The organism is Haloarcula sp. MBLA0138, from assembly GCF_055632455.1.
Window position 1 is genome coordinate 2733072 of sequence record NZ_CM145746.1, and the last position, 53574, is coordinate 2786645.

Consider the following 53574-nt stretch of genomic DNA (forward strand, 5'->3'; position numbering starts at 1 on the left):
TCAGCGTGTCCCGGACGACGGCGGCGGTGGGCTTCTCGTTGCTCCGGACCGCCAGCCGCTGTTGGCTCCCGTCTTCGAGGTGGAGCGCCTGCCCGTAGTGGACCCCCTTCTGGAGGTCGATGGGCCGCCAGTCCGAGTCGACGAGTTCGGCGTCGAGCCACTCCGCGAGCGCGCCGGCGTTGCCGATGGTCGCCGACAGCGCGACCGTCTGGAGGTCGGGGTTCAGCCGCCGGAGCTTCGCCAGCGTCACTTCGAGCGTCGGCCCGCGCTCGCCGTCGTTGACGAGGTGGACCTCGTCGGTGACGACGCAGGTCAGGTCTTCGAGCCACGGGGCGTCGTTTCGCACGAGGGAATCGACCTTCTCGCTGGTGGCGACGACGACGTCCTTGTCGGCGAGCCAGCCGCCGTCGGACTCGTAGTTGCCCGTCGAGACGCCCACGTCCAGTCCGTACTGCTCGAACTGCTCGAACTCCGCTTGCTTCTCGCTCGCCAGCGCCCGCAGCGGGACGATGTACAGCGCCGTGCCGCCGCGGGCGACGGCCGACAGCATCGCCAGTTCCGCAACGAGGGTCTTGCCGCTGGCCGTCGGGATGGCGGCCACGAGGTTCCGGCCGTCGGTGACGCCCGCCTCGACCGCCTCGGCCTGTGGCGGGTACAGCTGTTCGATGCCGTCGGCGCGGAGGTGCTCCGGAAGCCAGTCGGGCACGTCCGGCAGGTCCGCAACGTCCATTACGCCCCCGTTGGCGCGTCTCCGGGTTTAAGTTGTCGTCCCGGCCCCGGAGCGCCGCCCGCGCCCGGAGGGGAACCGTTTTGCCCGCCACACCGCAACGGCCCGTATGGAGGTCGTGTACGACTACGACACCTGTATCGGGATGTTCCAGTGTGTCGCCGAGTGGGACGCCTTCGAGCGCGACGAGGACGCCGGCAAGGCCGACCTGCGCGACAGCGAGGAGCGCGAGGACGGCGTCTTCGTCCGCGAGGTGCCCGCCGACGCCGAACTCGACGCGAAGTTCGCGGCGCGGGCCTGCCCGGTCGACGCCATCGAGGTCTACGACGACGACGGCGAGCGCCTGATTCCCTGACCCGTCCCGAAAGCTACGTGCGTCTGCCGGCCAAGCGAACACCGTGGTCAAACGCCTCGCCCGCCGCCTGATACGGGCCGTCCCCGCGTTGCTGGCTCGCTTCGGGCTCGTCGACCGCCAGAAGGCCACCGAGGCGACGGACCTCGCCGCGCCGGTGATGGTCACCGGTGGCCTCCGCATCCTCCTTCGCATCGCGGACTTCCTGATGGTCGGCCTCGCCCTCGGCGACGCCGCCATCGCGGGGCTCGAACTGGGCTTTCAGTACTACTTCGTGGGCTTCGGCCTCTCCTTGGCCGTCTCCTCGGGGACGATAAGCGTCGTCTCCCGGCTTCAGGGAAGCGACCGGCCCGCCCGGGCGGACCTCGCGGTCAAGCAGTCGCTGTGGCTGGCGTTGCTCGTCTCGCTGCCCCTGACGGCCGTCTCGTGGCTGTACCCCGAGGCGCTGCTCCGGGTACTCTCGAACGACCCCGAGACGGTCCGCTACGGCGCGACGTATCTGGCCATCGTGATGCTGTCGATGGCCCCGCGGTTTTTCAGCATGGTCGCCGCGCGGGCGCTGGCCGGCAGCGCCGACACGCGGACGCCGATGTACGTCCGCCTGCTGTCGCTGCCGACGAACATCGCCCTCAACGCCGTCCTCGTCTTCGGGCTGGGCCCGGTCGAGCCGATGGGCATCGCCGGGGCGGCGTGGGGGACCGCGGCGGCGAACACGCTCGCGGCGGCCATCTTCCTCGGCCTGCTGGTCTCGGGGCGCTACGCCGTCCGCCTGCGGCCGGGCGGCCGGCAGGTCGACCTCGCACTACTCGCGGAAATAGTCCGCGTCGCGGCCCCGCTGTCGGGGATGCGCCTGCTCCAGACGTTCGGCCGGTTCCCGTTCCTGTTCGTGCTGGGCGTCATCGGCACGCCGACGCTCGCGGCCTACGCCATCGGCCGGCGCGTGATGTTGCTCGCGCTGATGCCGGCGTGGGGGTACGCGACGGCGGCCTCGACGCTGGTCGGCCAGCGCCTCGGTGCCGGCGACGAGGCGGCCGCGACCGACTACGGCTGGCAGACGGTCCGCGTGGCGCTCGCGGTCCAGTTGGCGCTGGCCGCGGCGCTGGTCGTCTTCGCCCGTCCCGTCGTCTCGCTGTTCGGGACCGCCTACCCCGGGCTGGCCGCCCAGTTCGTCCGCGTCTTCGGCCTCGCGGTCGCCGGCTTCTCGGTCTCCCGGACGATGCGGGGCAGTCTCCGGGGTGCCGGGGACACTCGTTGGCCGCTGTACGGCACCTTCCTCGGGAGCTACTGCGTTCGCCTCCCGGTCGCCGCGCTGGCGCTTCCCGTCGGCTTCGCCGTCACGGTCCCGGTGTTCGGTCTCTCGTTCGCGCCGGGGCTCGGACTGGGCAACGCTGCCGTCTTCGCGGCCATCGTCGGCGACTTCTACGTCAAGGCCGCGGTCAACACCGGCCGCTTCCGGAGCGGGAAGTGGCGCGACGTGGCCCGCGGGGCTGGCGTCGGTACCGCGGACGACTGAGCGGGCCGCGGCTGGGGGCCGCTTCCGGGCCCGGCAAGCGCGTCGCCGTTTCTCAAGGTTTAATGTCCGGCCCGCGGAACCGGTTCCCATGAGCAAGGCAACCAAGATAGTGCTGGGTACCATCGCCGTGTCGGGGCTGCTCTCGCTGGGCATCGTCGTGAACCTCATCCTGTTCTCCGCGTAGATGTTCGCCGAGCGGACGCTGGACGACGACCTCGCGACCGTCCGGGACGAGTACGCACCAGACGCGCTCGTCCTGAACTGCGAGCGGGATTTCGAGACGCTCGACCCGGCGGTCGCGGAGGAACTGCTCGTGGTGACCGACTCGGTCGACCCGCTCTCCTACGCGGCGGCGTGGGTGCCCGACGGGGCCCCCAAGGCGCTCCGTCGCTTCGCCGGCGGCGACCTGACCATCGGGATGCCCGGCGACGGCGGCGTCGCGTGGACCCACCAGACCGACCCGCCCTGCCTGTTCGTCAAGCCGCGACTGGAGACCTCGCCGGACGATTTCGTCGACTTCCTCGTCGCCGAGGCGCTGGTACAGGTCGGACTGGACGAGCCCGAACACTTCCTCGGCTTCTTCGGGGACGCCTACCCGGCCCTCGCCGACGCGACCGACGACCGGCTGGCCCCCGCCGGGACCTACCAACTGGCCGCGGCGCTGTACGACGCCTATCTGGGACTGCACACCCGCGAGACGTTCGCCGGGTGGGCCGACGACCACCCGGCGCTCTTCGCCACGTGGCAGGACGCCGGCGAGCGCCTCGAACCGCGCTTGGGCGACCTCCACGCCGAAATCGCTAGCGGGGCGACCACCTTCGCCGCGGCCGCGGAACTGGCCTGTAGCGCGGTCAAACACGGCGTCGAGGTGCCCGCGCCCTTCGCCGCGCTCGACACCGACGCCTACCGGGAACACGGTGCCGCGTACGCCCTCCGGTGGGTCGAGAAGACCGCCGCGACGCTCGACTAGCCGTATGCGAACGAGTACAGCGTTTACAGACGGTCGAGAACCGCGTCAGCGTCGTAGTTGAGCGTCAGTTCCCGCGAGCGGCCCCGTCCCTCGACGTTCGTGTAGTCGGCCTCGATGATGCCGAGCTGGTCGAGCTTGTTGATTATCTCCGAGTAGCGGGTGTACCCCAGTTCCGTCGCGTCGTTGAACGCATCGTAGATGTCGCCCGCGCGCTTGCCGTCGTGTTCGGCGATGACCTCCACCAGCGCGGCCTCGGACTCGGAGAGTTCCTGTAGCCGCCGGGAGAGGTGGACGTACTTCGACTTGTCGTAGGCCGCCTCCACGTCCTCCAGTTCGACGCTGCGGGAGGCGCGCATCTCGGCGTTCATCCCGGCCCGCCGCAGGAGGTCGATGCCGACCCGGAGGTCGCCCGTCTGTCGCTCGGTGAGTTCGGCGACGCGGTCCAACACGTCCGGGCCGACGACGCCCTCGTTGAACCCTCGCTCGACCCGCTCGTCGAGGATGTCGACGATGGCCGGCTGGTCGTACTTGTTGAAGTACACTTCCTCGGGGCGAAACACCGACTGGACCCGCGTGTCCAGTTCCTCGATGACGTCCAAATCGAGGTCCGAGGAGACGCAGATGACGCCGATTTTCGCGCCCGAGTGGGCTTCGTGGGCGCGCAACAGCGAGTACAGCGTGTCCGAGGCCTCCGACTCGTAGAAGAGGTAGTTCACGTCGTCCAGCGCCACGACCAGCACCTCGTCTTGCTCGACGAGTTCGTCCGTTATCTGGGAGAACAGCTTCTTGAACGAGATGCCCGAGGAGGGGGGTTCGTACTCGAATATCTCGGCGAACAGCCGGGAGAAGACGGCGTAGCGCGTCGAGTCGACCTGACAGTTGACCCGCACCGCCTGTACGTCCGTCTGGGCGGTCAGTTCGTCGAACAGTATCTGCGTCGCGGTCGTCTTTCCGGTCCCGGGCGGCCCGCGCGCGATGACGTTCAGCGGGCGCGACCCCCGCACGGCCGGCCTGAGCGCGTACTTCAGACTCTCCATCTGGCTCTCGCGGTGTTTGAACGTCTCCGGGAGCCAGTCGATTTCGAAGACGTGCTCGTCCCGGAACACCGACTCGTCCCAGCCGAGCATCCCCTCCTCGGGGTCGTCGCTCATCACTTTCACCGAGCTTCGCGGTCCACTTAACCGTTCCCCCGACGGCGGCGACGGCGGCGTTTTCGGCCGCGTCACCCGGACACGCGCACCGGTTCGCCGAGCCGGCTCAGTCGAACTTCTCCAGTAAGTCAGCGTAGAAGTCCCCGTCGTCGTCGGCGAGCTTCTCGACGATGAGTTCCGGCGTCGAGCGGGCGAGTTGGCCTTTCACCGGCGAGCGGTTCACGCGCAGTTCGCCGTCGACCAGCCCCTCGGCCTCGATGCCGTCGACGGCGAGGTCCGCCGCGGCGGCGTCGCGGATGTCCTCGGCCAGATGCGAGACGAACACGCCCGTCGCCTCCCGGTCGGCCAGCGACTCGACGATGCCGGCGACGATGGTCGCCGCCGCGCCCGGTTCCGTGATGGACTCCAGTTCGTCGACCAACACCAGCACGGGCCGGTCGTCGCTCACGTCGGTCACCAACTCGCCGAACTCCCGGAGCGTGGCCTCGAAGGCTCCGGCGTCGAGTGTCCCCTGCGTCTTGGCGTGGTAGTGGAGTTCCGTCACCCGGCCGACGCGGGCGGACTCGGCGGGGACGGGCAGGCCCATGTGCGCGAGCGTCGTCACGAGCGCGACTAGGTCCAGCGTCGAGGTCTTCCCGCCGCTGTTGACCCCCGAGAGCAGCGTCACGCCGTCGACGGCGTAGTCGACCGGCTCCACGTCCTCGAAGGGCACGTCCAGCAGCGGCGAGCGCCCGCCCTCGATGTCGAAGCCACCCTCCTCGGTCACCGTCGGCATCGTACAGTCGAAGTCGTCGGCGAACCGCGCGACCGCGCGCTCGACGTCCAGTTCCAAGGCGGCGTCGACCAGCGCCTCGGCGTCGGCCCGCAGGTCCGCGAGGTCGTCGGCCAGTTCGCGCTTGCGCCGGGTCGCCCGCCGGTCCCGGGCCGCCGTCAGCTCCTCGCGCAGGCGGCTCACGGCGTCCTCCTTGTGTTCGACGGGGTAGGCCGGCTCGTCGGCGAACGCCCGGCGGGCCATCGCCTCCGTGTCGCGCAGTTCGAGTGCGTCGACGAGGCGGTCGCGGGCCTTCTCGACGGCCGCGGCGTACTCGTCGGCCAGTTCCCGCTGGAGCAGCGAGTCGACGCCCGCGCCACGCTCGACCAGCGACAGCAGGTCGGTCCCCTCGATGGTCACGTCTCGCTCCTCGATGGCCTCCCGGAGGTGGTCGTTGGCGGCGCTCTCGGCGGCCGAGACGGCGGCGTCGAGATCGTCGACCGCCGTCGACAGCCGGTCGAGTTCGTCGTCGCCCCGGACCCCGCCGTCGTCGTCGAGCGCGTCGAGCGCGGCTGCCAGCGCGTCGAGGTCACACGGCGGGTCGAGGTCGGCCGCGCGGTGGACGGCGACGGCGGCCCGGAGCCGGTCGCGGTTCCGGGCGAAGAAAGTCAGCACCCGCTCGGGGACGACCGACGTGGGGTTCTCCAGCGCCTCGGGCTCGACCCGCACGTCGCCGTCAACGTCGACGCCGGCGAAGGCCTCGTCCAGCGCGACCACCGTCGAGTACGACCGGGCGAGTTCGGCCAACTGCCGCGTGTCGTCGACCACCTCGACGCTGACCTCCGGCACCGCCTCCTGTGCCGCCGCGTAGCGCTCGGCGTCGCTGGTCGCCAGACAGCGGTCCCGGACCCGCACGCGCCGGGGCTCCGAGAGCGGCGCGACGCCGGCCAGTGCCTCGGCGACCGCGGGGTCCGGCTCGCGGGCCAACGCCTCCCGGGCGAACTCGCGGACCTCCTCGATGCGGCTCCGGGCCCCGCTGGGGTACAGCGTCTCCAATCGCTTCTCGGCGTAGTCGGTGACGGTGCGCTCGGCCAGCAGCGACAGCGCCTCGCGGTGCAGTTCCCGCGCCCGCTCTGTCGCCGCGAAGCCGCCGTCGTCGTCGTGTTCCGCCCGAATCGCGCCGCGGGCGATGCGGGCCGCCCGCCCCTCGCTGACCCCCGACGCCCGGGCCAGCGTCGCCACGTCGCCCTCGCGCAGCGCTCGCTCGGGGTCGTCCAGTTCCCGTAGCGCGTCGGCCGTCTTCGCACCGACGCCCGGCACCGATTCGAGTTCCATCTGCCCGCCCGTTCGCGGCCGGGGAGAAAAAACCCCGCGCCGCTCTCGACCGCTCGTCGGCGTGGGCACGGCCGAACGGGGAACGCGAAGGCGTTTTGGGCGTCCGCCGAGAAGGAGGTGTCATGTCCACTGTCGCGGAGAAGCTCGACGCCGTTCGCGCGGACCTCGCGTCCCGCGAGGGCGTGGTCGTCGCCTTCTCGGGCGGCGTCGACTCCAGCGTCGTCGCGGCGCTCGCTCACGACGCCCTCGGCGACGACGCCGTCGCCTGCACCGCGAAGTCGGAGACGCTGCCGGAGGCGGAACTGACCGACGCCAACCGCGTCGCCGAGGAGATCGGCGTCCGCCACGAGACCGTCGAGTTCTCGGAGCTCGACAGCGAGCAGTTCGTCCAGAACGACGAGATGCGCTGTTACCACTGCCGCTCGATGCGACTGGGCGCGATGTACGACCGCGCCCGGGAACTGGGCATCGACGTGGTCTGTGACGGCACCAACGCCTCGGACGTGGGCGAGGGCCACCGCCCCGGCCTGCGCGCCGTCGAGGAACTCGACGCTTACTCGCCGCTGCTGGAACACGACATCGACAAGGAAGAGGTCCGGGAAATCGCCCGCGAGTACGACCTCTCGGTCGCGGACAAGCCCTCGATGGCCTGCCTCTCCTCGCGCATCCCGACCGGTCTCGAAGTCACCGAGGACCGCCTCTCCCGCGTCGAGAAGGCCGAGCGCCTGCTCCGGACGTGGGGCTTCGAGCAGTTCCGCGTCCGCGACCACGACGGGCTGGCCCGCATCGAGGTCGGCGAGGCCGAACTGGAGACGGCACTGGACCCGGACTTCGTGCGGGCCGCGCGGGACCACATCGAGGACTGTGGTTTCGACCACGTGACGCTGGACCTCCACGGCTACCGGACCGGCAGCGTCAGTCCCGAGGACGAGGAGGAGGACGCCGACGACGCCGTCGCCGACGTGTTCGACGCCGACTACCCGACGGCGGAGTAGCTCACGCCCGCCACGGCCGGGCCCCCTCCCGAAGCAGTTCCGGCCCCGACTCGTCGACGCCGACGACCGTCACCGAGCAGTTGGGCGGCGAACTCGCCGCCAGCGCCGCGTCGCGGTCCCGGTCGGTCACCCGTCCGAGGACGCTCTTGACGACGCCGCCGTGGGTCACGGCCAGCACCGTCTCCCCGCCGGCGTCACACAGCCCGCTCCACGCTCGTGCGACGCGCTCGCGGAACGCCGCCACCGACTCCCCGCCCTCCGGGTCGGCGTCGAGCGCGGAGACGCTGGCCGCCGGGTCGTGGTCGGAGTGACGGGCGAACAGTTCCTCGGCGAGAAAGCCCTGATAGACGCCGAACCCCCGCTCGCGGAACGCCCGGTCGGGGGTCGGCTCGGGCAGGTCGCCGGCCTCGCGGGCCAGCCGGGCCGTCTCGCGGGTGCGCCGCAGGTCGGAGACGACCACGCGGTCGACGCCCTCGCCGGCCAGCCACTCGCCCAGCGCCGCCGCCTGCTCGCGGCCCCGCTCGGTCAGCCCCGTCGGTGCCCACCCCTGTACCCGGCCCTCGCGGTTCCAGCGCGTCTCGCCGTGGCGCGCGAGCAGGACCCTCATTCGCTGCGGTACCGCGCAACCAGCAGGCTTCCCTCGAACAGTACCACCAGCCCGGCGGCGACGCCGGCGGCGGCGGTCGGCGTCAGCCCGAACTGGTCGACCAGCCGGAACAGCGTCGGGTCGGGGCTCCCGAGGTACCCGACGACGATGGCGACGGCCCACACCGGCAGGCGCGCCCGCCGCAGCGCCTTCCAGACGGTGACGTTCCCGAGCCGGTTCTTGTTCAGGTACGCCACCGCCTCGAAGGCGACGATGATGCCGCCCCCGACCAGCATCGGCGTCGCCGACCCCAGCCCGACGGCCGCGAGCGCGTCGGTCACGACCGCCGGGAACTGCTCGTAGTAGCCCGTCGGCACCGGTGCGGGGCTGAGCACGTAGCCGACCAGCCCGGCGGTCAGCCACGCGACGGGCCGCCGGGCGGCGAGTTCGTCGGCCGTCGGCACCGGGGAGCTCTCCTGCGTCCAGCGAAGCAACAGCAGCGTCCCCTCGAACAGCCCGATCATCGTCACGGCGACCAGCAGCGGGGCCATCCCGGTGGGGTCGGGGCTGAAGACGAAGGCGATGGCGGAGAACCCGCCCCAGAAGTACAGCCGCCGGTCTTCGAGCCACTGGCGGGTCGTCACGCCCATCATGATGGCGAGCATCACGAACAGCGGAATCTGGAAGATGAGCGCGAACAGCCCGAGCATCAGGATGATGAGGTCGAACGTCTGGCTGAGGCCGAACGCGAGGTCCGCCGCCCGGTCGGAGTAGGTGATGAAGTAGTCGAACATCGCCCGGAGGACGGCGAAGTACGCGAAGGCGACGCCCAGTGCCGCGAGCACCAGACTCGTCGGCACGGCCGCGAGGTAGTAGCGCCGCTCGCGGGGGTACAGCCCCGGCCGCATGAACAGGTACGTCTCGTAGACGAACACCGGCAAGGCGACGATGAAGCCCACCAGCGACGCGACTTTCAGCCGCGCCAACAGGAGCGCCAGCGGGCTGTAGACGTGCGGGCAGTCCGCGCCGGCCGGCCCCGTCGCGGCCCCGCCGGGCTGTGCGCCCGTCGCGAACCCGCCACAGGCCGTGGCTGGCCCGTCGAGGAAGGAGTACCACAGGAAGTTGATGAGTTCGTCGGCGTAGGGCAACGCGAGCGTCCCGACGACGGCCAGCACGCCGATGACGACGAACAGCCGCATCGCCATCTCCTCGACGTGGTCGGCCAGCGGCATCTCCTCGTCGTCCGGCGCGCCCTCGTGGCCGCCGTAGCCGTCGTCGACGGGCGCGGCCGGCTCGCCCGGCGGGTCCCCGATGTCCGGGCCGCCGTGTGCCGGCTGGTCCCACGTCTCGGGCACGTCGGCGGGCACGACCGCCCCGACCGCGTCGGTCTCGCGTTCGAAGAGCCCGGGCGGCGTCTCGGACGGCCGGGCGTGTGACCCGCCGGTGGCCTCGTGGCCGCCCGCCGGCGCTCCCGCGGGACTCGCCACCGCGTCGCCAGCGGCCGGGGACTCGGTATCGTCCGGCACTCCGTCGTCCGCGCCGGCGTCGTCCGGCCCGTCGCCGTCTGTATCGGCGACATTCGACTCGTCGGCGTCGGCCGGTTCGTCCCCGCCGTCCCGCTCGGGGCCGTCGTCCGGCGCTCGGTCCACGTCGTCGTCGACCGCGTCCGACGGCGACTCGTCGTCCGACGATAGCACGGGCTGTTCCGGCCCGCGGCGCTCGTCGTCGGGGTCGCCGTCCGGCATCTGCACGCGCCTTGGCAGTTGGTGGTTGTAAACTTTCTTTTCGAGACCCCAGCGCGGGTGCGGTCGATGAATAAATTGATAACGCCCAGTTGGCTAGGCCCACGAGAGATGGCGAGTTCGTTCGACGAGGACACCGTCCGGACGGTCCAGAGCGGCCGCGAGACAGCGGGGGCGATGCTCGGGGCCGCCCAGAAACACCTCCAGAAGGTGTTCATCGTCTTCGTCGTCGGGATGATTGGGACCATCATGGCCCTGCAGTACGGGGTCTGGGACATGCTCCGGCGGGACCTGCTGTACTCGCAGATGAACCTCGAACTGCGGGAGGCGACCAGCGTCGTCGCCGTCACGCCGTTCGACGTCATCCTGCTGCAGGTGAAAATCGGGCTCGTCGTGGGCGTCCTGCTCGCGGTGCCGGTCCTGCTATTCTACAGCCGGGACGCCCTGCGCCGGCGGGGCTGGTGGCCGACCGAACACGTCCCCGTCTGGAAGGGCGTCCTGTTCGTCCTCGTCAGCCTCGGGCTGTTCGCCGCCGGCGTCGCCTACGCCTACGAACTGTTCTTCCCCCTGATGTTCAACTTCCTCGCCGGCAACGCCGACGCCGCCGGCTTCCTCCCGCAGTACTCCATCGTCAAGTGGTTCCAGTTCGTCTTCCTGCTGGCCGTGTCGTTCGGACTGGCCGCCCAACTGCCGCTGCTGATGACGGTGCTCGCCTACACCGAAATCGTCCCCTACGAGACGTTCCGCGACAAGTGGCGCTACGCCGTCCTCGCTATCTTCGCGTTCGGCGCGCTGTTCTCGCCGCCGGACCCGTTCACCCAGATTCTCTGGGCCGCGCCGCTGTGTGGCCTCTACGGCCTGAGCCTCGCGCTGGCTCGGCTGGCCGTGCTGGTGCGCCGGTCCAGCGACCTCGTCTCGACCCGGCGGGTCGCGCTGGACAACTGGAACACCGTCCTCGGCGCGTTCGTCGTCGCCGGCGGCGCGGTCTACTACGTCCTGACGACCAGCGCCTTCGCGTACGTGCAGGCCGTCGAGGCCGCCGCGGCGCAGTACTCGGGCCGGCTCACCGGCGACCTCGCGCGCCCGGCGCTGTTCGGCCTCACCATGGAGACCACGGCGGTCGCGCTCGCGGCCGCCCTCGGCGCGCTGGCCGCCACGGCCGTCCTCTACTACCACGTCCTCGGCGCGCTCGCCGAACGGGTCGACCCCGCTCAGTACGGCGACCCGACGGCGCTGGACCTCGACGAACTCAACGCCGCCGCCGTCGAGGTCGCCCCGCCCGAACTCTTCGAGGAGATGACCGAACAGGAGGCGCTCGCCCACGCCGACCGGGCGATGAGCGAGGACGACGACGCCAAGGCCGGGATGATTCTCGAACGGTGGGACATGGCCCACGAGGACGGCGCGGCCGACGAGGGGGCCGACGACGCCGACGCGGAAGCCGAGGCCGACGACGGCGACGTGGTCACGTCGACGACCGCCGGGGTGGTCGACGCCTTCACCGACGACGAGACCACCGAGGACGACATCGGCGGCTACTACTACGACATCCAGTTCATCCTGAGCGCCGTCCTCTCGAAGGCGTTCTGGATACTCGGCGTCTTCGGGGCCGTGCTGGCCGCGACGTTCCTCTTCCTCTACCAAGGCGGCATCGGCCGGATTCAGCGGACGTTCGTCAGCCGCCTCCCGCCGGAGATGGCCGCCGACGTGAACATCGTCACGCTGCACCCGGTCGAGCACCTCGTGTTCATCGTCAAGTTCTCGACCATCCTCGGCGCGGTCGCGGTGCTACCGCTCGTGCTGTACTTCGCGTGGCCGGCGCTGCGCGACCGGGACCTCGCAACCGGGAACCGGAACGTCCTGCTGGTGTGGGGCGGGACCCTCGTCGCCGCGCTGGTCGCCGGCAGTCTGGTCGGCTTCCTCTACGTCGCCCCGACGACCATCTCGTGGATCGTCTACGACCAGCTACAGGCCAACATGATAGTCGCCTACCGCATCAGCAACTTCGGGTGGCTCGTGTTCTTCCTCACCGTCGGCATCGGGCTGCTCGCCGAGATTCCGGTGACGATGTTCCTGTTCCACCGGGCCGGCATCGTCCCCTTCGAGGCCATGTACGAGCGCTGGCGCGTCGTCGTCCTCGCCATCTTCGCGCTCGCGGCGGTGCTGTCGCCCAGCGGCATCTTCTCGATGTTCATCGTCGGCGTTCCCACCGCCGGGGCGTACCTGCTGGGGCTTGGCGTCCTCTGGGTGTACACGCTCGGCGGTCGGCGGACGCCGAAAGGCCGGGGCGACCCGGCGGACTGACCCGGGGTCGCCGACCGGGGCGACGCGACGGCTCCCTGTCGACCCACTTATATTCTCTCGGGAGCACCCGAGGAATATGCCCAAGATAAGCGTCGAAGTCCCGGCCGAACTGCTGGCCGATCTGGACGACCACGTCGGCGAGGACGGGAAGTTCGTCAACCGCAGCGAGGCCATCCGCGCCTCCGTCAGGAAGACGCTGGATCTGCTCGACGACATCGACCAGCGACAGGGGCGACTCGATGACGAGCAGTGAGCGCTCCGAGGCCGTCCGAGTCGGCCTCGTCGGCCTGTTCGTCACGGCCCTCGTGACCGCGCAAGTCACCGCCTCGAAACTGCTCGCGTTCTCGCTACCCGTCTCTCTCCCGGTCGCCGGCGATACGCTCGTCCTGCCGGGGGCGGCGCTGGCGTACGCCCTGACCTTCTTCGCCTCCGACTGCTACGCCGAACTGTTCGGCCGCCGGGCGGCGACCGTGGTCGTCAACGTCGGCTTCCTGCTCAACTTCGTCCTGCTGGCGCTGATATGGAGCACCATCCTCGCGCCGGGCCTGCCGGCCGCGGCCCAACCGGTCGACCCGGCGGCGTTCCGGTCGGTACTGGCCGCCAGTACCGGCATCGTCGTCGCCAGCCTCGCGGCCTACCTCGTGAGCCAGAACCTCGACGTCGTCGTCTTCCACGCGCTGCGGGACCGGACCGACGGCGACCACCTCTGGCTCCGGAACGTCGGGTCGACGGCGACCAGCCAGCTCGTCGACACGGTCATCTTCGTCGGCGTCGGCTTCGTCCTGTTTCAGGGTGCCTCGCTGGCGACGGCGCTGTCGCTCGTCGTCGGCCAGTACATCCTGAAGCTCCTCATCGCGCTGGTGGACACCCCGTTCGTCTACCTCGTCGTCTCGCTGGCTACCGGCGGCGACGACGAGCCCGCACCGGCCGTCCAGTAGCTCACTCCGCCGGCTGTGCGAAGGCGTAGCGCTGCTTCACGTCGTCGACGCGAACCGCAAGCGTCTCGCCCTCCTCGACGCCGCCGACGAAGACGGTGAACCCTTCGACCGTGGCGACGCCGTCACCCTCCTCGCCGATGTCCTCGATTGTCACCTCGACCACGTCGCCCTCGCGGACCGGTGCCGTCAGGCGGTGTTTGGCGACCAGATACAGCTCCGAGGAGGAGTCCCGCGAGGCGTCGGGGCGGACCTCGCGGACGTACTCGAACTCCGGTTCGATGTCGGCCTTCAGGGCGGCGAGGTCCTGCCCGTCGAACACTTTCGCGGCGAAGTCCCCACCGGTATCGAGCAGGTCCATCGCCACCTCGAAGGCCTGCCGGACGAGGTGGACCGAGCGGGCGTGGTCGAGGTCGTAGTCGCCGGTCATGTTCGGTGCCATGTCGGAGATGACCACGTCGACTGGGCCGCCCCGCCGGTCGCCGTCGCCACCGACGACCTCGCGGATGTCGGCTTTCGTCCCCTCGTCGGTCATATCGCCGCGGACGTAGCGGACCGCCGGCTCGGGGTTGTCGAGTTCGTCGATGCGCTGACGGTCGACGCCGACGACGGTGCCCCGTTCGCCGACCCGCTCGGCGGCGACCTGCAGCCATCCGCCCGGTGCGGCCCCGAGGTCGACGACGGTTCGTCCCTCGCCCAACAGGCCGGCGGCCTCGTCCAGTTGCTGGAGCTTGTAGGCCGAGCGGGCGCGGTACCCCTCCTGTTTGGCCCGGTTGTAGTACTCGTCTTTCCGGCTCATTTGCCACGGATAGCCCGCCGAGTCGGTTATGGGTGTCGCCTCGCCGGCGCGGACCCCGATTACCCCGGCTTTTTCGACCGCCGACGCGGCCGCGACCACCCGCGCGCACGCGGATTCAATGAGGGACTTTTTAATGTATGGGGGCGTAGCCCGGTCCAAGATGTTCAACGCCATCGTGAGCGCGGACACGCTCCAGGCGGCTCTCGACTCAGTGAGCGTGCTGGTGGACGAGTGTAAGATCCACCTCGAAGACGACGGGCTGGAGATTCGGGCGGTCGACCCCGCCAACGTGGGCATGGTCGACCTCCGGCTCGACGCGGCGGCCTTCGAGTCCTACGAGACGGACGGCGGCCTCATCGGTGTGAACCTCTCCCGGCTGGAGGACATCGCCGGGATGGCCGACTCCGGCCAGTTGGTCCACCTCGATCTGGACGAGGAGACGCGTAAGCTCCACATCGCCATCGATGGACTGGAGTACACGCTGGCGCTTATCGACCCCGACTCCATCCGGCAGGAGCCGGACCTGCCGGACCTCGACCTGCCGGCCAACATCGTCATCGAGGGTCGGGACATCGACCGCGCCGTCACGGCCGCGGACATGGTCTCGGACCACATCGCGCTGGGCGTCGACGCGGCCGACGAACTGTTCTACGTCGACGCGGAGGGCGACACCGACGACGTCCACCTCGAACTCACCCGCGACGACCTCATCGACCTCACGGCCGGCGACGCCCGCTCGCTGTTCTCGCTCGACTACCTCAAGAACATGAACAAGGCCATCCCGAAAGACGCCGAGGTCGAGATGGAACTGGGCGAGGAGTTCCCCGTCAAGATGCACTTCAACTTCGCCGAGGGCAACGGCCGGGTCACCTACATGCTCGCGCCGCGCATCCAGAGCGAGTAACGCCCGATGCCGTCGGCTGACGATGTCCCCGGGCCCGACTGGACGCCCGCCGACGCCGACCCGCGGACCTGTCCGCTGCCCGACGACCGCCGGCTCTCGTATGCGACCTACGGCGACCCCGACGGCGACCCCGTGCTTTTCTGTCACGGGACCCCCGGCTCGCGCCTGTTGGGTCGCCTGCTCGACGCACCGGCCGCGACGGCCGGCGTCCGACTGGTCGCGCCCGACCGTCCGGGGATAGGCCAGTCGACGGACGACTCGGTGACCATCGCCGACTGGCCCGACGACGTGGCGACGCTGCTGGACCACCTCGACATCGGGGCGGTCGGCGTCGTCGGCTTCTCCGGCGGGGGACCGTACGCGATGGCGTGTCACCGCCTCGACCGAGTGGTCCAGCTGGCGCTGGTCGGCAGCACCGGCCCCCCGGCGGTCGCACGGACCGGGACTACCCAGCGGCTCCTCGCCGTCGTGGCCCGGCAGGCCCCGTGGGTGCTGGGGCGACTGGTCCGCCTCCAGCGGTGGGTCGTCGAGCGCCGCGACCCCGCGGCCGCCGTCTCGTTCGTCGCCGACAGCGTCCCCTCGACCTCGACGCTGTCGGCCGACGAGGTGGCCGCGCTCGTCCGTGCGGATGTCCTCGCGGCGACGGCACGCGGCCCCAGCGGGTTCGTCCGGGAGTCGCGCCTGCTGGCGCGCCCGTTCCCCTTCGCCCTCGGTGACGTCGCCGCCCCGACGACCGTGTTTCAGGGGACCCGCGACGACAACGTCGCGCCGGCGACCGGCCGCGAACTGGCGGCCCGCCTGCCCGACGCGTCGCTGCGGACCGTCGACGCCGACCACCTCGGTACGCTGGTGACGGCCGCTGACGACGCCCTGCGGGCCGCGAGCCGTCGTGCGCACGTCTGACGTACCGTTTTGTGGGGTGGGACCGAAGGCCCGCCCATGGAGAGTCTCGGGGACGCCTACGCCGGCAGCCGATGGGAACACCGCGACCCGCGGCGGGTCTGTGCCGGCGCGGCGCTGGCCGGCGTCGGCGCGCTCGCCGTCGTCGCCGCCATCCTCCTCGTGACGACGCCGCTGTCGGCGGCCCTCGGGGCGACGGCCCCCTACGCCGCCGAGAAACTCGCCGGGACGCTGGGCGGGCTCGGGGTCCCGGCGATGTTCCTCGGCGTCGTCGCCGTCCTGCCCTCCGACCGCCGCGAGCAGGTCGGCGTCGTCGCCGGGACGCTCGCCTGTCTCGCCGGCGTGTGGCTGTTCCGGCTGGCCTACCCCTACGACTGGACCAGCGGCGCGCGGACGCTGGCCTTCGAGACGACGATGGCGTACTTCGTCGGGGGCTGTGTGGCGCTGTGGTTCGTCTTCACCGCGCTGGCGGGCTTCCGGCTGCGCAACAACCCACAGGGCACTGTCCGGCTCGAACTGACCCACGAGGGCGGCACCGAGACGGTACAGGTCACGCCCGAGGAGTACGAGCGCTACGCCCGCGCGGTGCGGAGCGACGGCGGCGAGACCGAACAGATAATTCAGGAACTGGAGTCGAAGCTGGACGACTGAGTCGGCCGGTCGGTCACTCGGCCGCCCCGTCTGCGGTCCGGTTCGCCGTGTCCGCCGGCCGGTCGCTGACCCGCAACCGGAAGGTCCCGGCGTCGCTCTCGCTCGCCGTGCCCGCGTCGGTCGCGTCGGCGGCAGTACCGTCGCCGTTCTCGTTTGTCGCGCTGTCCCCGCTGCACCCGGCCGACCGTCTACGTCTCCGCATCGGCGTAAACGAAATGAGCGCGGACCTGAAACGGTTTTACCCGCGAGGCCCGACCCCCAGCCAATGGCAGACTCGAACGCGAAGGGGGACCGCCGCGAGCGGGAACTCGTCAACGCCTTGGACGAGTCGGGCTTCGCGGTGATGCGCGCCCCCGCCAGCGGGAGCGCGACCGAGCGGGAACTCCCGGACGTGCTGACCGGCGACGGCGAGACGTTCTACGCCATCGAGGCCAAATCGAGCGCGGGCGACCCGATCTATCTGGACGGCGAGGAGATAGAGGCGCTGCTCTTTTTCGCGCGGAACTTCGGCGCGAAACCCCGCGTCGGCGTCCGCTTCGACCGCGAGGACTGGTACTTCTTCCACCCCGGCGACCTCTACACGACCGACGGCGGCAACTACCGCGTCAAGAAGGAGACGGCCGTCGGCGAGGGGACCGACTTCGAGGAGTTCGTCGGCCACTCCGAGAAGGTGCGACTGGACGAGGTGGGCGACGACGGCCCGGACCAGTCGGTGTTGGACGTGCTTTCGGCGTTCGAGCGCGGCGACCTCTCGAAGGAGGAGGCCGCGGCGATGCTCGGCTAGTCGAGCAGTTCCGCGTCGGTCCGCGCGAGTCTGGACCGCGGGAACGCGTACCGCTTGGGGTTCGCTCGGCCCGCGGCGGCGAGGTACGTCGCCTCGACGACGAGGTCGTCGCGCGGGTAGCCGTCGTTGGTGTCGTAGTCGGCCACGGACTCGCCGGTCGCCGCGACGACGTACTCGTCGGCCCGCTCGGCGGTGACGCGGGCGACGACGAGGCGCGTGCCGGTCTCGCGGTCCAGCACCACGTCGCCGGGACCGACCCGGCAGGCCTCACAGAGATGCGGCGCGGGCGCGCCCGCCGGGACGAACGTGACGGTCCCGCAGGCGTCGCAACTGGCCCGGTCGAAGCCCGGCGGGGCGACGTTGCGGGCGGTGATCTCGATGGCGACCCGGCGCAGGTGTTTGCAGCGCTCGCCGCGGATTTGGTGGTCGGGACACGAGCAGGTCCCCGCACGGAGGTCGACGACGTACTCGTGGCCGCTCCCGGTCGTGACGCGGTAGGTGCCGTCGCCGCGCTCGCGGACGGCCATCCGCTCGGTCCACGCGCGAGCGGCCCGGTCGTCGAGGGCGCGGAGGTCCGGTGCGAGTGCAGTGCGGTCCGGGTCGGCTGGTCGGTCGATGAGGGTCATAGACGGGCGGACGCGGCTGTGTGTCTCGGTGCGTCCACACGAAACGTAGGTGCCCGACGGCCCTAAGCCTCTCGGCCGTCCGGGCGCTTCGACACGCTTTTGCGTGGGCCGGCGAAACCGCGCTACATGGCTATCGAGCGCGAGACCGTCGTACAAATCGCCATCTCCGCGGTCGGGATGGTCGTCTTCGTCGCCGGAGCGGTGTTCGTGGCCTCGTCGTACTCGACGAACGGACACCTCACCGCACAGGGCGGCGTCGGGGTCGTCGCCGTCATCGGCCTCTTCGTCGCCGTGATGACCGGAGCCGGGGTCTGGCTCGAACGACAGCAGTTCTAGTCGGCCTCTTCGCCGGCGTCGTCGCTCTCGCCCTGTTCGCGCCAGTCGACCAGTTCCTCCTCGTCCTCGTCGTCTAGCTTCTGCTCGTAGTAGGCCATCGGATGCGAGATGCGCTCACAGAGGTCGTCCTTGTTGACGCAGTCGCCGTAGGACTGCATCGTCGAACACGCCGGCGTCGAGTACTCCGTCGGACTGGTGTCCCCGCGGATATGGTCGACCTGATAGCGGGTGGCCTCCTCGCCGAACCCGGGGTTGACTTGAAAGAGGTCGACGATCTCGTCGGTGGTCATCCCGATGCCGGTCAGGAATGCGGCGATGGCGAAGCGGGAGTGGTGTTCGAGGTGGTCGCCCTTCTGGACCGCGTCGAGCAGGGCCTTCATGCAGGGCGGGAACAGGTCCGGGACGACGGTGTCTATCTCGCGGGTCAGGTCTAGTTCCGACAGCACCTCCCGGAGCCGCTCGACCTCCGCGTCGAGTTCGTCCGCGATGGCGTCGGGCACGTCGAACGGGAGGCCCTCGGCAACGCGGTGGCGGACGGCCTGTTTCAACAGCACGTGGAGTTCGGCGGGGGCGACCCGGACCTCGCCGTCGGCGAGGACGCGGTTGACCAGCCGCCACTCGTCGCCCCGCTGGTCGGCGGCCAGATCGAGGTACGTCCCCACCTCGACCGCGTACCCCTCGCTCGTCTCCCGGACCGCGCCGGCGAGGTCGAACTCGGCGAGGAACGTCCGGAGGTCGACGGTCTCGGTCGCCGTCGCCTTGAACTCCGTCGTCGTCTCGAACGCCTCGGTGAACCGCTCGCGGGCCGTCTCGGCCTCCGCGCGAGCGTACTTCCGGGTACAGACGTGTTCGTCCACCAGCGAGACCAGCACCCGCGCGACGGGGTAGGAGAGCAACTCGACGCGGGTCCGACGCGGCTCGCCGACGCTCCCGTCGGTGATGGCGGACTCCACCCGCTCCAGCGCGCGGGCGGTGACCGCCTCGTCCGTGGCGACCACCTCCCCGAGGTCGACCGCGGCGGCCTCGACGGCCTCGCGGGCCCCTTCGAGGAACGGGTACCGGGCGTGGTGGGGCTGCATCGCCTCCTCCTTCCTCGCGGGGCCGAATAAAATCACCGTCCCGGAACGGGCACCGCTGCGCTCTCGGTGCGGCCTCGCCGACCGCCCCGCTCACGGTTCACTCCGCCTCCGGGCCGCCAACGGCAGTCTCAGCGGCGCGCGCCCGCCGCCTCGCGGGTCACTTCGTTCCCCGCTCGGGTATCCGAGGCCTCCCTTCGGTCGGCCTCGCTATGTCCCGTGCTGCCACGAATCCATGTACTCGGCCTGCGTGTCCGTCAGCGAGTCGAAGGCGACGCCCTCGGCGTCGAGTTTTATCTCGGCGACCTCCTCGTCCAGCCGGTCGGGCACGTCGTGGACGCCCGCGTCGTAGTCCGCGCCGTTCTCGACGAGTTCGCGCACACAGACCGCCTGAATCCCGAAGCTCTGGTCCATCACCTCGACGGGGTGTCCCAGCGCGACGGGCGTGGCGAGGTTGACCAGCCGACCCTCCGCGAGCACGTTCAGCCGGCGGCCGTCGGGCATCTCGTAGGCCCGCACGCCGTCTCGGGCCTCGTAGGTGTCGGCGGCCATCTCGGAGAGGGCGTCGAGGTCTATCTCCACGTCGAAGTGGCCGGCGTTGGCGAGCAGGACGCCGTCCTGCATCTTCTCGAAGTGCTCCGCGACGACGACGTCGCGGTTGCCCGTCGTCGTGATGAACACGTCCCCCTCGGCGGCGGCCTCGGCCATCGGCTTCACGTCGTACCCCTCCATGTGGGCCTCCAGCGCGCGGCGGGGCTCGACCTCCGTGACGACCACGTCGGCGTTCTGGCCGCTGGCCTTCTTGGCGACGCCCTTCCCGCAGTGGCCGTAGCCGGCGACGACGACGGTCTTGCCGGCCCACGAGAGGTTCGTCGTCATGGCGATGGAGGCCAGCGCGGACTCGCCGGTGCCGTGGACGTTGTCGAACAGGCGCTTCATCGGCGTGTCGTTGACCGCGAAGACGGGGTAGTCGAGTTCGCCGTCCGCGTCCATCGCCCGCAGGCGGTGGACGCCGGTCGTGGTCTCCTCGGCCCCGCCGACGATGGTGTCGATGAGTTCGGGGTAGTCCTCGTGGACGGCCGCGACGAGGTCCATCCCGTCGTCGACCGTAATCGTGGGCTCGTGGTCGATGACCGCCTCGATGGCGGCGTAGTAGGCGTCGTCGTCGACGCCGCGTTCGGCGTAGGAGATGACCCTCTCGACGGCGTCGAGCGCGGCGCTCACGTCGTCGTGGGTCGAGAGCGGGTTACAGCCGGTGATGGCGACCTCCGCGCCGCCAGCGGCCAGAATCTCAGCCAGCACGGCCGTCTTGGCCTCGACGTGCATCGCCATGCCGATGCGCTCGCCGGCGAAGGGCTCGTCGGCCTCGAACCGCTCCCGGAGCGCGGTGCAGATGGGCATGTGCTGGGCTGCCCAGTCCATCTTCCGCCGGCCCGACTCGCGGGCCGCAGCGGGGTCGTCGAGTCGCTCAGAGATGGGCGCTGTCATGCCCGAGGAAACGGGGAGGCCGCCTAAAACGCTACCGAAGCGGCGTCTCCCGGTCGCTGTCGTCTATCGGTCCGCGGGCGGCCCGGCGTCTTCGGGCGGGCCGCGCTCGTTATCGTCTCCGTCCTCTTCGTTCTCGTCGCTGTCGTCTTCCTCGTCTTCGTCGTCCGCTTCTTCACCCTCGCTTTCGTCCGTCTCCTCGTCGGTGTCGTCGTCTCGTTCCTCGCTTTCATCCTCGTCGTCGCCATCGTCGTCGTCGCTGTCCACCCCGTCGTCGGGACCGGCATGGGCGGGCGGCCCGCGTTCGCCGTCGGGGCCGCGGTCTTCGGGCGGTCCGCGCTCCGTCTCGTTGTCGTCGCTCTCGTTGGCGTCGTCGCTGGCGTGGGCCGGCGGACCGGCGTGGTCCGGCGCGTTCCCGGGGTTGTTCTCCGTCACGAAGTCGGCCACCTGCGGGCCGATGCCGGTCTCGTTCTGTTCGAGCAGGTACTGCACGAAGCCGGCGACCCGCTGACCGAACGTGGCGTTCTCGTCGGCGTCGAGTTCAGCCGTCGTCGTCGCGGTCTCGTTGCCCGTACCGGCGGTCACCTCGACGGTGACCGTCTGGGTCGGGGCGGGGAGAGCAGCCGTCCCGTTGGCCCCGGTCGTGTAGTTGCCCGCGCCGACGTACGAGCCGTTGACCGCCTCGACGCCGACCGAGGCGTTCTCGGCGGCGCTCCCGTTCTCGGTGACCGTCACCGTCGCGCCGTGGTCCGCGGCCTGACTGACCGAGACCGAGAGGTCGTCGGATGTCTGTGCGGCGACCGTCGCCGCCCCCGGGCCGACGGCGAACAGGGCCATACCGACCGCGGCGGCGAGTGCGAGTCGTTTCGAGGTCATTCCGTCCTGTCCATCCGGGAGCGTCGGATTAAACCCCGCCCGCCGTTCACCTCCGTTCACCACGGTTCGCCCGACAGAGAGAGTGGCTTAGAGTCAGTTAGAGAGTTTACTGTCGCCTCTAGACGTTTATTCTCCGCTCGCGCGCTCGACCAGCGCCGCGGCGTGTTCGCCGGCGCGTTCGCGCACCGACGGGGCGTCGAAGACGGTCACCTCGCGGTCCCGCATGAGCACCCGCCCGTCACAGACCGTGTGGCGCACGTCGCTGCCGCGGGCGGCGTAGGCCAGATGCGAGACGAGGTCGTGGGCGGGCGTGAGGTGGGCGGCGTCGAGGTCGAGCACCGCGAGGTCGGCGTTCGCGCCCGGTTCGATGCGGCCGCCGTCGAAGCCCAGCAGGGCGGCACCGTTCTCGGTCGCCATCTCGACGACCGTCGCGGCGTCGACGGCGCTGGCATCGTCGGCCGCCAGTTTCCCGAGCATGGCCGCGTCGCGCATCTCGTCGAACATGTCGAGGTCGTTGTTCGAGGCCGCGCCGTCGGTGCCCAACCCGACGGTGACGCCGGCGTCGAGCAGGTCCTGTACGGGGGCCATCCCGCTGGCGAGCTTCATGTTCGAGGCCGGGCAGTGGACGACGCCGGTCCCCGTCTCCGCGAGCAAGTCGACCTCCGACTCGTCGACGTGGACGCCGTGGGCGAGGAACGTCTCCGGGCCGAGCAGTCCCACGTCGGCGGCGTACGCCAGCGGCCGGACGCCGTGTTCGTCGACGATGGGGTCGACCTCGGCCTCGGTCTCGTTGGCGTGGAGGTGGATGGGGATGCCCGCCTCGACGGCCTCGGGGACGAACTCCCGGAGGGACTCCTCGCCGACGGTGGTCAGGCTGTGGGGCTGGAACGTCGTCCGAATCCGGCCGCCGGCCGCGCCGTCGAGTTCGCGGGCGGTCTCGATGCTCTGCCGGAGGTCCGCGCGGGCGGCCTCGTCGTCCTTGCCGACGGTGACCGCGGTGTGGCCCAGCACCGCCCGCAGGCCGGCCTGCTCCACCGCGGCGGCTATCTCGTCGACGTGGAAGTACATGTCCGACAGCGCCGTCGTTCCGGAGCGTATCATCTCGACGAGGCCGAGTTCCGCACCGACGCGCACGTCCTCGGCGGTCAGTTCGGCCTCGACGGGCCAGATGTCCTCCCGGAGCCACGCGTCCAGCGGCTTGTCGTCGGCGTACCCCCGCAGCAGCGTCATCGCCACGTGAGTGTGTGCGTTGACCAGCCCCGGGACGACGAGGCCCCCCTCGGCGTCGAGTTCGTCGTCGCCGGCGAGCTCGCCCGGTTCGTCGACGGCCGCGATGTCGCCGGCGTCGCGGTCCAGCAGTACGTCCGCCCGCTCGACCGTATCGTCCGGGCGCAGCACCCGGCCGCCGGTCACGAGGAGGTCGGTCATGCCTCGGAGTTCGCCGTCCCGGCTCTTAGTTGGGCCGGGTCCGACGTGGCTTCCGTCAGCGTCATACCCCTCGAAGTGTTCCCTCCGATAGGTTCTATGGTCCCCGTCGAGCGCGTCCGTCGGCGGGTCGGTTCGCTCAGGCGGGACAGCCCCGGTCGCCTGCTAACGACGGTCGCCGTCGGGTGGTTCCTCGTCCTCGGCATGCGCTTCGTCGTCCCGGCGGTCCTGCCGACTATCCGCGACGAGTTCGCCGTCTCGAACGCCGTGGCGGGGCTCGCGGTGACGGTCCTCTGGCTCACCTACGCGGCGATGCAGTTCCCCACGGGCCTGCTCATCGACCGCGTCGGCGAGCGCACGCTGCTCGTCGCCGCGGCGCTGCTGTCGGGGGCGGGCCTGCTCGGCTACTTCGTCTCTCCGGTATTCTCGCTGTTCCTGCTGGCTACCGCCGCCTTCGGCTTCGGGACCGGGCTCTACGGGCCGACCCGGGGGACGCTCCTCTCGCGGACCTTCGACGCCCGCGAGGGGGCTGCCTTCGGCGTCGTGCTGGCCGCCGGCTCGGTCGGTGCCGCCGCTCTGCCCGCGCTGGCGGCGCTCGTGACGGCCCGGTACGGCTGGCGGCTGGCGCTGGTCAGCGCCGCGCCGCTGTTCGGCGTGGTCGCCGTCGGCCTGTGGCTCACCGTCCCCGACCGGCCGACCGCCGACGCCGACCGGGCGCTCCGGCGCGATTTACGGGCGGTCCTCGCGGGCTTTCGCCAGCGCCGGCTCGTCCTCGCGGTCACCGGCGAGACGCTGATGCTGTTCGTCTTTCAGGCCGTCACGGCGTTCCTGACGACGTACCTCGTCACGACCCGCCCCGTCTCGCAGGGGACCGCGGGGGCCGTCCTGTCGGCGCTGTTCGTCGGCGGCGCGGTCGCACAGACCGCGACGGGGCGGCTCTCTGACCGCTACGGCACGCCCCGGGTCTTAGTCGCCGTGGCGCTGGTCAGCGCCGTCCCGCTGGTGCTGGTCCCCCGCGTCGAGGGCGTCGTCCCGCTGGCGCTCGTGGCGGCCGGCGTCGGCATCCGGATGAGCGCCGGCCCGCTCTCGAACGCCTATATCGTCGACGTACTCCCCGATGCCGCGGAGGGGACCGGATGGGGCCTGCTCCGGACGGCCTTCTTCGCGGTCGGCTCGCTGGGCTCGACGGTCGTCGGCCTGCTGGCCGACCGCGGGCTGTTCGCGGGCGCGTTCTATCTCATGGCCGCGCTCACCCTCGTCGCGGGCGGCGTCTTTCTCGCCCTGCCCAGACGGTAGGGAAAGACAGTTTGCCCGCCCCACCACAGAGTGGGTATGCGCATCGCCGTCCCCAACAAGGGCCGCTTGCACGAGCCGAGCGAGGAGCTACTGGAACGGGCGGGCCTGCATCTGGTCGACGGGGCCGACCGGCAGCTGTACGCCCAGACCGTCGACCCCGACGTGACGGTCCTCTACGCCCGCGCGGCGGACATCCCGGAGTACGTCGCCGACGGGGCCGCCGACGTGGGCATCACCGGCCTCGACCAAGTCCGCGAGGCCGCGGTCGACCTCGTCGAACTGCGCGACCTGGAGTTCGGCCGCTGTCGGCTCGTCCTCGCCGCGCCCGAGGACGACGCCGTCGAGTCGGTCGCGGCCTTCGAGGGCGGCCGCGTCGCCACGGAGTTCCCCAACGTCACCCGGCAGTACTTCGCGGACGCGGGCGTCGACGTGACCGTCACGGAGGTGTCGGGCGCGACCGAACTGACCCCCCACGTCGACATCGCCGACGGCATCGTCGACATCACCTCGACGGGGACGACCCTGCGGATGAACCGCCTCGAAGTCGTCGACGAGGTGCTGGAAAGCTCCGTCCGTCTGTTCGCCCGCGAGGACACGGCCGACGCCGAGAAGGTCCGGCAGGTCGACATGGCACTCGGCTCGGTGCTGTCGGCCGAGGACAAGCGCTACCTGATGATGAACGCCCCCGAGGACGCCCTCGACGATGTGGAGGCGGTCCTCCCGGGGATGGGCGGCCCGACGGTGATGGACATCGCCGGTACCGATTCCGTCGCCGTCCACGCCGTCGTCGAGGAACAGGCCGTCTTCGAGACCATCAACGACCTGAAGGCGGTCGGCGCGAGCGACGTGCTCGTCACCGAAATCGAGCGGCTGGTGGAGTAGTCACACGACGCCGAGGATGTTGGTCAGCGCGACGCCAAGCACTGTGGCGAACGCGAGGTGGAGGACCACGAGCGGCGCGGTCGAGCGCGTCGAGAGCCGGTAGGTGTAGCTGATGGCGATGCCGTCGGCCACGAGCGTCAATCCGAGCAGGACGGCGACGCCGAGGCTCGGCGAGACCGGGCCGACACCGGTCGTCCCCCACTGTTGGAGCAACAGCGAGACGACTGCGGGCGCGGCAGCGGCCTTCGCGGCGAGTTGACTCGGCACGTCGCCGACGAAGAAGGTCGCGGCCAGATGCAGCGTCAGCGCGTAGAACAGCCACGTGACGAGCAGCGTCGTCAGGAGCGCCAGCGGGCCGCCGCCCGTCAGACTCGGTGTCCCGGCCTGAAGCATACCCGTAGTTGTGGCCGGGCGCGTTTGTGTATTGCGTTCACGTCGCCGCCCGCCGCGGCGCACCGCTGGAGCGGGACGGCGCTACGCGGGCCGTCGTAGCGGCGAACCGCTACTATCTCAGTCCAGCAGGCCCAGCTCTTCGAGCCGGGAGACGATCTTGTCGACGGCCTCCTCGGCGTCCTCGGGCTTCTTGCCGCCGGTGATGACCAGCTTCCCGGAGCCAAACAGCAGCGCCACCACGTCGGGCTCATCGAGCCGGTAGACCAGCCCGGGGAACTGCTCGGGCTCGTACTCGATGTTCTCCAGCCCCAGCCCGATGGCGATGGCGTTGAGGTTCAGGTTCCGACCGAGGTCCGCCGACGTGACGATGTTCTGGACGACGATTTCGGGGTCGTCGTCGACCTGAATGTTGAGGTCACGCAGCTTGTCGAAGACGATGCGCAGGCTCTGGTGAACGTCGTCCGTCGACTTCGCGCCGGTACAGACTATCTTCCCCGAACGGAAGATGAGCGCCGCGGACTTGGGGTCCTGCGTGCGGTAGACGAGTCCCGGGAACTGCTCGGGGTCGTAGTCGGCACCCTCGAGGTCCATCGCCACACTCTGGAGGTCGAGTTCCTGCCCGATTCCGGTCGAGGCGACGACGTTTTCGATGTTGATGGTCTCCTTGGGGTCAACCATGTCTCGACTTAAATCACGTATTTAAGGCTTATAAAGCTTCATGGCATCTACTGACAGGTCTCGCGGGGGAGAGGTCACGCGACCGAGACGAATCCGGTAAAAAAGCCCGCTACCGGGGGCCAGACCGGCACGCTGATTGCCGGCCGGACACACCGACAGCGCGTGTACGTCCTCGAACTCGGCGGCCAGCACGACGCGTTCGCGGCCCGCGAGGCCGAGAGCGCCGCCGACGGGGTCGAACTCCTCGCGCCCGGCCTCGCCGTCGCGCGCGGGGTCACCGACCGCGTGCGGACGCTCGCGTTCACCCACCGGGCCTGCGAACTGGTCGGGACCGCCGACCCCGACGTGACGAGCGCGCGGGCGCTGCTCGAGGCCGCGAGCGTCGACCGCGAGGGGACTGTCGCGGTGCGGGCCGTCGACGTGCGGGCCTCGGCCGGCGTCGACACCCAGCGCGCCGAGCGGGAACTCGGCGGCGTCCTCACCGACCGCGGCTTCGCCGTCGACCTCGACGACCCCGACGCCGTCCTCTACGCGTATTTCGCCGACCCCGCGGGCGACGAGGAGCGCGGCGCTGGCGAGGCCTGCTGCGCGCTGGGGTGGCTGACCGTCGAGAGCCGCCGGGACTTCGGCCAGCGCCGTCCCACCGACCGGCCGTTCTTCCAGCCCGGCAGCATGGACCCGATGGAGGCCCGCGCGCTGGTCAACGTCGCCGGCGCGCGCCCCGGGCGGACGGTGCTGGACCCGATGTGTGGCACCGGCGGCCTCCTGCTGGAGGCGGGGCTGGTCGGCGCTGACGTGGTCGGCGGCGACGCACAGGAAAAGATGGTCCGCGGGACGCGCCGGAACCTCCGGAGCGTCCTCGGCGACGGCCGCGGCCCCGCGGCCGACCGGGACAGCGACGGCCACCCCGACGCCGAGGCCTACCCCGAACCCGGTCGCTGGGGCCTGTTCCGGTCGAACGCGGCGCAGTTACCGCTGGTCGACGGGGCCGTCGACGCCGTCGTCTTCGACGCGCCCTACGGCCGCCAGTCGCGGGTCGCCGGCGAACTCCGTCCCCTCGTTTCCGGTGCGCTCGCGGAGGCCCGCCGCCTCGCGCCCCGCTGTGTCCTCGTCGCCGACCGGGATTGGGCCGACGCGGCGACGGCGGCGGGATGGACCGTCACCGACCGCTTCGAGCGCCGCGTCCACCGGTCGCTCGTCCGCCACGTTCACGTCCTCGATTGACGACCGAGTTTCCGTGGACGTTCGTCCACCGTTTCGGCGACCTGCGAAACCTTGATATTGTGTACCGTTGACACACGAACAAGGATGCCACGCTGGTCAGACCCCGCCCCCTGTGACGACGACGAACAGCTCTTCGAGTGCCCGGGCTGTGGGACCCGCGTCTGTAGCGAGCGCTCGACGGTGACCTGCGAGAAGTGCGGCACGGACATGCAGAACCTCAGCGTCCCGCGCCCGGAGTAGCTACGACAGCGACCGCAGCACCGCTTCGGTCTCCCCGTCCATTCGCTCCAGCAGCGACCGCGCCCGCTCGCGGGCCGCGTCGTCGGCCACCGCCAGTACCATCCCCTCGCCGGGCTGACCGTAGACGACGCTCGCGCCCTCGGGGACCGCGAGCAGCGCCGGCAGCGCCGCGAGGTCCTCCTCGCCGTCCACGTCAAGCAGCGTCGGCCCGTCGCCCTCGACGGCCGCGACGAGCGCGTCCAGTAGCTCGTGGGTCACCGTCCCGGCCGGGTTCGTCACCGCGACGCGGCGGTCGAACTCCTCGGCCGCGATGGTGGCCGCCACGTCCGCCTCGACCGCCGAGCGCTCGGTCCGCTCGTCGACCAGCGCCACGTCGGGGACGCGGCCGGCCGACAGCAGGTGGTAGGTGACCATGTCGCCGACGGCGACCAGCGGGTCGCCGGCGTCGGCGAGCAGGGCGTCGGCGTCCGCGTAGACGGGGCCGAGCGGCTCCTTGAGCGCCGACCGGAGCGCGGCCGGGAGTTCGAGCGCGACGCGCGCCACGTCAGCGGACCTTCAGCGCGTACTGGCCCGGCTCGGTCACTTCCATCTCCTCGGCTATCTGGGACTCCTCCGGGTGGGCGATGACGACGTAGCCCGCCCAGTCCTCGGTCAGGGAAGTGCCGCCACAGGCCTCACACTGGCTCTCTATCTCGGCTGACTGGACGCGGTGACAGTCACGGCAGACGAGTCGGTCTGCCATCAGCTATCACCGGCCTCGGCCGCGCCCTCGCGCTTCTCGCGCTCCTCTTGGAGCCAGCCGTGCTTGCCCAGCCCGACCTGTTTGGCGGTCAGGCCGATCTTCGAGTCCCGGGGGTTGCGCTCGTCGATGCTCTTGGTGACGATGCGGGCCCGGACGGCGTCGCCGCGCCCGAGGATGCGGTTGGACTCCCGGGAGGCGAGTTGCTCGTTTTCCTCGTCGTAGGCCAGATACTCGTCGGATATCTGGGAGACGTGGAGCAGGCCGTCGACCGGCCCGATGCCGACGAACGCGCCGAAGTTGACGACCTCGACGATCTCGCCGTCGACGACCTCCTGCATCTGGGGGTCGAACGTGAGCGCGTCGAACTCGGCCTCGTAGTAGACGCCGGGCTCGTTCGGGAGGACGGCCCCGTCGCCGATGTCGCGGACCTCTATGACGGAGACGACGCTGCCGACGTCCTCGTCCATCCGACCTTCGAGCTTGTCCTGCAGGAGCTTCTTGACCAGCTCCGGTGTGACCTCCGCCAGATGCTCCGGCGGGACTTCGACCGTATCGCGTAGGCGTACCCGTTTGTACATGTGTTATGGTTGAGTGATTCCCAGTTTGTCGCGGCCCCTTAAACTTATTACTGGAACGCCCGCGTCGAGCAGGCGGCGTTTGAGGGGGGCGTCGTTCGTGACCGCGTAGTCGGCCTCGACGGCCAGTTCCAGCACCGCGTCGTCGGCGTAGTCGGCGTCGGTCGGGGCGACCGAACACCGGTCGAGCAGGTCCCGACCGACCGACGCCGCGGTCGCTTCCGCCCCGGCACCGTCGGCGAGCTTCGAGAGTTCGTCCCGGACCGACTCGGGGACGACGTAGTCGCCGCCGCCGACGACGCGGTCGAGTTCCTCGAACACCCGCACGTCGCATTCGACTGGCATCATCAGCGCGTTCGTGTCCAGCACTATCATTCCCGCAACGTGCCGACGCCGATGAGCCGCCACCGAGCACCGACACGGCGGTTGATGGCTATCTTCGCGCCGGCCTCGGCGCAGACGGGCCGCTTGAGCGCGACCTCGCACTCGCCGTCGCGGGCGCTCGTGACCGACCCGACGGTGGTGGCGGTGCCGATGGTGAGCATCAGCGGCTCGCCGGTCGAGATGTCCTCGACCTCGCCGCCCTCGTCGCCGACGATGCGGTCGAGCAGGTCCACGTCCATCGTGAACTGCTCGTGGGTCGGCGGGAGGCTCCCGGGCGGTCCCGCGACCTGCCCGGCCAGCGCGTCCCCTTTCGTGATGGAGGGGTCGAGTCCGGTGCCGACGCCGAGCAGGCCGCCCGGCGTCACGGTGTCGACGAACTCCCCGCCGGCCTGTAGCGACCGTATCGTCGTCGTGACGGGTCGCCACTCGGTCTGGCCGCCCTCCTCGACCTCGCGGCCGGGGCGGAGCTCTATCTCGTCGTCGGCCGCCAGTTCGCCCTGCACGAGCGAGCCGCCCAGCACGCCGCCCATCAGGTCCTCCCACGTGGTACCGGGGCGGTTGATGTCGAACGAGCGGGCGACCATCATCCGGGCGTCAGCCGCGGGGTCGCGCTCGGGGGTCGGAATCTCGCGCTCGACGGCGTCGATGAGCAGGTCGACGTTGACCTCCTGTTGGGCGCTGATGGGGACGATGGGGGCGTCCTCGGCGACGGTGCCCTCGACGAACTCCTGAATCTGCTCGTAGTTCTGTCGCGCCCGCTCCTCGTCGACGAGGTCGACCTTGTTCTGGGCGACGACGATGTTGTCGATGCCGATGATGTCGAGCGCCATCAGGTGTTCTTCGGTCTGGGCCTGCGGGACGGGCTCGGTGGCCGAGACGACCAGCACCGCGCCGTCCATGATGGCCGCGCCCGACAGCATCGTCGCCATCAGCGTCTCGTGGCCGGGCGCGTCGACGAACGACACCGTCCTGAGATGTTCGGTGTCGACGTCGTGGTCCTCGCAGTGCTCGTCGACGGTGAACGCCTCGGGCTCCTCGGCCTCGGGACAGCGGCGGAACGTGGCGTCGGCGTAGCCGAGCCGGATAGAGATGCCGCGTTTCATCTCCTCGGAGTGTTGGTCGGTCCACTCGCCGGACAGAGCCTGTACCAGCGTCGTCTTCCCGTGGTCGACGTGGCCGACGAGTCCGATGTTCACCTCCGGTTGTTTGTTCGATGTCATTTCGAGAGTAATCTTGGTGGAGATTCGCCACGTGCGACTGATAAACCTACTGTTTGCGCCCGGAACCCGACGCCCGCGGTCAGTCGTCGGCTTTCGTCCGCGTCTCGGCCTGCAGGAACGCGTCGGCGGCCGCGGCTATCGGGGCGAAGACGACCAGCGCCGACGCCGTCGGCACCGTCACCGCGATGGCGACGGCGAGGCCGATGGCACCGACGAACCAGCCGACGCCCCGGGCGATCTGCCCGAGATAGACGTGCCCCGCCCCGGTAATCAGCAGGGAGAGCAGCGCCGCGAGCCCGGCGCTCTTGTCGCTCGACCCGGCGTGGTCACACTCGATACACGGGTAGCCGGTCGGCGGCAGTTGAGCGCCGCAGGCCTCGCAGTACCGCGGTTCGGAGGGCATACGCTCCCGACCCGTCGGCTGGGTAATAGGTCTTGTCGTGGCTCACTCCCGGCCCTGCTCGCGCACGAGCGCCGCCAGTTCCTCGTACTGTTCGCCGTCGGTGCCCTTCGGCATGTACGCCGCGCCGGCCCGCTCGGCGGCCGCGGCGACCGCCGAGTCACGGACCTGCGTGAACAGGACGAACCCGGCGTCGGTGTCGGCGCGCTCGATGAGCGCCAGCCCGTCGAGGACGGGCATCTGGTAGTCGGTCACGACGCAGTCGAACGGGGTCCGTTCGATGCGTTCGAGCGCCGCCGTCGGCGTCGTCGCGTGTGTCACGTTCAGCCCGTCGTCGACGCGTTCGAGGTACTCGGCCACCAGTTCCGCCATGGCCGGCTCGTCGTCGACGACCAGCACCCGGTCCCGGTCGCACGCCGGCGTTCCGTCCCCGTCTGCAGTCACCATCCCCATGTCGACCCGGTATTCGCCACCGGGTCATAAACCGTCGCGCGCAGTTTCGCGGCGTGAAAGCGCTCCCGACGATGGGCCTATTGCTCTCGGGACCGTCCGTCCGGCCGTGCGGGAGTTCGGCTTCGAACTGGCGCTGTGTGCCCATCTCGAACGCGAGGGTCGGCTGGTCAGCCGCCAACTCGGCGGGGGCGTCCACGGGCGGCGGGTCCTCGACACGGTCGTCGTCGACACCACCGACGCCGTCGCCGAGCGGGCAGCCATCACGGCCCGGCGCATCCCGCCGGCGGCCATCGAGAGCGACGTGGGGCCGGGCCGGGCCCGGTACTGGAAAGACGCCTTCGACTGCCACCCCGACCGGGCCGAGCGCGCCGTCGAACTCGCCGTCGAGCGGGGCTTCTTCGAGCGCGAGCGCCGCGGCGGCCGGACCTACGTCCGCCAGACCGCCCGCTACCCCGACTGGGTCGACGGCGTCACCGCCGTCGAGAACAAGCCCGACCTCGGCCGGCCCGGCGCTCTCGAAACCCAACTCCGGACGGACGTGTCGCTCGCGCTCGCCGACCGGGTGGTGTTGGCGACGGCCTCCTACGTCACCGGCGCACACCTGAACCGCATCCCCGACGAGGTCGGCGTCTGGCGGTTCGACCCGGAGACGGGCGAGCGCGAGGTGGTCCGCGAGCCGACGCCGCTACCGACCGACGGCCCCGGCGTCGAACTGCTGGAGCGACGCCCCGGCCGGGCCGACGTGCGCGTCGTCGACGCCGCGGAGAAGGCGCGGGCGCGCCGCCGCCTCGCCGAGCGCGCCTACGCAAAGGGCTGGCGCAGCTACGACCTGCCCGCCTGCGCCCGGTGTCGCCCCGACGCCGACGGCCTGCCCCACTGCCCGTGGAAGGGGCGGGCGGTCAGAGCGAGCGAGGACTGCGGCCCGGACTGTGCCGGGCACGACCCGGCGGACGCGCCGCCCGTCGACGGCGACGCGCTCCGGGCCGCCCGGACGCCGTGGGACCCCGACCCCGACGGCAGAGAGCGGCGACAATCGGGACTCGACCGCTTTGGCTGACTCAGCGGCGGCCGCGCTGGCGGCGGAGTTGGTGGTGAATCGCCAGCGCGAGCGCGAACGCGATGACGGCGTCGAGCGCCCACGACACCGCACCGGTCGCGAGCAGGTCGCCGCTGACGGCGATGGCGAAGGCCGCAAGCCCGCCCGCCAGCGGGTAGGTCGTCCGCGGGTCCACGCTATCGGGGCCCGTCGTCGCCGCTCCGGTCTTCGCCCGGGCGGCCGCCGTCGCCGGCGGTCGCCCGCCCGTGTTCCTCGTAGTTGTCGGCGGTCACCTCGGGCGCTTCGGCCGCCACCTTCGCCGCGTGGCCGGTCCGGGCCCGGTAGTTGGCCGCGGCGGCCAGCGCGGCGGCGACGGTCAGGCCGACCACCGGCACCCAGTCGACGCGACCGACGAACAGTCGGAGGCCGGCGACCGCGAGGCCGGCGCTGACCAGTGCCGCGCCGCCGGCCTCCGCGAGTCCGCGCCTGTTCATACCGATACACTGAGACCGACCCACAAAGAAGTGAGGGGGGTTTCGGTCAGTCGAGGCCCCTCACAACGAGAACCGCTCTCCGTCCAGCCCGATGTCGTCGGCGAACGCCCGGTCGGCCGGCACGTAGTGGGCGGTGTGGACGACGCGGTAGTCGGCGGCGTTGATGTCGGCGGCGAAGGCCCGCGCGCCCGGCAGCGTCATGTGTTTCGTGCCGAACGTCCGGGGGACGCCGTCGTCGTCGAAGTCCGCCCCGCCCTTCGGGTGGAACTCGCAGGCCTCCGGGTGGACGATGCCCTCGACGACGGCGAGGTCCGCCCCGGAGAGGTGTTCGCGCGAGCGCTCGGACACGTCGTAGCACGTGTCGCCAGACACCGCGAGTACCGCGCCGGTCTCGGGGTCCTCGACGCGGAGGCCGTAACAGACCAGCGGCGGGTGTTCGACGGGGACCAGCGTCACCTCGAAGCCGGCGGCCGAAAACGGCTCGTAGGGCGTCCGCGGCCGGACCGAGACCGTGTCGAGGTAGTCGTAGCGGCTCCGGACCGTCTCGGCCACGCTCTCGTCGGTCGCGGGGTCGGTCTCGTCGGCCGCGTACACCGGCAGGTCGTCGAACAGGCGGTAGGCGTTGCCCAGTCCGTCGAGGTGGTCGAAGTGGACGTGCGTGACGACGGCGGCGTCGGGCAGCGGGACCCCTTCCCGGAGGAACTGGTGGCGGAAGTCCGGGCTGGCGTCGACCAGCAGCGCCTCGCCGGTGCGCTCGTTGCGGACGTACAGCGAGAAGCGGGACCGTTCGACGCCCCCCTCGGGGTCGACGCCCCGCCGGCGCGCGCGTTCCCGCAGGTCCGCGTCGGGGTCGCGGGCGCGTTCGCAGGTGTCACAGTCGCAGTCGACCGTCGGCGTCCCCGTCGTGTCGCCCGTCCCGAGCAGCGTGACCTCCATGGACACCGTTCGCGGCCGGACGCGCCTAAGCCCCTCGCTTGTGGCGCACCTCTATGTGGTGTGGTGACGTAGGACAACGCATGCCAGAGGAGTGTGGCGTCTGCGGGGAGACGGTGCCGTTCGAAGCCACCGTCCACGTGCTCGTCCACACGCGCGAGGCGGGCGTGGCTGACTACTACGTCTGTGAGGCGTGCTACGAGGCCGAACTGGCGACCCTGTTCGACGGGTCGTCCGCGGAGCCAAGCGGGTAAGGACGGCCGCAGTCGACGCCGCTAAGACCCGCTCGCGCCTAGAGTGGGTATGACGTTTCTCGTCGCCTTCGACGGCTCCGACCGCGCCGTCGCGGCCCTCGAACGCGCACACTGGCTCGGGCAGGGTGTCGACGAAGACGTGGTCGCCGCGGCCGTCGTCCCCGACGGCGACCTGCGGTACGCGCGAGCGGCCGGCTGGCTCGGTCCTGCGGAGCCGTTCGACCTCGACGCCGTCGTCGCGTCGCTGCGCGAGCAGGTCGACCGCGTCGCCCCGGGGACGACGTTTCGCTACGAGACGACCCAGCGGACTCCCTCGGGCAATGCCATCGCCAAGCCGCTCCGGAAACTCGCCAAGCGAGAGGGGGCGTCGATGGTGTTCGTCGGCACCGTCGAGGGCGGCCGCCTGACGACGACGCTGCACAGTATCGCGGGTCGAATCGGGAGCGACGGGGCCTACGACGTGGTGTTCGTCCGCGGACTGCCCGGCGACGGCGACACGTCGTAGGGGGTCGTGGCCGCCGCGGCGTCGGACCGCCAGCGCGCCCTCAGTGGTCGTGGTCGTGGCCGTCGCCGGAGAACTCGCCGCCGGCGACCAAGGCGTCGTGGTCGCCGTCTATCATGTCCATGTTCTTGAGGTTGTCCCGCTCCTCGAAGTCCTGAATGGCGTCTTCGAGGTCCCCCTGCGTGAGCGTGGTCCGTTCCTCGGTCAGCGCCTCCAGTACGGCCTCCCGGAGGACCAACCGGAGGTCGCTGCCGGTCAGTCCCTCGGTCAGTTCCGCCAGCGTCTCCGGGTCGAAGTCGACGATGTCCATCTCCCGGGTGACGATGCGGAGGATGTCGGCCCGCATGCCGTGGTCGGGCTTGGGGAAGTTGACGATCTCGTCGAAGCGCCGCCACGCCGCGGCGTCGAGTTGGTCGGGGTGGTTGGTCGCGCCGATGAGCAACACCTCGTCTTGAATCAGCGATATCTCGTCGATGCTCTTGAGCAGCGTGTTGACCGCGCGCTTGATGGCGGCGTGTTCGTCCGACGAGCGGGTCTTGGCGACGAAGTCGAACTCGTCCATGAAGAGGATACACGGCGAGAGCCGCTTGGCCACCTCGAAGACCTTCTCGACGTTCTTGGCCGTCTCGCCGAGGTACTGGCTCGTTATCATCGACAGCTTCACCTCGACGAACGGGAGGTCGAGGTCGTGAGCCAGCGCGCGGGCGACGCTGGTCTTGCCGGTGCCGGGCGGGCCGACGAGCAGCAGCTTCCCGATCTCGCGCAGGCCGATGCGCGCGAGGTAGTCGCGGTGTTCGATGGCCTTGACAAGCTTCTGTATCTCGCCCTCTTGGTCGGCGGTCAACACGAGGTCGTCGAGGGTCATCTCGACCTCCTCGGGCGCGCGGACGTCGACGAGGTCCAGCATCTCCTCCTCGTCCTCGTCGTCGCCGGTGTCGAACGCCGCCTCTAGCCGCGCGTCGATGAACGCCCGGTCGGCGCGGGACGGTCGGTTCCGCTCCCGCGCGGTCTCGTAGTCGAGGTCGTCGAACTCGTGGTCGTAGGCCGCCGCGAGGACGGGGTTCTCACGCAGGTCCGCGGCGTCGACGCGTTCGAGGAACCACTCCTCGGCGAGGTCGCGGTCGGTGAAGGAGATAGTGCCCGAGAAGTCGTCACGGTCGGTGAACATCAGGCCGGAGACGGCACTCCACGGGCGCTCGACGCCCGTCGCCTCGCTCGCGGTCGCGTTGGTCGCCGACAGCGGCCGCTCTATCTCGCCGTCGCTCCAGAAGACGGTTCGGTACGACGGCGGCAGGTCGTCGGGCTCTAGGTCCCGGCGCTCGGTGTAGACGACGGTCGTCAGCAGAAACTCGACGACGTCCAGTTCCGGGTCGGTCATTCCCACGCCAGTTATCACGCGACCGGGATAAGTCACTCGAAGCGGGGCGGCGACACAACTCCCCGCCCGGCCCCGAGAGTTTGTGAGCTTTTAACACATCCCGCCGCGTCCGCCCAGCCATGCCGACTCCAGTCATCGTCGACGCCGTCCGCACGCCACAGGGGAAAGAGGACGGCGCGCTCGCGGGCGTCCGCAGCGAGGACCTCTCGGTACCGCTGGTCAACCAACTGCTCGCGAGCACCGGTATCGAATCCGACGAGGTCGACGACCTGCTGTGGGGCTGTGCCCAGCAGCGCGGCGAGCAGGGCAACAACGTCGCGCGGGTCGTCGCCCTGCTGTCGGACCTCGGCGAGTCCGTCCCCGCGGCGACGGTCAACCGTTGGTGTGCCTCCTCGGCCGAGGCGCTGATGCGGGCCGCCGACGCCGTCGCCGCCGGCCAGCGCGAGGTGCTCGTCGCCGGCGGCGTCGAGTCGATGAGCCGCGTGCCGATGGGCGAGAACACCCACAACGTCCACCCGCGGCTGGCCGAACACTACAACGTCGGCGAACTCCAGATGGGGATGACCGCCGAGGCGGTCGCCGAGGAGTACGGCGTCGCCCGCGAGGCTCAAGACGAGTACGCCCTCCGGAGCCACCGGCGGGCCGCCGACGCCACCGACTCGGGCCGGTTCGACGACGAGCTAGTCCCTATCGAGACCGAGGAGGGGCGCGTCGAAACCGACGAGGGCATCCGTCGGGACACCTCGCTGGAGACGCTCGCGGGCCTCCCGACGGTGTTCAAATCGGACGGGACGGTCACCCCGGGCAACGCCTCGCAGGTCTCCGACGGTGCGGCCGGCCTCGTGGTCACCTCCCGGGCGTTCGCCGACGAGCGCGGCCTCGACGTGCTGGCCGAAATCGGCGCGCACGAGGTCGCCGGTGTCGACCCGACGGTGATGGGTATCGGCCCGGTCCCCGCCGTCCGCCGGCTCACTGACCGCGTCGGCCGCGACACCGACGCCTACGACCTCGTGGAACTCAACGAGGCCTTCGCCTCGCAGTGTCTGTACTGCCAGCGGGAACTGGGCTTCGACGACGAGGTCTACAACGTCAACGGCGGGGCCATCGCCATCGGCCACCCGCTCGGGGCCTCCGGCGCGCGCCTCCCGGTGACGCTGGTCCACGAGATGAACCGCCGGGACGCCGACCTCGGACTGGCTACCGAGTGCGTCGGCTTCGGGCAGGGCGCGGCCATCGAGTTCCACCTGCCCTGAGGGCTGTCGGTCGCCGGCAACCGTCCCCGTGTTTCGCTCCGCGCTTCCGACGGCGTCAGAAGTCCCCGAGGCGCGACTGCCCGCTCTCGTCGTCGGTGAACTCCGCGGCCGTCGCCAGCGCCGCCTCGAAGGTCTCGCGCTGGCTCGGGTCGTACAGCGTCGCCGCGGGGTGGACACAGACGAGGACGCGCCGCGGCTGGCCGGCGACGGTCACGTCGAACACGTCGCCCGCCGCGCCGGTGACCGCGAGTTCCCGCTCCAGCAGGTGCTCGCCGGGGACCTTCCCGAGCGTGACGACGACCTCGGGGTCCACTCGGTCGATTTCCCGGTCGAGGTACTCGCGGCAGTTCTCCCGCTCGGCGACGGTGGGGTCGCGGTTCTCCGGCGGTCGACAGCGCACGCAGTTGGTGATGCGCACGTCCGCGCGGTCCAGCCCCACGTCCCGTAGCGTCTCGTCCAACACGTCGCCGCTGCGGCCGACGAACGGCTCGCCCCGCTCGTCCTCGTTCGCGCCGGGGGCCTCGCCGACGAACAGCAGGTCCGCGTCGGCCGGCCCGACGCCGTTGACGATGCGCGAGCGCGAGGCACACAGCTCCTCACAGCGCTCGCAGTCGACGACCGCCAGCCCGTCCATCCGGTCCATACGCGCCGTAGGACGCCGGGGGTGACAAACGCGACGGTCCCGGTCGCCCGTCGGCCGTGGATTCAAGGCCGGGGCTCCCGTGGAGCCCGTGTGGACCGACAGGAACTCGAACGGCGGCTCGAAGCCGAGTTCGACGCTGACCCGGACGCAGTCACGGTCGTCGCCCGGCAGGCCCGGGACCTCGCCGACGCTGGCGCGTTCGCGGTCGACTTCGACGCCGAACTGACCGTCGACGCCGTCGTCGACAACCTCCGCGACGCGCCCGAGGACCACCGGCTCGTCGAGCGCTGGAACTGGTGGCTCGGCGCGCTGGACCTCTCACACGGCGGCTACGCGCGTTTCAGCGTCCGCCGCGATGTCGACGAGCAGTAGCTGGTCGCTCGCGGCCGGAAAAACGTGACGCCAGTGCCCCTCAGAGTACGCTGATGCCGTGGGAGTCCCGCGCGTGTTCGAGGAGGGCCTCCGTCGTATCGAACTCCGCACCGCAGCTGCACGTGTGATACGTGGTCGGGGTCTGCTGGCGTGTTGCCATTGCAGTCAACTGTACGCTCCGATCCCTAATAATCGTTTGTGTGGTATTGTTCACGACCCACAATCCTCTCGGTAGCGTGTCACACGGCGACGGGTCGCTGGCGTTCGGACCGACGGACACTAACGCCTCGCGGGACTACCACGCCGTGATGGAGGTACAGTTCCTCGGCGGTGCCGACGAGGTCGGTCGCAGCGCCGTTCTCGTCGACGACACGCTCCTGTTGGACTACGGCATGGCGACCGAGTCCCCGCCCCAGTACCCGGTCGGCGACCCCGACCCCGAGGCCGTCGTCGTCTCTCACGGCCATCTGGACCACGCCGGGGCCGTCCCGGCGCTGATGGCCGGCGGGGACCTCCCCCCGGTTCACTGGACGCCGCCGACCCGGGACCTCGCGGTCACCCTCGCCGAGGACACGCTGAAGCTCCACGGCTCCACCCCGCGATGTCCGTTCACCGAGACGGACGTGCGCCGGCTCACGCAGGCCTCCGCGACCCACGGCTACGGCGAGTCTTTCGAGGCCGCCGGCTACGAGGTCACGTTCTACAACGCGGGCCACATCCCCGGGAGCGCCCACGTCCTCGTCGACGACGGCGACACCCGTCTCCTCTACACCGGCGACTTCCACACCGGCGACCAGCGCCTCGTCGCCCCGTCGACCGCCCGGCCCGACGCCGACGCCGTCGTCTGTGAGAGTACCTACTCGGACGTGACCCACGAGGCCCGCGACGCGGTCGAAGACCGGTTCGTCGAGAGCCTCCGGACCACGGTCTGGGAGGGCGGGACCGTCGTCGTCCCCGCGTTCGCCATCGGCCGAACGCAGGAGGTGATGCTCGTCTGTGCCGCCCACGACATCGACTGCTACGTCGACGGGATGGGCCAGCGCGTCACCGAGCAGTTCAAGGGCCGTCCCGAGTTCCTCCGGGACGCCGACGCGCTCCGGGGCGCAACGTCGAGCGCCCGCTTCGTCGACGGCCGCAACGGACAACGCGAGCGCATCGCCGAGCAAAACACCGTGATAATCACGACCTCGGGGATGCTCTCGGGCGGCCCGGCGATGACCTACGTCCCGGCCGTCCGGGGCCACCCGACGAACAAGGTGGCGCTGACGGGCTATCAGGTCGAAGGGACGCCGGGCCGGGAGCTACTGGAGACCGGCAGCGCCGAGTTCGACGGCCGCCTGCTGCCAGTCAGCGCGCAGGTCGAACGCCACGACTTCTCCGCACACGCCGACCGCGAGGGGCTCCTGTCCTTTCTCGACGACTACCGCGACGCGCCGGTCGTCGTCAACCACGGCGACCGCACCGCCGACTTTGCCGCGGAACTGCGGGCCGACGGCTACGACGCCACCGCGCCCGAACTCGGCGATACGCTGTCGCTGTGAGCCGTCACTCGGCGGCCGCCGCCCCGTCCCCGATGGGGACGGTCAGCACCTCGACCGGGGACGCTCGGACCACCCGCTCGGTGACACTGCCCAGATGGAGCAGGCGGTCCAGCCCGGTGCGACCGTTCGTCCCCATCACGACGAGGTCCGTGCCGTAGTCGCCGATGGCCGCCAGTATCTCCTCGTGGGGACTGCCCCGCCGGAGGTGTGGCTCGGCGGCGACGCCGGCGGCCCCGCCGCGCGCGACCGTATCGTCGAGGGCCCGCTCGCCGACCGCCTCGGCGTCCTCGACGACCATGTCGTAGTGGTCGAGCGTCTGTCGCTCGTCGATGACGTACAGCACGTCGACGGCCGCGTCGAACCGCTCGGCGAGGTCGAACGCCACCTCGGCGGCCCGACCCGCTCCGTCGCTGCCGTCGGTCGGTACCAGTATCCACGAGTACATGCCGGCCGTTCGCGTCGCGGGGTAATGGTACCACCGGCCGGGACAGGACTATGTGGGCGGCGGGCGAACGCCCGCTTACGATGTACGACGACATCCTCGTTCCGACCGACGGCAGCGACCACGCCCGGCGGGCCGCGACCCACGCCGCCGCCCTCGCGCGGGGGTTCGACGCGACGCTGCACGTGGTCCACGTCGTCGACCTCGCGGGGGCCGCCGGCCCCTTCTCGGCCGGTGGCGTCGACGACACGTTCGTCTCGCGCCTCGAAGCCGAGGGCGAGCAGGTCCTCGATAGCCTCCGGTCGGCGCTCGACGACGCTCCCGTCGGCCGCTCGGCGGTACTGTTCGGCCGGCCGGCCGACGCGATACTGACCTACGTCGAGGAACACGCCGTCGACCTCGTGGCGATGGGGACCCACGGCCGCACCGGGCTGAACCGCTATCTCACCGGCAGCGTCGCCGAGCGAGTCGTCCGTCACGCGCCAGTGCCCGTCCTGACCGCGCGGGTGACCGAGCGAAGCGCGGTCGGCGACGGCTACGACGACGTGTTGGTCCCGACCGACGGCAGCGACGCCGCGGGCGCGGCCGTCGACCACGCCCTCGCCGTCGCCGCCCTGTCGGACGCCACCGTCCACGCCGTCAACGTGGTCAACCTCGGCGTCGCTGCCGCCAGCGGCGAGAGCGCGGTGCCACGGGACCTGCTCGACCGCCTCCACGAGGACGGCGAGACGGCCACGGACGCCGTCGCCGAGCGCGCCCGCGAGCGCGGTCTCGACGCCGTCACCGAGATACGTACCGGCGTCCCCGCTCCGGAACTGCTCGACTACGCCGACGACAACGGCGTCGACCTCGTGGCGATGGGAACCCGCGGTCGCACCGGGTTCGACCGCGTCGTCGTCGGCAGCGTCACCGAGCGACTGGTCCGACAGGCCGAGGTGCCGGTGTTGACTGCCCACGACTCTCCTTGAGGCGCTGCGGTCGATTCGGGTTTGTATCGGGCCAATATGGGTATACCGAGAAAATAGCGCGTATAGATGCTGAAAGGTACATTTATAAATAGAAAAACAGTTATATATGGCGAGAAAGTATGGGAGTTGGGGGTCTATTGGTAAAATATGGAGTCAAAATTGGATATATGGGTGTGTATATGCGGAATAAGGAATGAAGTGCGCGTGTTAGTGCATTTCTGGATACTATCGGATATGTAGATACTGGCGTGAGGTCGGATATCGAGCCGAACAGGCCGTCTAGAAATAACGAACGTACGTGTGTTATATTTTGGCGGTCGGCGAATCACTGCCGTACGTTTGTTATCGCGTCGCCGCGTGACGACCGTCGCACTGACCGGCTCGGGGTTTCCGATAATACCGGAGAGATATATGTGCGAATCACCCGACTGCGTCGCCGACCCGCCCGTCTGGCAGGGGTCACGGCCGCGGCGGAGGCGTCGAGCGCCGTCGGAGCGGCAGGCACGCCTCGCCGCGGCCCGGTGACGGCGTTCGCCGACGGCGGCGCTCGAAACCGTCCGGCATCACCGGACACTGGTCTCGAATCACTCCGATAGCGGATAGTTCTGGGCCAGTAGCGTGATAAATCATGTCTCAGAGGCGGCGATAGAACGGTCGCCTGCACTGTGTCGGGTCACACGGAGCCGCGAGCGCGCCCCGTGTTCGGTTTCGCGTGACTCTCTCGAGTACGTTGTCCGGTATTGCCGGATTAGTGTGTGGCACTATGTAACATGGATGTTTCGGTGTCGCGGACGGCGCCGGGTCCGCACCACGCACGTTTAGGTATCTCGGCCCCAGAGTACGCGTATGTCCGCACCAGAGTCGGACGACCGAGCGACCCGTACCGACACGCGACTAGCCGACCGTCACGTCGTCGTCACCGGCGGCGCACAGGGTATCGGGCGCGGTATCGCCGTCCGCTGCGCGGAGGCCGGGGCCGACGTGACCGTCTTCGACCTCGACGCGGAGACCGCCGCCGAGACGGCCGCGCTCGTCCGCGAGGCGGGCGGCGACGCCGCGGTCGCCGAGGTCGACGTGGCCGACGCGGCGTCGGTCGACAGCGGCGTCGAGACCGCCGTCGCCGAGCAGGGGCCGATTCACGGCGTCGTCAACAACGCCGGCATCCAGCGGTCGGTCCCGCTGTTGGAGACCAGCGAGGCCGAGTGGGACCGCCACTTCGCGGTCAACGCCAAGGGGACCTTTCTGGTCTCGAAGCGTGTCGCCGAGCGGATGATAGCCGACGACGTGGCGGGGAGCATCGTCAACATCTCGTCGGTCGGGGCCGAGCGGCCGTTCCGCGGGCAGGGGGCATACGGGGCGTCGAAGGCCGCGGTGCTGACGCTGACGACGGTGCTCGCCAAGGAACTCGCCGACCACGGCATCACGGCCAACGCCATCAAGCCCGGGACCGTCGAGACGCCGATGGTGGAGACGTGGCTCGAAGAGACCGCTGCACAGGGCGACCGGTCGCCCGACGAGGTGCTCGCCGACTCGCTGGACTCCCACATCCTCGACCGGCCCGCCCAGCCCGAAGAGATCGGCCACGTCGCCGTCCTCCTGCTCTCCGACGAGGGCGCGTGGATGACCGGCGAGTCCGTCGCCGTCGACGGCGGCTACCTGAAGGGTTAGACCATCCGGTACACTTCGTCCATCCACTGGTCGTCTTCCTCCAGCAGGATGGGGTCCATCACCTCGCCCCACTCGGCTTGGGCTTCGCTCTCGGCCATGACCGCCTGTATCCGCTCGGGGTCCTCGACCTCCATGAAACCGAAGACGTGGCCGTCCTTCTCGAAGACGCTGTAGGTCTCCAGTCCGGCTCCGGAGTCGAGGTACGCCCGCTCCAGCGCCTCGGGGACGGCCTCGTGTTCCTCGCGATACGCCTCGCGCTGACCCTCCGCGATGCGGAGGTGAAACGCTATCCGTGCCATGCGGGAGCGACCTTCGCACCCGCCGGGCTTAGTTCTTCCCCGGGCAAGCTTTACTACCGTCACCGCCGACGGTCCGGGTATGCTCGACAGCCATACGCACGCGTGGGGCGCGGCCAGCGAGGCCCACCCGTGGGTCAACGGGCCGCTACTGGACCTCGTGGACACGTTCGACGTACACACGGTGTACACCGCCGACCGGCTGCTCTCGGACATGGACCGCAACGGCGTCGACGAGGCCGTCGTCGTCGGCTACCCTATCTGTGACTGGACGGACAACTGGTACACGCTGCGGGCGGCCGCGGAACACGACCGCCTCTACGGTATCGTGATGCTCGACCCCTTCGCCGACGACGCGGCCCGGCAACTCCGCCGGTGTCTCTCGACCGACGGCGTCCTCGGCTTTCGCCTCGGCGCGGCCTGCCCCTCCGACCGGATGTGGGAGACGTTCGACCCGAGCGTGACGTGGCTCCGGGACGCCGTCGCCGAGACCGAGTTCTGGGAGACGGCCGTCGAACTCGACGCGACCGTCCAGATACTCTGTGACCACGGCCAACTCGACCAAGCGCTCGAACTCGTCGAGGCCTACCCGGACCTCACGTACCTGTTCGACCACTTCGCCCACGCCGGCCCGGCGACGCCGACCGGCGAGGGGACCTTCGCCCGCTTCGCCGACCTCGCCGACTACGAGACGGTCGCGGTGAAGGTCTCCGAGATAGCGCACATGTCCGAGTCGGCGTTTCCCTACGCCGACATGCACGACCACGTCCGTTGGCTCGTCGAGACGTTCGGCCGCGAGCGGGTCGTCTGGGGCTCTGACTTCCCGAACGTCAGCGACACCGCCACCTACGCCGAGGCGTGTAACTGGCTCCGGCAGGTCGACGGGCTGTCGGCGGCCGACCGGGAGTGGCTCACGGGACGGTCGTTCCGCCGCCACGTCGGTCTCGACTGACTACGGGGCCAGCAACTCGACCGGGTGGCGCGGCTGGCGCTCTAGGAGCGCGTCTATCTGTTCGAGACAGGAGGTGCCGCTGGCGACGACCTCGCGGTCGGCGACGCCGTCGGCGCGGAACTGCTCGCGGAGGCGGTCGCCCACGTCCATGCTCAGTTCGTAGTAGTCGGACTTGTAGCCGAAACTGCCGGCCATCCCGCAACACTCCGTCTCGGAGGTGACCACGTCGTACCCGCAGTCTTCGAGGACGGAGACCGTGTGGGCTTCGAGCCCGAGGGTCCGCTGCTGGCAGTGGCTGTGGTAGGCGACTTCTCCGCCGTCGGTCGTCGCGAGCGCGCCGGCGTCGGCCCCGTTGTCCAGCAGGCCGTAGACGTACTCGCAGACCTCGTAGCTGTGCTCCGCGAGGTCGGCGAAGGCGGCCTCGTCGACGAGGCGCTCGTACTCGCGCTGGAACATCGCGTGGTCGCTCGGTTCGACGACGACCACGTCACGGCCGTCGGCGACGTGAGGCGCGAGCGCCTCGGTCACCCGCTCGGCGTGGTCGGTGGCCGTGGCGACCATCCCCTGCGAGAGGGGCGCGCGGCCGCTCGACGGGGCCTCGGGGACGACCACGTCGACGCCCAGCGCTTCGAGGACCCGAACCGCCGCCTTCCCGCGGTCGACCTGCACGTGGTTCGTGTAGAGGTCGGGGTAGACGACCGCCCGCCGGACGGGGTCGGCGACAGTCGATTCGTGGCCCCGCGCCCACTCGGTGAACGTCTCGCGCTCGAAGGTCGGGAGGTCCCGGCGCGGGTCGATGCCGAGCGCCCACGCCATCGCCCTGCGGGAGAGCCCGGTGTCGGCCAGCCAGTTCGAGAGCGGGGCGGTGGCGCTGCCGAGTTTGGCGATGGTCTCGAAGTTGCCGAAGAAGCGTTTCCCGAGGGGCGCGCCCTCGTCCTCCGCGTCGGGGGTCAGCCCGTCGACGAGCCACTCGGCCGGCGAGTCGCCCTCGCGGTTGACCCGGTCCCGGACGACCGTGTTTATCCACGGGATGTCGATGCCGACCGGGCAGGCGTTGACACAGCGCGTACAGCCGGTACAGAGGTCGTTGAACTCCTCGGCCACGTCCAGCCCCTCGATACCGGCCTCCCAGCCGGTAGCGATGCCCCCGGAGTAGGTCTCGCCGCCGAAGGCGTGGCCGCCGACGCTCTGGAAGTTGGCACAGGAGTTCGAGCAGGCCGAACACCGGATGCAGTACAGCGTCTCCCGGAGTTGGTCGTCCTCGCGCATCGCCAGCCGGCCGTTGTCGATGAGCACGAGGTGGAACTCCCTGTCGGCCTCGAACTCCGAGAGGGGCGTCTCGTCGTCGTCGAAGTCGACCACCGGCGTCTCGACCGGCGGGGTGAGCAGGGAGACGTAGGAGGTGATGTCCTGTCCGGTGCCCGAGCGGCCGATGAGTTCGACGAACGGGTGGAGGTCGGCGACGGACGGAATCACCTTCTCGACGCCGGCGACGGCGACGTGGGTGTCCGTCGCCGCGACCGTTTTGCGGGCGTTGCCCTCGCTCGTGACCAACGCCATCGTCCCCGTGTCGGCGGTGACGAAGTTCGCGCCGGTGACGCCGACCTCGGCGTCGCGTATCTGCTCGCCGAGCTTCTCGCGGGCGAAGCGGGTCAGCTCTGCGGCCGTTTCGAGGGGCTGGTCGGGGTCGAAGCGCTCGTTGAACAGGTCGGCGATGGACTCGCGGGACTTGTGGATGGCCGGCGCGACGATGTGGGAGGGCGCTTCGTCGGCGACCTGCAGGACCCACTCGCCGAGGTCCGTCTCCACCACGTCGACGCCGTCGCCGGCGAGGGCCTCGTTGAGCTCGATCTCCTCGCTGGTCATCGACTTGCTCTTGACGACGCGGTCGGCCTCGCGGTCGGCGGCGACCTCGCGGACGTAGTCGTTGGCGTCGGCGGCGTCGTCGGCGAGATAGAGGGTGCCGCCGTTCTCCTCGACCGCGTCGCGCAGGTCGTCGATGAGTTCCGGTAGGCGCTCGATGGCGTCCTCCTTGATGGCGCGGGCCTCCCGCTTGAGTTCCTCGTAGTCCTCCAGTTCGGCGACGGAGTCGTAGCGGCCGTCGTTGAACCCCTGCGTGTTCCGTGCGACGGCCGCCCCCTCGGTGCGCATCAGTTCGCGGAGTTCGTCGGCCTTCGACATTCAGATCTCCTCCTCGACCACGACGACGTGGACGGACTCGGGACCGTGTGCGCCCTGTACCAGCGCGCCCATGTCGGCCGTCGCGCTGGGGCCCGTGGCGATTATCGCGCTCCCTCGGGACTCCCCGAACCGTTCGTCGAGGTCGTCTATCGCGGCGTCCATGTCGGGCACCACGTCGCGGGCCCGGACGACGGCGACGTGGTGCTCGACGAACAGGCTCACCAGTTCGCTCGCGCGCTCGGTCAGCGACAGCACGAGCGAGCCGTAGTCGCCGACGCCGAGGTCGGCCCCGGTGACGCCCGTCGTCGCCTCGCGCAGGGCCGCCGGCGTCGGGTCGACCGTGACGGGGGCGTCGGCCAGCGAGAACGCCGGGCTCTCGAAGGTCTCGGACAGCGCGACGCCGACGGCGGGTTCGGTCACCGCCTCGCCGACGGCCGCCGCCACTCCCGATTCGTCCGTGCGAGTTATTGTCACACCCAACTCGCCGAGGGCACCCTCGAACGCGGGGTTGCTCTCTGACATCTGTGTGCGGGCCGACGGCCCACACGCTCATTTAGTTTTGGTTGCGCGGCCTCAGCGTGGACCGCGGTTTGTTCCCCAAACCTGTCACCTCGACGACGCGACCGCCACCCTCCGGGGCGGCTTCCGCGCGGCGGGTCTGTGAAACGACCGTTTGGAGTTCCGGTACATTTATGATATACAACACCCCAGTCGGTAACAGCGGACCATGACAGAAGATACCTCAGCGAGCGGACTCGACAGGCGGCGCTATCTGACCGGGCTCGGTACCGCACTGGCCGCGGGCCTCGCGGGCTGTGGCGGCGGTGGCGACGGCGGCGACGGCGGGTCCGGTGGCTCCGGCGGCGGGAGCGGCGGGTCGGGCGGCTCCGGCGGCGGTGGCGGCTCCGGGGCCCAGAACCTCGACTTCTGGCTGTTCGGCGGGATTCCCGCCGAACGGGAGTACATCAGCGGCAACTACGACAGCTACGGCGAACACAACGTAAGCTACCAACACCAGGAGTGGGGCCAGAAGTACCAGATAATCGCCTCCGCCGCGGCGAACAGCAACCTCCCGGACGTGATGGCCGGGCAGTGCCAGCAGATACCCGACTACGTCGGCGCACAGGCCATCCAGCCACTCGACCAAGACGAGTTTCAGGACCAACTCGAGGAGGTAAACAGCCACTTCATCCAAGCCAACATCGACAGCATGGTCTACGAGGGGCTGGGCGACACCAGCGGCGAGCGCCAGTGGGGCCTGCCCGGTGGCTACGCCGACCTCGGCCCGTTCGTCGACATCCGGACGGACTACCTCGAACAGACGAGCTTCGACGAGCCGCCCCGGAACTGGCCCGAACTCATCCAACTGGGCGAGGAGATGCAGGAGATAGACGAGGTGTCGGCGGCCATCACCGCGCCCGGGACGGACTTCGGACTGACGACGGGCTACTTCATCGGGTTCGTCTACGCCAACGGCGGCCGCTACTTCGACCCCGAGACGATGGAGGCCACCGTCGACCAGCCGGGCTTCGTCGACGCGGTGCGGCTCTATCAGGACATCGCCGAGGCCGGCCTGTTCCCGGACTCGATGGCCGAGAACAACCACATCGCGGCCGGCCGCCTCCTGCGGGAGGGCGAGTCGGGCATCCTCATCACGTACTCCCACGCCAACGCTATCTACCAGACCACGGGCGCGCCGCAGGCGTGGCTCGACGGCGAGGGCCACACCGTCACGCGCGCGCCGCTGCCCGACCAGCCCTCCGGCGACTTCCAGCCACAGGACCTCCTGTTGCAGAACGCACAGGGGTTCATGCTGGGCAACGGCACCGAGAGCGACGCGGAGCGACAGGCCGCCTTCGACTACACGAGCTGGTGGAACCAACCCGAACAGCTCGCGCCGTGGACCTACGCCGCCGACTCCGACGTGGGCATCCGCGGCCGGGTCCCCACGCTCCAGAGCGCCTTCGAGGAGCCAAGCGACCTGTTCCGGAGCCAGTTCGGCGACCTCGTGACGCTGTACGAGAACGACGACCTGTTCACCCGGACCTCGCGGTTCCCGTCGTTCTCGGGCATCGCCTCCATCCAGAGTATCATCAACACGGAGGTCATCCAGCCGGTCGTGCTGGGCAACGCTACCGCCGAGGAGGCCTGCAGCAACGCCAACTCCGCCGTACAGGAAGTCGTCGACGAACAGATCGCCTGAGCCGGCGGAGCAACACTTTTATCGGCAGCTACTGAATCGGAGACACATACACGAACGACCATGAGTTACGTAGACCAAGCACAGTCGTCGTACCGGAGCGCAACCCGGTACATCCCGGAGACAGTTCGGGTGTACCTGCCGGTCTTGCCGGTGATGGCACTGGTGGGCGTGTTCATCCTCTATCCCATCGCACAGGCCATCTACTCCAGCTTCTTCGCAAAGAGCCTGCTGGCACCGAGCGAGGCCGAGTTCGTCGGGCTGGCGAACTACGTCGAGATATGGACCGACCCCGACATCCATCAGGTCCTCTGGAACACGTTCGTCTGGGTGACCGTCGGCAGCCTCGCGGCCATCGTGCTGGGGTTCCTGATGGGGTGGTTGCTCGACGAGAAGCTCCCCTACACGAGCGTCGCCAGCGCCATCGTCCTCGTCCCGTGGGTCCTCCCCCGGGTCGTCGGCGCGTCCATCTGGCAGTTCATGTTCGGGGGCTCGCAGGGCATCATCAACGAACTGCTCGTCCAACTGGGGGTGACCAACGACTACATCGTCATGCTCGGCTCGACGGAGCTGTCGCTGTGGCCGCCCATCATCGGGATGATATGGCGGCTCGCGCCGCTGTTCGCCCTGCTGACGCTCACGTCGTTACAGGGCATCGACGAACACCTCTACGAGGCCGCACGCATGGACGGCGCGACCCCGTGGGAGCGCTTTCGCTACATCACCATCCCGATGATGAAGTACAACCTCGCCATCGGGTTCCTGCTGATGCTCATCTACAACGTCCGGAACTTCTCGATGGTCTGGGTGATGACCAAGGGCGGACCGGGCGTCTCCAGCAGCACGCTCCCGGTGATGATATACCGCGCGGCGTTCGTCGACTTCGAGGTCGGCTTCGCGTCGGCCCTGTCGGTGATGCTGTTCGTGGTGTTGCTCGTGTTCTCGTACTACTACATCCAGTTCTACGACAAAGTCCAAGGTGAGATGTGATGGCGACGACAGATTCAGACCCGACCGAAGAGTTCCGGAAGAACCAGTCGTGGCTCTACGACTCGACCGCGGGGGGCTACGTCAGAAAGACCGCGATAGGACTGCTGACGGCCGTCGTCGGCGCGTTCGTCCTGTTCCCGCTGTACTGGATGGTCGCGACGGCGTTCAAGACCACGTCCGAGATACAGCAGATTCCCCCGACGGTCTTCCCCGCGGACCCGTCGCTGCAGGGATTCCGGCTCGTCATCGAGTCGTCGATTCAGGCCGGTGGCTACGCCGGGCTGGTCCAGAACCTCTTCGGGGTGACGGTCTCCTCGGCCATCGACATCAACCTGCTCGGGCTGGTCGTCAGTAGCCTGAAAGTCGCCGTCGGCGCGGGTCTCATCGCCGTCGTCCTCGGCACCGGGGCCTCCTACGTCCTCTCCCGGCGGGACTTCCGCGGCAAGAACCTGCTGATGAGCCTCCTGCTGGCGTCGCTGATGTTCCCCGGGACCGCCATCATGGTCCCCGAGTGGGAACTCATCTCGACGCTGGGGCTGTTCAACACGCATCTGGCGCTCATCCTCATCTACGGCGCGATGACCGCTCCGTTCGTCGTCTGGCTGATGAAGGGCTTCTTCGACGACTTCCCGGACTCCATCATCGAGGCCTCGCGCATCGACCAGTGTTCGGCCTTCGAGACGTTCTGGTACGTCCTCGTCCCGATGGCGCGCAACTCGCTCATCGCGTCGTTCATCTTCGCGTTCCTGCTGGCGTGGAACGAACTGGTGTTCGCGCTGACGCTGCTGGACAACTCGAAGTTCACGGTGCCCCCGGGGCTGCTCACTTTCGTGCAGGGGTTCAACACGCAGTGGAACGTCGTGGCCGCGGCCTCGATAATCGTCTCGATTCCGGTGCTGGCCGGGCTGGCCTACATCCAGCGGTACTTCGTCCAAGGGCTCACCGGCGGCGCGATAAAGGGGTAGCTCCGACAGGACGCTACCTTTAAGATGCGGTGGACGGTAGCAATTTGCAATGACACACCTCGAACTAGATAGTGTCACGAAAGTGTTCGGTGACCCCGAGAAAGACGGCGTGGTCGCCGTCAACGACCTCGACATCGACGTACCGGACGGCGACTTTCTGGTCCTGCTCGGCCCCAGCGGCTGTGGGAAGACCACGACGCTGCGGATGATCGGCGGGCTGGAAGACCCCACCGAGGGCGAGGTCCGGTTCGACGGGACCGTCGTCAACGACGTGAAGGCGCGCAACCGCGACGTGGCGATGGTGTTTCAGGACTTCGCGCTGTACCCCCACATGACCGTCCGGGAGAACCTCGGGTTCGGGCTCCGGCGCGAGGACAACGGCATGGCCGACGAGGAAATCGACGCCCGGGTGACCGAGGTGGGCGAGATGCTCGAAATCGAGGAGCTGCTGAACAACAAGCCGGCACAGCTCTCGGGCGGGCAGAAACAGCGGGTCGCGCTCGGGCGGGCCATCATCCGGGAGCCGCGGCTGTTCCTGTTCGACGAGCCGCTGGCGAACTTGGACGCCAAGCTCCGCAAGACGATGCGGACGGAGATAGACGAACTCCAGTCCGAGGTCGGCATCACCTCGGCCTACGTCACCCACAATCAGGAGGAGGCCATGACCATCGCCGACCGCATCGCCATTCTCGACCACGGGGAACTCCAGCAGTTGGGGACGCCCGACGAGGTGTTCAACGAGCCGTCGAATCTCTTCGTCGCGCAGTTCGTCGGCAGCCCCGACATGAACCTCTTCGAGGCCACCCTCGAAGAGCGCGCCGACGGCTACCGCGTCGACCTCGACGCCGCGTCGTTCGACATCCCGAAGCGCCTCGTCGACACCGACATCGGGACCGACGAGGTGCTCGTCGGTTTCCGCCCGCAGGACCTCTATCAGGCCCGCAACCGCTCGACGGACGGGCCGTCGTTCGACACGGAGGTCCGGGTCGTCGAGCCGGTCGGGACGGAGGCCGTCGTCCACGGGTCGTCGTTCCTCGGCGACATGACGGCGAAGGTCGGCAACTTCCACGACATCGCGGCCGACGACCAGCTATCGCTCACTATCGCGCCCGAACACGTCTACCTCTTCGACGCGAACACGGAGGAACTGCTGAAGGGGCGGCTCGTCACCGAACGGGCCGAAGACGAGGCGTCGGCCGACGGCGTCGAAGCGTGAGTCACCGCACCAACCGAAACCACTACGAGCAATCATGAAAGCAATCGTTCAGACGGGACCCAGTTCCGTCGAGACACAGGAACGCGAGCGACCGACGATAGACGAAACGGAGGTGCTCGTCGAGGTCCACACGGCCGGGCTGTGTGGGAGCGACGCGCACGCGTACAAGTACGACGGCGGCTACGAGTGGATACCCATCCCGCGGATAATGGGCCACGAGTACTCCGGCGAGGTCGTCGAGGTCGGCGACGCCGTCTCGGAGTTCGCCGTCGGCGAGAAGGTCATCGAGGAGCCGATACACGACTGCGGGCACTGTTTCCAGTGCAAGAACGGCCAACCCAACGTCTGTCAGAACTTCTCGATTACGGGGATGCACCGCGACGGGGCCTACGCCGACTACGTCGCGGTCGCGCCCGAACACCTCCACGCCGTCCCCGAGGGCGTGCCGCTTCGCCACGCCGCGGTCACCGAGCCGACGAGCATCGCCACCCGGGCGGTGTTCGACCAGTCCGTGACGACCCCCGGCGACAACGTGCTCGTCGAGGGGCCCGGCCCCATCGGCGTCCTCGTCGCCGCCGTCGCCGACTCGCTGGGGGCCAACGTCGTCGTCTCCGGCCTCGACCGGGACGCCGCCTATCGCCTGCCGCTGCTCGACGACCTCGGCATCGAGACCATCAACGCCCAGTCAGAGGACCTCGACGCCCGGGCCGAGGCGTTCACCGACGGCATCGGCTTCGACGTGGTCTTCGACACGACCGGCCACCACTCGGGTATCGGGACGGCCGTCGACTACGCCCGCAAGGGCGGGCAGGTCGTCGTCGTGGGTATCCCCAACGACACGAGCGAGGTCACGCTCACTCCCGTCGTCCGCGGCGAGGTGGACATCAACACCTCCTACGGCTCGACGTGGACGAACTTCGAGCAGGCCCTGCGCCTGATGGAGCGGGGCGAAATCGCGGTCGACGACATCCTCGATACGTCCTACGACGCCGCCGACCCCGGGAGCGCCTTCGAGGCGTTCCTCGCCTCCGAGACCTGCAAACCAGTCTTCCAGTTCGACTGAGTCCGGCCCGTCGGCGCGGCCGCGGGCCGGTAGCGGCAGCGCCGGCGAGACACGTCCGAGCGGTGACAGAAAGATTTTAGCCCCGTCGTCCGAACCCTCGGGTAGCGACCGATGGAAATCACAGACGTATCCGCGACCAAAGTCAGCAACGAGTCGTGGGGAGAGTTCATCGAGTTCCCTCTCGTCACGATAATGTCGAAGTACGACGAGTACCGCAACGTCGACGGCGAGAACCCGCAGGCCCGCCGGAAGTGGATGGGGCCGGTCGGCGACGTCGTCGTCGAGGTCGAGACCGACGCGGGCATCACCGGCGTCGGCGTCGGCAACTGGGGCACCGGGGCCATCGCCACCGTCGTCGAGGAGACGCTCTCGAAGCTCGTGGTCGGCGCGGACCCGATGCGGCGCGAACACCTCTGGGAGCAGATGTACCGCGCGACGCTGCCGTTCGGCCGGAAGGGCGTCGCCGTCATGGCGATAAGCGCCGTCGACCAAGCGCTGTGGGACATCGCCGGGAAGG

The 53574-nt window shown here is 69.8% G+C and carries 62 protein-coding genes (2 of these 62 running past the window's edge); 32 read left to right on the plus strand and 30 right to left on the minus strand.

Features of this window, described 5'->3' with window-relative positions; all coding sequences use genetic code 11:
- Window positions 1-730, minus strand: partial view of an ATP-dependent DNA helicase gene (locus tag ACV7JO_RS14560; RefSeq protein WP_470354134.1) — the beginning only. Its footprint begins 1673 nt before the window's first position; only the first 730 of its 2403 coding nucleotides appear in the window; the start codon lies at window positions 728-730; the stop codon falls past the left edge of the window.
- Between the two features lie 106 nt (window positions 731-836).
- Here ACV7JO_RS14560 and ACV7JO_RS14565 point away from each other — a divergent pair, with 106 nt between their 5' ends.
- The 4 genes from ACV7JO_RS14565 (at window position 837) to ACV7JO_RS14580 (ending at window position 3562) form a co-directional block, all read left to right on the plus strand.
- Window positions 837-1082 carry a ferredoxin gene (locus tag ACV7JO_RS14565; RefSeq protein WP_470354135.1) on the plus strand — a complete coding sequence of 82 codons (246 nt, stop codon included), beginning with the start codon at window positions 837-839 and terminating at the stop codon, window positions 1080-1082.
- Window positions 1083-1239: 157 nt separating this feature from the next.
- Entirely contained in the window at window positions 1240-2592 is a 1353-nt protein-coding gene (locus tag ACV7JO_RS14570; RefSeq protein ID WP_470355789.1) for an MATE family efflux transporter, read from the plus strand.
- An 88-nt stretch (window positions 2593-2680) separates the two neighbouring features.
- Complete coding sequence (locus ACV7JO_RS14575; RefSeq protein WP_470354136.1) at window positions 2681-2776, plus strand: hypothetical protein; 96 nt, start codon at window positions 2681-2683, stop codon at window positions 2774-2776.
- Window positions 2777-3562 carry a DUF7089 family protein gene (locus tag ACV7JO_RS14580; protein WP_470354137.1) on the plus strand — a complete coding sequence of 262 codons (786 nt, stop codon included), beginning with the start codon at window positions 2777-2779 and terminating at the stop codon, window positions 3560-3562.
- Window positions 3563-3585: 23 nt separating this feature from the next.
- Here ACV7JO_RS14580 and ACV7JO_RS14585 read toward each other — a convergent pair whose 3' ends face one another.
- Together ACV7JO_RS14585 and ACV7JO_RS14590 are read right to left on the minus strand one after the other, a co-directional pair.
- On the minus strand, window positions 3586-4713 hold the full coding sequence (locus tag ACV7JO_RS14585) for an ORC1-type DNA replication protein (protein WP_470354138.1): 1128 nt from the start codon (window positions 4711-4713) through the stop codon (window positions 3586-3588).
- 106 nt (window positions 4714-4819) lie between these two features.
- On the minus strand, window positions 4820-6799 hold the full coding sequence (locus tag ACV7JO_RS14590) for a MutS-related protein (RefSeq protein WP_470354139.1): 1980 nt from the start codon (window positions 6797-6799) through the stop codon (window positions 4820-4822).
- 122 nt (window positions 6800-6921) lie between these two features.
- Between ACV7JO_RS14590 and larE the strand changes: the two genes are divergently transcribed.
- Window positions 6922-7794, plus strand: a complete 873-nt coding sequence (larE, locus tag ACV7JO_RS14595; RefSeq protein WP_470354140.1) for an ATP-dependent sacrificial sulfur transferase LarE — start codon at window positions 6922-6924, stop codon at window positions 7792-7794.
- A 1-nt stretch (window position 7795) separates the two neighbouring features.
- Here larE and ACV7JO_RS14600 read toward each other — a convergent pair whose 3' ends face one another.
- Window positions 7796-8401 (minus strand): histidine phosphatase family protein, encoded by a 606-nt coding sequence (locus ACV7JO_RS14600; RefSeq protein ID WP_470354141.1) that lies wholly within the window; start codon window positions 8399-8401, stop codon window positions 7796-7798.
- Window positions 8398-10125, minus strand: coding sequence for a twin-arginine translocase subunit TatC (locus tag ACV7JO_RS14605; RefSeq protein ID WP_470354142.1), 1728 nt, complete (start codon window positions 10123-10125; stop codon window positions 8398-8400). Before ACV7JO_RS14605 ends, ACV7JO_RS14600 begins: the two co-directional genes overlap by 4 nt.
- A 108-nt stretch (window positions 10126-10233) precedes the next feature.
- Here ACV7JO_RS14605 and ACV7JO_RS14610 point away from each other — a divergent pair, with 108 nt between their 5' ends.
- From ACV7JO_RS14610 to ACV7JO_RS14620, 3 genes are all read left to right on the plus strand, one after another.
- Complete coding sequence (locus ACV7JO_RS14610) at window positions 10234-12426, plus strand: twin-arginine translocase subunit TatC (RefSeq protein WP_470354143.1); 2193 nt, start codon at window positions 10234-10236, stop codon at window positions 12424-12426.
- A 76-nt stretch (window positions 12427-12502) separates the two neighbouring features.
- Window positions 12503-12679, plus strand: a complete 177-nt coding sequence (locus ACV7JO_RS14615) for a ribbon-helix-helix domain-containing protein (protein ID WP_470354144.1) — start codon at window positions 12503-12505, stop codon at window positions 12677-12679.
- Window positions 12666-13364: a queuosine precursor transporter gene (locus ACV7JO_RS14620; RefSeq protein WP_470354145.1), complete on the plus strand. Its 699-nt coding sequence runs from the start codon at window positions 12666-12668 to the stop codon at window positions 13362-13364. The genes ACV7JO_RS14615 and ACV7JO_RS14620 overlap by 14 nt, the downstream gene beginning before the upstream one ends.
- 1 nt (window position 13365) lies before the next feature.
- Here the strand turns inward: ACV7JO_RS14620 and ACV7JO_RS14625 are convergent, their stop codons facing one another.
- Entirely contained in the window at window positions 13366-14160 is a 795-nt protein-coding gene (locus ACV7JO_RS14625) for a 23S rRNA (uridine(2552)-2'-O)-methyltransferase (protein ID WP_470354146.1), read from the minus strand.
- A 160-nt stretch (window positions 14161-14320) separates the two neighbouring features.
- Between ACV7JO_RS14625 and ACV7JO_RS14630 the strand changes: the two genes are divergently transcribed.
- From ACV7JO_RS14630 to ACV7JO_RS14640, 3 genes are read left to right on the plus strand one after another with little or no spacing between them, the layout of a single operon-like run.
- Complete coding sequence (locus ACV7JO_RS14630; RefSeq protein WP_470354147.1) at window positions 14321-15064, plus strand: DNA polymerase sliding clamp; 744 nt, start codon at window positions 14321-14323, stop codon at window positions 15062-15064.
- Between the two features lie 6 nt (window positions 15065-15070).
- Window positions 15071-15967 carry an alpha/beta fold hydrolase gene (locus tag ACV7JO_RS14635; protein ID WP_470354148.1) on the plus strand — a complete coding sequence of 299 codons (897 nt, stop codon included), beginning with the start codon at window positions 15071-15073 and terminating at the stop codon, window positions 15965-15967.
- A 36-nt stretch (window positions 15968-16003) separates the two neighbouring features.
- Window positions 16004-16615, plus strand: coding sequence for a cell division protein CdpA domain-containing protein (locus ACV7JO_RS14640; protein ID WP_470354149.1), 612 nt, complete (start codon window positions 16004-16006; stop codon window positions 16613-16615).
- 13 nt (window positions 16616-16628) lie between these two features.
- Here ACV7JO_RS14640 and ACV7JO_RS14645 read toward each other — a convergent pair whose 3' ends face one another.
- A complete protein-coding gene (locus ACV7JO_RS14645; protein ID WP_470354150.1) occupies window positions 16629-16817 on the minus strand; it encodes a hypothetical protein in 189 nt (62 codons plus the stop codon).
- A 63-nt stretch (window positions 16818-16880) separates the two neighbouring features.
- Between ACV7JO_RS14645 and hjc the strand changes: the two genes are divergently transcribed.
- Complete coding sequence (hjc, locus tag ACV7JO_RS14650; protein WP_470354151.1) at window positions 16881-17399, plus strand: Holliday junction resolvase Hjc; 519 nt, start codon at window positions 16881-16883, stop codon at window positions 17397-17399.
- On the opposite strand, the gene ACV7JO_RS14655 is transcribed toward hjc, so the two are convergent.
- Window positions 17396-18025, minus strand: coding sequence for an SWIM zinc finger family protein (locus ACV7JO_RS14655; RefSeq protein WP_470354152.1), 630 nt, complete (start codon window positions 18023-18025; stop codon window positions 17396-17398). The two genes, hjc and ACV7JO_RS14655, sit on opposite strands and share 4 nt — an antisense overlap.
- Window positions 18026-18151: 126 nt before the next feature.
- On the opposite strand from ACV7JO_RS14655, the gene ACV7JO_RS14660 reads away from it, so the two are divergent.
- On the plus strand, window positions 18152-18361 hold the full coding sequence (locus ACV7JO_RS14660) for a DUF7472 family protein (RefSeq protein WP_470354153.1): 210 nt from the start codon (window positions 18152-18154) through the stop codon (window positions 18359-18361).
- On the opposite strand, the gene priL is transcribed toward ACV7JO_RS14660, so the two are convergent.
- The 4 genes from priL to ACV7JO_RS14680 form a co-directional block, all read right to left on the minus strand.
- Window positions 18358-19440 carry a DNA primase regulatory subunit PriL gene (gene priL, locus ACV7JO_RS14665; RefSeq protein ID WP_470354154.1) on the minus strand — a complete coding sequence of 361 codons (1083 nt, stop codon included), beginning with the start codon at window positions 19438-19440 and terminating at the stop codon, window positions 18358-18360. The two genes, ACV7JO_RS14660 and priL, sit on opposite strands and share 4 nt — an antisense overlap.
- A gap of 207 nt (window positions 19441-19647) precedes the next feature.
- Window positions 19648-20925 (minus strand): adenosylhomocysteinase, encoded by a 1278-nt coding sequence (locus ACV7JO_RS14670; RefSeq protein ID WP_470354155.1) that lies wholly within the window; start codon window positions 20923-20925, stop codon window positions 19648-19650.
- 63 nt (window positions 20926-20988) lie between these two features.
- The gene (locus tag ACV7JO_RS14675) at window positions 20989-21798 is read right to left on the minus strand and encodes a hypothetical protein (protein ID WP_470354156.1); all 810 of its coding nucleotides are present in this window, start codon (window positions 21796-21798) and stop codon (window positions 20989-20991) included.
- 126 nt (window positions 21799-21924) lie between these two features.
- Complete coding sequence (locus ACV7JO_RS14680) at window positions 21925-23226, minus strand: amidohydrolase (protein WP_470354157.1); 1302 nt, start codon at window positions 23224-23226, stop codon at window positions 21925-21927.
- 96 nt (window positions 23227-23322) lie between these two features.
- On the opposite strand from ACV7JO_RS14680, the gene ACV7JO_RS14685 reads away from it, so the two are divergent.
- Entirely contained in the window at window positions 23323-24519 is a 1197-nt protein-coding gene (locus ACV7JO_RS14685; RefSeq protein ID WP_470354158.1) for an MFS transporter, read from the plus strand.
- 36 nt (window positions 24520-24555) lie between these two features.
- Window positions 24556-25401: an ATP phosphoribosyltransferase gene (gene hisG, locus ACV7JO_RS14690; protein ID WP_470354159.1), complete on the plus strand. Its 846-nt coding sequence runs from the start codon at window positions 24556-24558 to the stop codon at window positions 25399-25401.
- Here hisG and ACV7JO_RS14695 read toward each other — a convergent pair whose 3' ends face one another.
- Both ACV7JO_RS14695 and ACV7JO_RS14700 read right to left on the minus strand, forming a co-directional pair.
- Complete coding sequence (locus ACV7JO_RS14695; protein ID WP_470354160.1) at window positions 25402-25794, minus strand: DUF7473 family protein; 393 nt, start codon at window positions 25792-25794, stop codon at window positions 25402-25404.
- Between the two features lie 117 nt (window positions 25795-25911).
- Window positions 25912-26472: a TATA-box-binding protein gene (locus tag ACV7JO_RS14700; protein WP_166967082.1), complete on the minus strand. Its 561-nt coding sequence runs from the start codon at window positions 26470-26472 to the stop codon at window positions 25912-25914.
- A gap of 162 nt (window positions 26473-26634) precedes the next feature.
- Here ACV7JO_RS14700 and ACV7JO_RS14705 point away from each other — a divergent pair, with 162 nt between their 5' ends.
- Both ACV7JO_RS14705 and ACV7JO_RS14710 read left to right on the plus strand, forming a co-directional pair.
- Complete coding sequence (locus ACV7JO_RS14705; protein ID WP_470354161.1) at window positions 26635-27696, plus strand: TIGR01177 family methyltransferase; 1062 nt, start codon at window positions 26635-26637, stop codon at window positions 27694-27696.
- Between the two features lie 84 nt (window positions 27697-27780).
- Complete coding sequence (locus tag ACV7JO_RS14710) at window positions 27781-27936, plus strand: rubrerythrin-like domain-containing protein (RefSeq protein ID WP_470354162.1); 156 nt, start codon at window positions 27781-27783, stop codon at window positions 27934-27936.
- Here ACV7JO_RS14710 and ACV7JO_RS14715 read toward each other — a convergent pair whose 3' ends face one another.
- The 7 genes from ACV7JO_RS14715 to ACV7JO_RS14745 all read right to left on the minus strand — a co-directional run bounded on the left by ACV7JO_RS14715 (window position 27937) and on the right by ACV7JO_RS14745 (window position 31710).
- Window positions 27937-28479 carry a GTP-dependent dephospho-CoA kinase family protein gene (locus ACV7JO_RS14715; protein WP_470354163.1) on the minus strand — a complete coding sequence of 181 codons (543 nt, stop codon included), beginning with the start codon at window positions 28477-28479 and terminating at the stop codon, window positions 27937-27939.
- Window position 28480: 1 nt separating this feature from the next.
- Complete coding sequence (gene spt4, locus ACV7JO_RS14720; protein ID WP_470354164.1) at window positions 28481-28678, minus strand: transcription elongation factor subunit Spt4; 198 nt, start codon at window positions 28676-28678, stop codon at window positions 28481-28483.
- Entirely contained in the window at window positions 28678-29256 is a 579-nt protein-coding gene (locus ACV7JO_RS14725; RefSeq protein ID WP_470354165.1) for a DNA-directed RNA polymerase, read from the minus strand. The genes spt4 and ACV7JO_RS14725 overlap by 1 nt, the downstream gene beginning before the upstream one ends.
- Before the next feature lie 3 nt (window positions 29257-29259).
- Window positions 29260-29628: a PIN domain-containing protein gene (locus tag ACV7JO_RS14730; protein WP_470354166.1), complete on the minus strand. Its 369-nt coding sequence runs from the start codon at window positions 29626-29628 to the stop codon at window positions 29260-29262.
- Complete coding sequence (locus tag ACV7JO_RS14735) at window positions 29625-30857, minus strand: translation initiation factor IF-2 subunit gamma (RefSeq protein WP_470354167.1); 1233 nt, start codon at window positions 30855-30857, stop codon at window positions 29625-29627. Before ACV7JO_RS14735 ends, ACV7JO_RS14730 begins: the two co-directional genes overlap by 4 nt.
- A 79-nt stretch (window positions 30858-30936) precedes the next feature.
- Window positions 30937-31260 (minus strand): hypothetical protein, encoded by a 324-nt coding sequence (locus tag ACV7JO_RS14740; protein WP_470354168.1) that lies wholly within the window; start codon window positions 31258-31260, stop codon window positions 30937-30939.
- Between the two features lie 42 nt (window positions 31261-31302).
- On the minus strand, window positions 31303-31710 hold the full coding sequence (locus ACV7JO_RS14745) for a response regulator (protein ID WP_470354169.1): 408 nt from the start codon (window positions 31708-31710) through the stop codon (window positions 31303-31305).
- A gap of 106 nt (window positions 31711-31816) precedes the next feature.
- On the opposite strand from ACV7JO_RS14745, the gene ACV7JO_RS14750 reads away from it, so the two are divergent.
- Complete coding sequence (locus tag ACV7JO_RS14750) at window positions 31817-32767, plus strand: DUF5787 family protein (protein ID WP_470354170.1); 951 nt, start codon at window positions 31817-31819, stop codon at window positions 32765-32767.
- Between the two features lies 1 nt (window position 32768).
- On the opposite strand, the gene ACV7JO_RS14755 is transcribed toward ACV7JO_RS14750, so the two are convergent.
- From ACV7JO_RS14755 to ACV7JO_RS14765, 3 genes are read right to left on the minus strand one after another with little or no spacing between them, the layout of a single operon-like run.
- On the minus strand, window positions 32769-32942 hold the full coding sequence (locus tag ACV7JO_RS14755; protein WP_470354171.1) for a hypothetical protein: 174 nt from the start codon (window positions 32940-32942) through the stop codon (window positions 32769-32771).
- Window position 32943: 1 nt separating this feature from the next.
- Window positions 32944-33240, minus strand: a complete 297-nt coding sequence (locus tag ACV7JO_RS14760; protein WP_470354172.1) for a hypothetical protein — start codon at window positions 33238-33240, stop codon at window positions 32944-32946.
- Window positions 33241-33300: 60 nt separating this feature from the next.
- Window positions 33301-34176 (minus strand): MBL fold metallo-hydrolase, encoded by an 876-nt coding sequence (locus ACV7JO_RS14765; RefSeq protein ID WP_470354173.1) that lies wholly within the window; start codon window positions 34174-34176, stop codon window positions 33301-33303.
- Between the two features lie 80 nt (window positions 34177-34256).
- Between ACV7JO_RS14765 and ACV7JO_RS14770 the strand changes: the two genes are divergently transcribed.
- Both ACV7JO_RS14770 and ACV7JO_RS14775 read left to right on the plus strand, forming a co-directional pair.
- The gene (locus tag ACV7JO_RS14770) at window positions 34257-34427 is read left to right on the plus strand and encodes a hypothetical protein (RefSeq protein WP_470354174.1); all 171 of its coding nucleotides are present in this window, start codon (window positions 34257-34259) and stop codon (window positions 34425-34427) included.
- 49 nt (window positions 34428-34476) lie between these two features.
- Window positions 34477-34932, plus strand: coding sequence for a universal stress protein (locus ACV7JO_RS14775; RefSeq protein ID WP_470354175.1), 456 nt, complete (start codon window positions 34477-34479; stop codon window positions 34930-34932).
- Between the two features lie 40 nt (window positions 34933-34972).
- On the opposite strand, the gene ACV7JO_RS14780 is transcribed toward ACV7JO_RS14775, so the two are convergent.
- Complete coding sequence (locus tag ACV7JO_RS14780; RefSeq protein WP_470354176.1) at window positions 34973-36307, minus strand: ATP-binding protein; 1335 nt, start codon at window positions 36305-36307, stop codon at window positions 34973-34975.
- Between the two features lie 119 nt (window positions 36308-36426).
- Between ACV7JO_RS14780 and ACV7JO_RS14785 the strand changes: the two genes are divergently transcribed.
- Complete coding sequence (locus tag ACV7JO_RS14785; protein WP_470354177.1) at window positions 36427-37560, plus strand: thiolase family protein; 1134 nt, start codon at window positions 36427-36429, stop codon at window positions 37558-37560.
- A gap of 55 nt (window positions 37561-37615) precedes the next feature.
- Here ACV7JO_RS14785 and ACV7JO_RS14790 read toward each other — a convergent pair whose 3' ends face one another.
- Window positions 37616-38203: a uracil-DNA glycosylase gene (locus tag ACV7JO_RS14790; protein ID WP_470354178.1), complete on the minus strand. Its 588-nt coding sequence runs from the start codon at window positions 38201-38203 to the stop codon at window positions 37616-37618.
- Window positions 38204-38293: 90 nt separating this feature from the next.
- Between ACV7JO_RS14790 and ACV7JO_RS14795 the strand changes: the two genes are divergently transcribed.
- Window positions 38294-38575 carry a WNWW family protein gene (locus tag ACV7JO_RS14795; protein ID WP_470354179.1) on the plus strand — a complete coding sequence of 94 codons (282 nt, stop codon included), beginning with the start codon at window positions 38294-38296 and terminating at the stop codon, window positions 38573-38575.
- 308 nt (window positions 38576-38883) lie between these two features.
- Window positions 38884-40116, plus strand: coding sequence for an MBL fold metallo-hydrolase (locus ACV7JO_RS14800; RefSeq protein WP_470355790.1), 1233 nt, complete (start codon window positions 38884-38886; stop codon window positions 40114-40116).
- Between the two features lie 4 nt (window positions 40117-40120).
- On the opposite strand, the gene ACV7JO_RS14805 is transcribed toward ACV7JO_RS14800, so the two are convergent.
- The gene (locus ACV7JO_RS14805; protein WP_470354180.1) at window positions 40121-40561 is read right to left on the minus strand and encodes a universal stress protein; all 441 of its coding nucleotides are present in this window, start codon (window positions 40559-40561) and stop codon (window positions 40121-40123) included.
- A gap of 80 nt (window positions 40562-40641) precedes the next feature.
- Between ACV7JO_RS14805 and ACV7JO_RS14810 the strand changes: the two genes are divergently transcribed.
- Window positions 40642-41526 (plus strand): universal stress protein, encoded by an 885-nt coding sequence (locus ACV7JO_RS14810; protein ID WP_470354181.1) that lies wholly within the window; start codon window positions 40642-40644, stop codon window positions 41524-41526.
- A gap of 846 nt (window positions 41527-42372) precedes the next feature.
- Window positions 42373-43194: an SDR family NAD(P)-dependent oxidoreductase gene (locus ACV7JO_RS14815; RefSeq protein ID WP_470354182.1), complete on the plus strand. Its 822-nt coding sequence runs from the start codon at window positions 42373-42375 to the stop codon at window positions 43192-43194.
- Here the strand turns inward: ACV7JO_RS14815 and ACV7JO_RS14820 are convergent.
- Window positions 43191-43493 (minus strand): L-rhamnose mutarotase, encoded by a 303-nt coding sequence (locus ACV7JO_RS14820; RefSeq protein ID WP_470354183.1) that lies wholly within the window; start codon window positions 43491-43493, stop codon window positions 43191-43193. The genes ACV7JO_RS14815 and ACV7JO_RS14820 overlap by 4 nt on opposite strands.
- A gap of 79 nt (window positions 43494-43572) precedes the next feature.
- On the opposite strand from ACV7JO_RS14820, the gene rhcC reads away from it, so the two are divergent.
- On the plus strand, window positions 43573-44442 hold the full coding sequence (rhcC, locus tag ACV7JO_RS14825) for an L-rhamnono-1,4-lactonase (protein WP_470354184.1): 870 nt from the start codon (window positions 43573-43575) through the stop codon (window positions 44440-44442).
- On the opposite strand, the gene ACV7JO_RS14830 is transcribed toward rhcC, so the two are convergent.
- Both ACV7JO_RS14830 and ACV7JO_RS14835 read right to left on the minus strand, forming a co-directional pair.
- Window positions 44443-46623, minus strand: coding sequence for an LUD domain-containing protein (locus ACV7JO_RS14830; protein WP_470354185.1), 2181 nt, complete (start codon window positions 46621-46623; stop codon window positions 44443-44445).
- A complete protein-coding gene (locus ACV7JO_RS14835; protein WP_470354186.1) occupies window positions 46624-47145 on the minus strand; it encodes an LUD domain-containing protein in 522 nt (173 codons plus the stop codon).
- 205 nt (window positions 47146-47350) lie between these two features.
- On the opposite strand from ACV7JO_RS14835, the gene ACV7JO_RS14840 reads away from it, so the two are divergent.
- The 6 genes from ACV7JO_RS14840 to rhcD form a co-directional block, all read left to right on the plus strand.
- Window positions 47351-48826: an ABC transporter substrate-binding protein gene (locus ACV7JO_RS14840; RefSeq protein WP_470354187.1), complete on the plus strand. Its 1476-nt coding sequence runs from the start codon at window positions 47351-47353 to the stop codon at window positions 48824-48826.
- 60 nt (window positions 48827-48886) lie between these two features.
- On the plus strand, window positions 48887-49813 hold the full coding sequence (locus tag ACV7JO_RS14845) for a carbohydrate ABC transporter permease (RefSeq protein ID WP_470354188.1): 927 nt from the start codon (window positions 48887-48889) through the stop codon (window positions 49811-49813).
- Complete coding sequence (locus ACV7JO_RS14850; protein ID WP_470354189.1) at window positions 49813-50778, plus strand: carbohydrate ABC transporter permease; 966 nt, start codon at window positions 49813-49815, stop codon at window positions 50776-50778. The genes ACV7JO_RS14845 and ACV7JO_RS14850 overlap by 1 nt, the downstream gene beginning before the upstream one ends.
- Window positions 50779-50827: 49 nt before the next feature.
- Window positions 50828-51994, plus strand: a complete 1167-nt coding sequence (locus tag ACV7JO_RS14855) for an ABC transporter ATP-binding protein (protein ID WP_470354190.1) — start codon at window positions 50828-50830, stop codon at window positions 51992-51994.
- A gap of 34 nt (window positions 51995-52028) precedes the next feature.
- Window positions 52029-53057, plus strand: coding sequence for a 2-keto-3-deoxy-L-rhamnonate dehydrogenase (gene rhcE / locus ACV7JO_RS14860; protein WP_470354191.1), 1029 nt, complete (start codon window positions 52029-52031; stop codon window positions 53055-53057).
- 111 nt (window positions 53058-53168) lie between these two features.
- Window positions 53169-53574, plus strand: the beginning of a protein-coding gene (gene rhcD / locus ACV7JO_RS14865) for an L-rhamnonate dehydratase (protein ID WP_470354192.1). It continues 800 nt past the right edge of the window; only the first 406 of its 1206 coding nucleotides appear in the window; its start codon is at window positions 53169-53171; the stop codon falls past the right edge of the window.

Coding starts and splice junctions, on each gene's coding strand:
- ACV7JO_RS14565 (WP_470354135.1), top strand. CDS start 837: ATGGAGGTCGTGTACGACTACGACACCTGTATCGGGATGTTCCAGTGT.
- ACV7JO_RS14570 (WP_470355789.1), top strand. CDS start 1,240: ATGGTCACCGGTGGCCTCCGCATCCTCCTTCGCATCGCGGACTTCCTG.
- ACV7JO_RS14575 (WP_470354136.1), top strand. CDS start 2,681: ATGAGCAAGGCAACCAAGATAGTGCTGGGTACCATCGCCGTGTCGGGG.
- ACV7JO_RS14580 (WP_470354137.1), top strand. CDS start 2,777: ATGTTCGCCGAGCGGACGCTGGACGACGACCTCGCGACCGTCCGGGAC.
- ACV7JO_RS14585 (WP_470354138.1), bottom strand. CDS start 4,713: ATGAGCGACGACCCCGAGGAGGGGATGCTCGGCTGGGACGAGTCGGTG.
- ACV7JO_RS14590 (WP_470354139.1), bottom strand. CDS start 6,799: ATGGAACTCGAATCGGTGCCGGGCGTCGGTGCGAAGACGGCCGACGCG.
- larE (WP_470354140.1), top strand. CDS start 6,922: ATGTCCACTGTCGCGGAGAAGCTCGACGCCGTTCGCGCGGACCTCGCG.
- ACV7JO_RS14600 (WP_470354141.1), bottom strand. CDS start 8,401: ATGAGGGTCCTGCTCGCGCGCCACGGCGAGACGCGCTGGAACCGCGAG.
- ACV7JO_RS14605 (WP_470354142.1), bottom strand. CDS start 10,125: ATGCCGGACGGCGACCCCGACGACGAGCGCCGCGGGCCGGAACAGCCC.
- ACV7JO_RS14610 (WP_470354143.1), top strand. CDS start 10,234: ATGGCGAGTTCGTTCGACGAGGACACCGTCCGGACGGTCCAGAGCGGC.
- ACV7JO_RS14615 (WP_470354144.1), top strand. CDS start 12,503: ATGCCCAAGATAAGCGTCGAAGTCCCGGCCGAACTGCTGGCCGATCTG.
- ACV7JO_RS14620 (WP_470354145.1), top strand. CDS start 12,666: ATGACGAGCAGTGAGCGCTCCGAGGCCGTCCGAGTCGGCCTCGTCGGC.
- ACV7JO_RS14625 (WP_470354146.1), bottom strand. CDS start 14,160: ATGAGCCGGAAAGACGAGTACTACAACCGGGCCAAACAGGAGGGGTAC.
- ACV7JO_RS14630 (WP_470354147.1), top strand. CDS start 14,321: ATGTTCAACGCCATCGTGAGCGCGGACACGCTCCAGGCGGCTCTCGAC.
- ACV7JO_RS14635 (WP_470354148.1), top strand. CDS start 15,071: ATGCCGTCGGCTGACGATGTCCCCGGGCCCGACTGGACGCCCGCCGAC.
- ACV7JO_RS14640 (WP_470354149.1), top strand. CDS start 16,004: ATGGAGAGTCTCGGGGACGCCTACGCCGGCAGCCGATGGGAACACCGC.
- ACV7JO_RS14645 (WP_470354150.1), bottom strand. CDS start 16,817: ATGCGGAGACGTAGACGGTCGGCCGGGTGCAGCGGGGACAGCGCGACA.
- hjc (WP_470354151.1), top strand. CDS start 16,881: ATGGCAGACTCGAACGCGAAGGGGGACCGCCGCGAGCGGGAACTCGTC.
- ACV7JO_RS14655 (WP_470354152.1), bottom strand. CDS start 18,025: ATGACCCTCATCGACCGACCAGCCGACCCGGACCGCACTGCACTCGCA.
- ACV7JO_RS14660 (WP_470354153.1), top strand. CDS start 18,152: ATGGCTATCGAGCGCGAGACCGTCGTACAAATCGCCATCTCCGCGGTC.
- priL (WP_470354154.1), bottom strand. CDS start 19,440: ATGCAGCCCCACCACGCCCGGTACCCGTTCCTCGAAGGGGCCCGCGAG.
- ACV7JO_RS14670 (WP_470354155.1), bottom strand. CDS start 20,925: ATGACAGCGCCCATCTCTGAGCGACTCGACGACCCCGCTGCGGCCCGC.
- ACV7JO_RS14675 (WP_470354156.1), bottom strand. CDS start 21,798: ATGACCTCGAAACGACTCGCACTCGCCGCCGCGGTCGGTATGGCCCTG.
- ACV7JO_RS14680 (WP_470354157.1), bottom strand. CDS start 23,226: ATGACCGACCTCCTCGTGACCGGCGGCCGGGTGCTGCGCCCGGACGAT.
- ACV7JO_RS14685 (WP_470354158.1), top strand. CDS start 23,323: ATGGTCCCCGTCGAGCGCGTCCGTCGGCGGGTCGGTTCGCTCAGGCGG.
- hisG (WP_470354159.1), top strand. CDS start 24,556: ATGCGCATCGCCGTCCCCAACAAGGGCCGCTTGCACGAGCCGAGCGAG.
- ACV7JO_RS14695 (WP_470354160.1), bottom strand. CDS start 25,794: ATGCTTCAGGCCGGGACACCGAGTCTGACGGGCGGCGGCCCGCTGGCG.
- ACV7JO_RS14700 (WP_166967082.1), bottom strand. CDS start 26,472: ATGGTTGACCCCAAGGAGACCATCAACATCGAAAACGTCGTCGCCTCG.
- ACV7JO_RS14710 (WP_470354162.1), top strand. CDS start 27,781: ATGCCACGCTGGTCAGACCCCGCCCCCTGTGACGACGACGAACAGCTC.
- spt4 (WP_470354164.1), bottom strand. CDS start 28,678: ATGGCAGACCGACTCGTCTGCCGTGACTGTCACCGCGTCCAGTCAGCC.
- ACV7JO_RS14725 (WP_470354165.1), bottom strand. CDS start 29,256: ATGTACAAACGGGTACGCCTACGCGATACGGTCGAAGTCCCGCCGGAG.
- ACV7JO_RS14730 (WP_470354166.1), bottom strand. CDS start 29,628: ATGATAGTGCTGGACACGAACGCGCTGATGATGCCAGTCGAATGCGAC.
- ACV7JO_RS14735 (WP_470354167.1), bottom strand. CDS start 30,857: ATGACATCGAACAAACAACCGGAGGTGAACATCGGACTCGTCGGCCAC.
- ACV7JO_RS14740 (WP_470354168.1), bottom strand. CDS start 31,260: ATGCCCTCCGAACCGCGGTACTGCGAGGCCTGCGGCGCTCAACTGCCG.
- ACV7JO_RS14745 (WP_470354169.1), bottom strand. CDS start 31,710: ATGGGGATGGTGACTGCAGACGGGGACGGAACGCCGGCGTGCGACCGG.
- ACV7JO_RS14760 (WP_470354172.1), bottom strand. CDS start 33,240: ATGAACAGGCGCGGACTCGCGGAGGCCGGCGGCGCGGCACTGGTCAGC.
- ACV7JO_RS14765 (WP_470354173.1), bottom strand. CDS start 34,176: ATGGAGGTCACGCTGCTCGGGACGGGCGACACGACGGGGACGCCGACG.
- ACV7JO_RS14770 (WP_470354174.1), top strand. CDS start 34,257: ATGCCAGAGGAGTGTGGCGTCTGCGGGGAGACGGTGCCGTTCGAAGCC.
- ACV7JO_RS14775 (WP_470354175.1), top strand. CDS start 34,477: ATGACGTTTCTCGTCGCCTTCGACGGCTCCGACCGCGCCGTCGCGGCC.
- ACV7JO_RS14780 (WP_470354176.1), bottom strand. CDS start 36,307: ATGACCGACCCGGAACTGGACGTCGTCGAGTTTCTGCTGACGACCGTC.
- ACV7JO_RS14785 (WP_470354177.1), top strand. CDS start 36,427: ATGCCGACTCCAGTCATCGTCGACGCCGTCCGCACGCCACAGGGGAAA.
- ACV7JO_RS14790 (WP_470354178.1), bottom strand. CDS start 38,203: ATGGACCGGATGGACGGGCTGGCGGTCGTCGACTGCGAGCGCTGTGAG.
- ACV7JO_RS14800 (WP_470355790.1), top strand. CDS start 38,884: ATGGAGGTACAGTTCCTCGGCGGTGCCGACGAGGTCGGTCGCAGCGCC.
- ACV7JO_RS14805 (WP_470354180.1), bottom strand. CDS start 40,561: ATGTACTCGTGGATACTGGTACCGACCGACGGCAGCGACGGAGCGGGT.
- ACV7JO_RS14810 (WP_470354181.1), top strand. CDS start 40,642: ATGTACGACGACATCCTCGTTCCGACCGACGGCAGCGACCACGCCCGG.
- ACV7JO_RS14815 (WP_470354182.1), top strand. CDS start 42,373: ATGTCCGCACCAGAGTCGGACGACCGAGCGACCCGTACCGACACGCGA.
- ACV7JO_RS14820 (WP_470354183.1), bottom strand. CDS start 43,493: ATGGCACGGATAGCGTTTCACCTCCGCATCGCGGAGGGTCAGCGCGAG.
- rhcC (WP_470354184.1), top strand. CDS start 43,573: ATGCTCGACAGCCATACGCACGCGTGGGGCGCGGCCAGCGAGGCCCAC.
- ACV7JO_RS14830 (WP_470354185.1), bottom strand. CDS start 46,623: ATGTCGAAGGCCGACGAACTCCGCGAACTGATGCGCACCGAGGGGGCG.
- ACV7JO_RS14835 (WP_470354186.1), bottom strand. CDS start 47,145: ATGTCAGAGAGCAACCCCGCGTTCGAGGGTGCCCTCGGCGAGTTGGGT.
- ACV7JO_RS14840 (WP_470354187.1), top strand. CDS start 47,351: ATGACAGAAGATACCTCAGCGAGCGGACTCGACAGGCGGCGCTATCTG.
- ACV7JO_RS14845 (WP_470354188.1), top strand. CDS start 48,887: ATGAGTTACGTAGACCAAGCACAGTCGTCGTACCGGAGCGCAACCCGG.
- ACV7JO_RS14850 (WP_470354189.1), top strand. CDS start 49,813: ATGGCGACGACAGATTCAGACCCGACCGAAGAGTTCCGGAAGAACCAG.
- ACV7JO_RS14855 (WP_470354190.1), top strand. CDS start 50,828: ATGACACACCTCGAACTAGATAGTGTCACGAAAGTGTTCGGTGACCCC.
- rhcE (WP_470354191.1), top strand. CDS start 52,029: ATGAAAGCAATCGTTCAGACGGGACCCAGTTCCGTCGAGACACAGGAA.